At 64.9% G+C, this 57671-nt stretch carries 51 protein-coding genes (1 of these 51 running past the window's edge); 22 read left to right on the top strand and 29 right to left on the bottom strand.

Annotated elements, in window-relative coordinates:
- A protein-coding gene (locus VGL01_RS00550) for a beta-propeller fold lactonase family protein (protein ID WP_331566003.1) crosses the window boundary here: on the top strand, window positions 1–371 show its end. Its footprint begins 706 nt before the window's first position; only the last 371 of its 1077 coding nucleotides appear in the window; its start codon lies off the left edge, out of view; it ends in the stop codon at window positions 369–371.
- A 42-nt stretch (window positions 372–413) separates the two neighbouring features.
- Here VGL01_RS00550 and VGL01_RS00545 read toward each other — a convergent pair whose 3' ends face one another.
- Window positions 414–2756, bottom strand: coding sequence for a TonB-dependent receptor (locus VGL01_RS00545; protein ID WP_331566098.1), 2343 nt, complete (start codon window positions 2754–2756; stop codon window positions 414–416).
- A gap of 508 nt (window positions 2757–3264) precedes the next feature.
- On the opposite strand from VGL01_RS00545, the gene VGL01_RS00540 reads away from it, so the two are divergent.
- The gene (locus VGL01_RS00540; RefSeq protein ID WP_331566001.1) at window positions 3265–6513 is read left to right on the top strand and encodes a hypothetical protein; all 3249 of its coding nucleotides are present in this window, start codon (window positions 3265–3267) and stop codon (window positions 6511–6513) included.
- Between the two features lie 37 nt (window positions 6514–6550).
- On the opposite strand, the gene pqqE is transcribed toward VGL01_RS00540, so the two are convergent.
- The 10 genes from pqqE to VGL01_RS00490 all read right to left on the bottom strand — a co-directional run bounded on the left by pqqE (window position 6551) and on the right by VGL01_RS00490 (window position 16531).
- On the bottom strand, window positions 6551–7798 hold the full coding sequence (pqqE, locus tag VGL01_RS00535) for a pyrroloquinoline quinone biosynthesis protein PqqE (RefSeq protein WP_331565999.1): 1248 nt from the start codon (window positions 7796–7798) through the stop codon (window positions 6551–6553).
- A gap of 34 nt (window positions 7799–7832) precedes the next feature.
- A complete protein-coding gene (gene pqqD / locus VGL01_RS00530) occupies window positions 7833–8123 on the bottom strand; it encodes a pyrroloquinoline quinone biosynthesis peptide chaperone PqqD (protein ID WP_331565998.1) in 291 nt (96 codons plus the stop codon).
- Window positions 8120–8860 carry a pyrroloquinoline-quinone synthase PqqC gene (pqqC, locus tag VGL01_RS00525; RefSeq protein WP_331565997.1) on the bottom strand — a complete coding sequence of 247 codons (741 nt, stop codon included), beginning with the start codon at window positions 8858–8860 and terminating at the stop codon, window positions 8120–8122. Before pqqC ends, pqqD begins: the two co-directional genes overlap by 4 nt.
- Window positions 8861–8940: 80 nt before the next feature.
- On the bottom strand, window positions 8941–9870 hold the full coding sequence (gene pqqB / locus VGL01_RS00520; protein ID WP_331565995.1) for a pyrroloquinoline quinone biosynthesis protein PqqB: 930 nt from the start codon (window positions 9868–9870) through the stop codon (window positions 8941–8943).
- Window positions 9867–10487: a cytochrome b gene (locus VGL01_RS00515; RefSeq protein WP_331565993.1), complete on the bottom strand. Its 621-nt coding sequence runs from the start codon at window positions 10485–10487 to the stop codon at window positions 9867–9869. Before VGL01_RS00515 ends, pqqB begins: the two co-directional genes overlap by 4 nt.
- 74 nt (window positions 10488–10561) lie before the next feature.
- On the bottom strand, window positions 10562–11398 hold the full coding sequence (locus VGL01_RS00510) for a formylmethanofuran dehydrogenase subunit C (protein ID WP_331565991.1): 837 nt from the start codon (window positions 11396–11398) through the stop codon (window positions 10562–10564).
- On the bottom strand, window positions 11395–12351 hold the full coding sequence (gene fhcD, locus VGL01_RS00505; protein ID WP_331565989.1) for a formylmethanofuran--tetrahydromethanopterin N-formyltransferase: 957 nt from the start codon (window positions 12349–12351) through the stop codon (window positions 11395–11397). Before fhcD ends, VGL01_RS00510 begins: the two co-directional genes overlap by 4 nt.
- A gap of 13 nt (window positions 12352–12364) precedes the next feature.
- Window positions 12365–14104, bottom strand: coding sequence for a formylmethanofuran dehydrogenase subunit A (locus VGL01_RS00500; protein ID WP_331565987.1), 1740 nt, complete (start codon window positions 14102–14104; stop codon window positions 12365–12367).
- Complete coding sequence (locus tag VGL01_RS00495; RefSeq protein WP_331565985.1) at window positions 14101–15504, bottom strand: formylmethanofuran dehydrogenase; 1404 nt, start codon at window positions 15502–15504, stop codon at window positions 14101–14103. The genes VGL01_RS00500 and VGL01_RS00495 overlap by 4 nt, the downstream gene beginning before the upstream one ends.
- A 289-nt stretch (window positions 15505–15793) precedes the next feature.
- Window positions 15794–16531 carry a HisA/HisF-related TIM barrel protein gene (locus VGL01_RS00490; protein ID WP_331565983.1) on the bottom strand — a complete coding sequence of 246 codons (738 nt, stop codon included), beginning with the start codon at window positions 16529–16531 and terminating at the stop codon, window positions 15794–15796.
- Between the two features lie 12 nt (window positions 16532–16543).
- Between VGL01_RS00490 and VGL01_RS00485 the strand changes: the two genes are divergently transcribed.
- From VGL01_RS00485 to VGL01_RS00475, 3 genes are all read left to right on the top strand, one after another.
- Window positions 16544–17620, top strand: coding sequence for an ATP-grasp domain-containing protein (locus VGL01_RS00485; protein ID WP_331565981.1), 1077 nt, complete (start codon window positions 16544–16546; stop codon window positions 17618–17620).
- Window positions 17617–18732 carry a hydantoinase/oxoprolinase family protein gene (locus VGL01_RS00480; protein ID WP_331565979.1) on the top strand — a complete coding sequence of 372 codons (1116 nt, stop codon included), beginning with the start codon at window positions 17617–17619 and terminating at the stop codon, window positions 18730–18732. Before VGL01_RS00485 ends, VGL01_RS00480 begins: the two co-directional genes overlap by 4 nt.
- 63 nt (window positions 18733–18795) lie before the next feature.
- Window positions 18796–19416 carry an aspartate kinase gene (locus tag VGL01_RS00475; RefSeq protein ID WP_331565977.1) on the top strand — a complete coding sequence of 207 codons (621 nt, stop codon included), beginning with the start codon at window positions 18796–18798 and terminating at the stop codon, window positions 19414–19416.
- 79 nt (window positions 19417–19495) lie between these two features.
- Here the strand turns inward: VGL01_RS00475 and VGL01_RS00470 are convergent, their stop codons facing one another.
- The 3 genes from VGL01_RS00470 to pqqA form a co-directional block, all read right to left on the bottom strand.
- The gene (locus VGL01_RS00470; protein ID WP_331565975.1) at window positions 19496–20233 is read right to left on the bottom strand and encodes a (5-formylfuran-3-yl)methyl phosphate synthase; all 738 of its coding nucleotides are present in this window, start codon (window positions 20231–20233) and stop codon (window positions 19496–19498) included.
- A gap of 27 nt (window positions 20234–20260) precedes the next feature.
- Entirely contained in the window at window positions 20261–20878 is a 618-nt protein-coding gene (locus VGL01_RS00465) for a DUF447 domain-containing protein (RefSeq protein WP_331566096.1), read from the bottom strand.
- 103 nt (window positions 20879–20981) lie between these two features.
- On the bottom strand, window positions 20982–21056 hold the full coding sequence (pqqA, locus tag VGL01_RS00460) for a pyrroloquinoline quinone precursor peptide PqqA (protein ID WP_331566094.1): 75 nt from the start codon (window positions 21054–21056) through the stop codon (window positions 20982–20984).
- 480 nt (window positions 21057–21536) lie between these two features.
- On the opposite strand from pqqA, the gene VGL01_RS00455 reads away from it, so the two are divergent.
- The 8 genes from VGL01_RS00455 (at window position 21537) to VGL01_RS00420 (ending at window position 32239) form a co-directional block, all read left to right on the top strand.
- Window positions 21537–23018 (top strand): form I ribulose bisphosphate carboxylase large subunit, encoded by a 1482-nt coding sequence (locus VGL01_RS00455; RefSeq protein ID WP_331565973.1) that lies wholly within the window; start codon window positions 21537–21539, stop codon window positions 23016–23018.
- A 49-nt stretch (window positions 23019–23067) separates the two neighbouring features.
- Window positions 23068–23496: a ribulose bisphosphate carboxylase small subunit gene (locus VGL01_RS00450; RefSeq protein WP_331565971.1), complete on the top strand. Its 429-nt coding sequence runs from the start codon at window positions 23068–23070 to the stop codon at window positions 23494–23496.
- Window positions 23497–23498: 2 nt separating this feature from the next.
- Entirely contained in the window at window positions 23499–24455 is a 957-nt protein-coding gene (gene cbbX / locus VGL01_RS00445; protein WP_331565969.1) for a CbbX protein, read from the top strand.
- 22 nt (window positions 24456–24477) lie between these two features.
- Window positions 24478–25563, top strand: coding sequence for a class 1 fructose-bisphosphatase (locus VGL01_RS00440; RefSeq protein ID WP_331565967.1), 1086 nt, complete (start codon window positions 24478–24480; stop codon window positions 25561–25563).
- A gap of 73 nt (window positions 25564–25636) precedes the next feature.
- Window positions 25637–26509 (top strand): phosphoribulokinase, encoded by an 873-nt coding sequence (locus VGL01_RS00435; protein ID WP_331565965.1) that lies wholly within the window; start codon window positions 25637–25639, stop codon window positions 26507–26509.
- A gap of 21 nt (window positions 26510–26530) precedes the next feature.
- A complete protein-coding gene (gene tkt / locus VGL01_RS00430; RefSeq protein ID WP_331565963.1) occupies window positions 26531–28639 on the top strand; it encodes a transketolase in 2109 nt (702 codons plus the stop codon).
- Between the two features lie 40 nt (window positions 28640–28679).
- Window positions 28680–29717: a class II fructose-bisphosphate aldolase gene (gene fba / locus VGL01_RS00425; protein WP_331565961.1), complete on the top strand. Its 1038-nt coding sequence runs from the start codon at window positions 28680–28682 to the stop codon at window positions 29715–29717.
- Between the two features lie 752 nt (window positions 29718–30469).
- A complete protein-coding gene (locus VGL01_RS00420) occupies window positions 30470–32239 on the top strand; it encodes a type III effector protein hlk1 (RefSeq protein WP_331565959.1) in 1770 nt (589 codons plus the stop codon).
- Between the two features lie 76 nt (window positions 32240–32315).
- Here VGL01_RS00420 and VGL01_RS00415 read toward each other — a convergent pair whose 3' ends face one another.
- Genes VGL01_RS00415 through VGL01_RS00405 form a run of 3 tightly spaced genes read right to left on the bottom strand, consistent with a single transcriptional unit; the run spans window position 32316 to window position 36312 of the window.
- The gene (locus VGL01_RS00415; RefSeq protein ID WP_331565957.1) at window positions 32316–33695 is read right to left on the bottom strand and encodes a DUF6513 domain-containing protein; all 1380 of its coding nucleotides are present in this window, start codon (window positions 33693–33695) and stop codon (window positions 32316–32318) included.
- Window positions 33674–34270, bottom strand: a complete 597-nt coding sequence (locus VGL01_RS00410) for a flavoprotein (protein ID WP_331565955.1) — start codon at window positions 34268–34270, stop codon at window positions 33674–33676. Before VGL01_RS00410 ends, VGL01_RS00415 begins: the two co-directional genes overlap by 22 nt.
- Window positions 34267–36312, bottom strand: coding sequence for a sigma-54-dependent Fis family transcriptional regulator (locus tag VGL01_RS00405; protein ID WP_331565953.1), 2046 nt, complete (start codon window positions 36310–36312; stop codon window positions 34267–34269). The genes VGL01_RS00410 and VGL01_RS00405 overlap by 4 nt, the downstream gene beginning before the upstream one ends.
- A 357-nt stretch (window positions 36313–36669) precedes the next feature.
- On the opposite strand from VGL01_RS00405, the gene VGL01_RS00400 reads away from it, so the two are divergent.
- Window positions 36670–37182, top strand: a complete 513-nt coding sequence (locus VGL01_RS00400; RefSeq protein WP_331565951.1) for a dihydroneopterin aldolase — start codon at window positions 36670–36672, stop codon at window positions 37180–37182.
- Between the two features lie 73 nt (window positions 37183–37255).
- On the opposite strand, the gene VGL01_RS00395 is transcribed toward VGL01_RS00400, so the two are convergent.
- From VGL01_RS00395 to VGL01_RS00355, 9 genes are all read right to left on the bottom strand, one after another.
- Window positions 37256–37669: a hypothetical protein gene (locus VGL01_RS00395; RefSeq protein ID WP_414720132.1), complete on the bottom strand. Its 414-nt coding sequence runs from the start codon at window positions 37667–37669 to the stop codon at window positions 37256–37258.
- Window positions 37670–37793: 124 nt separating this feature from the next.
- Window positions 37794–38303 carry a formaldehyde-activating enzyme gene (gene fae, locus VGL01_RS00390; protein ID WP_331565949.1) on the bottom strand — a complete coding sequence of 170 codons (510 nt, stop codon included), beginning with the start codon at window positions 38301–38303 and terminating at the stop codon, window positions 37794–37796.
- A 182-nt stretch (window positions 38304–38485) separates the two neighbouring features.
- Window positions 38486–39364, bottom strand: coding sequence for a triphosphoribosyl-dephospho-CoA synthase (locus VGL01_RS00385; RefSeq protein ID WP_331565947.1), 879 nt, complete (start codon window positions 39362–39364; stop codon window positions 38486–38488).
- Window positions 39357–40418, bottom strand: a complete 1062-nt coding sequence (locus VGL01_RS00380; RefSeq protein WP_331565945.1) for a RimK family alpha-L-glutamate ligase — start codon at window positions 40416–40418, stop codon at window positions 39357–39359. The genes VGL01_RS00385 and VGL01_RS00380 overlap by 8 nt, the downstream gene beginning before the upstream one ends.
- Window positions 40415–41449 (bottom strand): methenyltetrahydromethanopterin cyclohydrolase, encoded by a 1035-nt coding sequence (mch, locus tag VGL01_RS00375; RefSeq protein ID WP_331565943.1) that lies wholly within the window; start codon window positions 41447–41449, stop codon window positions 40415–40417. The genes VGL01_RS00380 and mch overlap by 4 nt, the downstream gene beginning before the upstream one ends.
- The gene (locus VGL01_RS00370; protein ID WP_331565941.1) at window positions 41424–42632 is read right to left on the bottom strand and encodes an ATP-grasp domain-containing protein; all 1209 of its coding nucleotides are present in this window, start codon (window positions 42630–42632) and stop codon (window positions 41424–41426) included. Before VGL01_RS00370 ends, mch begins: the two co-directional genes overlap by 26 nt.
- Before the next feature lie 46 nt (window positions 42633–42678).
- Window positions 42679–43605 carry an NAD(P)-dependent methylenetetrahydromethanopterin dehydrogenase gene (locus VGL01_RS00365; RefSeq protein ID WP_331565939.1) on the bottom strand — a complete coding sequence of 309 codons (927 nt, stop codon included), beginning with the start codon at window positions 43603–43605 and terminating at the stop codon, window positions 42679–42681.
- A 66-nt stretch (window positions 43606–43671) separates the two neighbouring features.
- Window positions 43672–44700, bottom strand: coding sequence for a beta-ribofuranosylaminobenzene 5'-phosphate synthase family protein (locus VGL01_RS00360; RefSeq protein WP_331565937.1), 1029 nt, complete (start codon window positions 44698–44700; stop codon window positions 43672–43674).
- Between the two features lie 236 nt (window positions 44701–44936).
- Window positions 44937–45335: a 4a-hydroxytetrahydrobiopterin dehydratase gene (locus VGL01_RS00355; RefSeq protein ID WP_331565935.1), complete on the bottom strand. Its 399-nt coding sequence runs from the start codon at window positions 45333–45335 to the stop codon at window positions 44937–44939.
- Between the two features lie 531 nt (window positions 45336–45866).
- Here VGL01_RS00355 and VGL01_RS00350 point away from each other — a divergent pair.
- The 6 genes from VGL01_RS00350 to VGL01_RS00325 all read left to right on the top strand — a co-directional run bounded on the left by VGL01_RS00350 (window position 45867) and on the right by VGL01_RS00325 (window position 52136).
- Window positions 45867–47723, top strand: coding sequence for a methanol/ethanol family PQQ-dependent dehydrogenase (locus tag VGL01_RS00350; protein ID WP_331565933.1), 1857 nt, complete (start codon window positions 45867–45869; stop codon window positions 47721–47723).
- Between the two features lie 188 nt (window positions 47724–47911).
- Entirely contained in the window at window positions 47912–48334 is a 423-nt protein-coding gene (locus tag VGL01_RS00345) for a cytochrome c (protein WP_331565931.1), read from the top strand.
- A gap of 31 nt (window positions 48335–48365) precedes the next feature.
- Entirely contained in the window at window positions 48366–49277 is a 912-nt protein-coding gene (locus VGL01_RS00340) for a substrate-binding domain-containing protein (protein WP_331565929.1), read from the top strand.
- 8 nt (window positions 49278–49285) lie between these two features.
- Window positions 49286–50038 (top strand): hypothetical protein, encoded by a 753-nt coding sequence (locus tag VGL01_RS00335; RefSeq protein ID WP_331565927.1) that lies wholly within the window; start codon window positions 49286–49288, stop codon window positions 50036–50038.
- A 78-nt stretch (window positions 50039–50116) separates the two neighbouring features.
- Window positions 50117–51076 (top strand): LysR family transcriptional regulator, encoded by a 960-nt coding sequence (locus VGL01_RS00330; protein WP_331565925.1) that lies wholly within the window; start codon window positions 50117–50119, stop codon window positions 51074–51076.
- A gap of 91 nt (window positions 51077–51167) precedes the next feature.
- Window positions 51168–52136 carry a phosphoribosyltransferase gene (locus VGL01_RS00325; protein WP_331565923.1) on the top strand — a complete coding sequence of 323 codons (969 nt, stop codon included), beginning with the start codon at window positions 51168–51170 and terminating at the stop codon, window positions 52134–52136.
- A gap of 43 nt (window positions 52137–52179) precedes the next feature.
- Here the strand turns inward: VGL01_RS00325 and VGL01_RS00320 are convergent, their stop codons facing one another.
- The 3 genes from VGL01_RS00320 to VGL01_RS00310 form a co-directional block, all read right to left on the bottom strand.
- Window positions 52180–53607, bottom strand: a complete 1428-nt coding sequence (locus VGL01_RS00320) for an aspartate aminotransferase family protein (RefSeq protein ID WP_331565921.1) — start codon at window positions 53605–53607, stop codon at window positions 52180–52182.
- A gap of 16 nt (window positions 53608–53623) precedes the next feature.
- Window positions 53624–54958: a glutamine synthetase family protein gene (locus VGL01_RS00315; RefSeq protein ID WP_331565919.1), complete on the bottom strand. Its 1335-nt coding sequence runs from the start codon at window positions 54956–54958 to the stop codon at window positions 53624–53626.
- A 308-nt stretch (window positions 54959–55266) separates the two neighbouring features.
- Window positions 55267–55491, bottom strand: a complete 225-nt coding sequence (locus VGL01_RS00310) for a hypothetical protein (protein ID WP_331565917.1) — start codon at window positions 55489–55491, stop codon at window positions 55267–55269.
- 957 nt (window positions 55492–56448) lie between these two features.
- On the opposite strand from VGL01_RS00310, the gene VGL01_RS00305 reads away from it, so the two are divergent.
- Entirely contained in the window at window positions 56449–56811 is a 363-nt protein-coding gene (locus VGL01_RS00305; protein ID WP_331565915.1) for a hypothetical protein, read from the top strand.
- A gap of 202 nt (window positions 56812–57013) precedes the next feature.
- Window positions 57014–57671, top strand: a 658-nt coding sequence (locus VGL01_RS00300) for a hypothetical protein (RefSeq protein WP_331566090.1), incomplete at its 3' end; no start/stop codon positions are given.

Raw genomic sequence — 57671 nt, 5'->3', positions numbered from 1 at the left:
GCAAATTCGTCGTGCTCGATGCGAGCGATTACCACGTGGTGAAGACAGTCGATACGAAGCTCGGCCCCTACGGTATCGCCTACGGACCGGCGGGCAAGCATATCATCGTGGCTGCGGCGCGTGACAAGACGCTGCAGGTCTTCGATGCGCAGACCTATGCGCATGTCACCGACGCGCCCATTGGCCAGCGCTGCTGGCACTTCAGCTTCACGCCCGACGGCAGCAAGCTGATGCTCGCGTGCGGGCGCTCCGATGCCGTCTATGTGCTCGACGCGAAGACCTACGCGCCGATCAAGCAGATCGGCAGTCTGCCGCTTGCGTGGGGCATCGTCACCTATCCGCCGAGCGACGGGTCGATCGAGTCCCGGTAAGAGCGTCCCCTGTGAGCGAGCCGCGGCGCGTATGCCGCGGCATCAGTTCCACGCATAGCGTAGACCCACCCACATCCCGCGCGGCGCGCCCACCCCGACGAACTGTTCGTTCACCGGGTTGGCGCCGTCGAACGTGTGATTCGGACCGTTGAAAACATTCGCGCCCAGCACGCCGAAGCTTGCGTAGCGCTTGTCGAGCAGGTTCGTCACGCGCGCGAAGACCTGAAGCTGTTTGGTCATGCGGTAGGTCGTGTCGAGATCGATGAGGAAGTAGCCCGCGATCCTGCCGTGCGTGTCGGCGTTGTTTTCGTCGCCGCGGGCGAAGATGCTGCCGCGGTAGGTCAGGTTCCCGCCGACGTCCCACTTCGGCGTCGCACTGTAATCGGCGCGCAGCTTGAACGTATGTGCGGGAATGCCTGGTACTTTGTCGCCCGGTTTGACCGTGATATCGCCGCTCGCGTCGGCGCTCGAATTGCTCGCGCTGTGTTCGGTCCATGCCGTTCGATAGGTGGCATCGACATAGCTGTAGCTCGCGCCGATGCCTAACCCACCGAACTTCGTTCGCCCGGCGAGCTCGATGCCTTGCCGCCGGGTCGTGCCGACATTCTGGAAGAACCCTTGCGCACTGCCGGCGCTGCCGATGAACTGGATATCGTCGTTGAGCGAGGTGCGATAGACGGCGGCGCTCCAGCTCGTCGCGTCGCCCAGTTTGCCGCGCGCTCCGATCTCGAACGTCTTCGAAATGACCGGTTTGAGCGCCGGGTCGCTCAGAAAATCGTTGGGCAGCGAGCACGGTGCACTCGGATCGGCGCAGGCCAGCTCGATGGCTGTCGGCACGCGCATGCCTTCGTTGTAGGTGACATAGGTGGTGAAAGCCGGTGTCGGATTCCAGTTGATGCCGGCAGCCGGATTGAAGCGTGAAAACACGTGTCGGCCGTCGAGTTGCGGCTGCGTGCCGCTCGCGTCGCCGATTTGTGCGCTGGACCAGTTGTAGCGCCCGGCCAGCGTCAGCGTCCACTGCTTCGAAAGCGAGAAGGTGTCCGAAAGGTAGATGCCGTAATTGGCGCTGCGTGTCTTCGCATCTGTTTGCGGCGCGAAACCGCCAATGCCGATGGCCTCGCGTTGGTCGTTGAAGAACGCGTCTTGCAGGGCAGCCGTGTAGCGCGAGTTCGCGATGTCGGCGGACACACCGGTGACGAGCTGGTTGTCGTGTCCGGCAATCGTGCCGAGCGTCGTCAATTGCAGGTTCGCGCCGTAGCTGTCGGTGGTGACGACCGATTGCTGATTGGTACCTTGCAGCGTATCGATGACGCCCGTCGCGTCGGCGGTGCCGAAATCGCTGTTGGTATTGCTGCTCAGATTGCCGTTTCGATAGTGCCGGTAATAGGCATTGCCGCTCAGCTGGAACGTGTCGTTGAGCGCGCGATCGCCCGAGAGCGTCAGATAGCCGACGCTGTTTCGATTGCGATCGGGGAAGGTGTAGGGCTGGCTCGGGTTGCCGAGAAACGAACGCGGCAGCGCTTGGGCCCCTTCGAGCGTGTTGTCGGCACCGCCCGCCGAAACCGCGAGTGTCGTATCGGCATCGGTATAGCGCAGTTTGCCGAATGCCTGGCGCACGCGGCTCGCGTTGTGTGCGGCCCAGCCGTTGTCGTTGGCCGCGTTTGCGGTGAAGTAGTAATCGAGGTGTGCGCCGAGCGTGCCGCCTTGCTGAATTTGCGCCGTCTTGCGGCCCCATGAGCCCGCGGTGAGTTCCGCTTCGCCGCCGGGGCTCGTCTTGCCGTTGCGTGTCGTGATGACGAGTGCGCCGCCGAGCGTATTCAGACCGTAGGTCGGGTTCGAGCCCGGGATCAACTGCATCGTGTCGATGGCGGCTTCGGGAATGAGGTCCCAATTCACGACGTCGCCGAACGGCTCGTTCACCCGGACGCCATCGACGAATACCGAGAGTCCTTGCGGTGTTCCGAGCAGCGGCGATGCGGTGAAACCGCGATAGTTGACATCGGTTTGATAGGGATTGCCTTGCGCTTCGTTGATATCGACGCTCGGCAGATTTTTCTCGAAGTAATCGGCGAGGGTCGCCCGGTGCTGGCGGTCCAGATCGCGCGCACGGACCGTTTGGACGTTGGCGGGCACCTGCGATAGCGGGGTGCCCAGGCCGAGCAACGGTGTGGTGCCGACAATGATGACCGGTGCGAGGACGGTCGAACCGGAGACGGGGGCCGGTGTCGATTGCGGCGAGTTTGTCGGCGCCGCAGGGGCAGCAGGGGCAGCAGCCGGTGTCTGCTGTGCGAGCACGGGTGCCGACAAGCCGGTCAATGCGCCAGCGAGCACCAGGCTGAATCTCGGCGGTCGCCTGAGGTGCATCGCACGCGCGATCTTTTTCATAGTCTCCATTCCCGCTCGCTGGTTGCGTCGTCTATGCATCGGAGGCTTGATCGTGCCGGGTTCCATTGCCGCGCGCAAGCATCGCATTGGCTACTTGGAATCGATGCTCGGTCTTCGATTTCCACGACTTTGTTCGCGCGCGTCTCGAGTCGATGCGAGGCACCGTGCGTTCGTCGCGACGCCGGCGAACGCAGCGTGACGATTTCGCTCCGTTCGCCGGATTTTCTCTCGCCAAGACCGGCCTTTAATTCGTCTGACAAAAAAATGTCATCCGTGATGCCTCGGTGGATGTCGGGCCGGCGCATCGCTTCCAGTCCGTGCATTCCGTTCATGCAGCAACCTCATCAATAAAAATGCGAGGTAAAAAATGTTGCGCAGCAGATCGGTATTCCCTTTCGCATCGCCACTCTCGGCTCAGGCAGAAAGCCTTGAGACAACGCTCCTCGATGGCTCTCTCGCGTCGGCGAGGCCCGCATCCACCGACATTCACCGCCGCGGTGACCGCGGCATGTTCGCCAACCTGAAAACGCTATCCAAACGCACGTTGAAAGCGACGTCGTTGACTATCGCTTATCCGTTCTACGGCACGACGAAGACTCGACCCACGCGCGCGAAGCCAAAGCCCGAGGCGGCCGCGGGCGACGCGTCGATACTGCCCGGGAACGATCCCAAGCCGCCGCGTTCGTTGGGCCATAAACACGAACGCAATATCGATGCCGTCGTACCGCAAGACAAATCGGTCTCCACGCGAGCCGAGATTCGCTTCGGATTACCGGTCGATATCGACACGCCGAAGGGCGCGCGACGCTACATCGACACACAGTGGAAAGAGGTCGTACGCAACGGATGGTTCCAGGCAGGGGATATCGACCGGTTGACCGAGACGTTGAGCAAGTATCTGCTGGAGCGTGACACGGCCGCGCACGACCGTGGCGGCGAAGCGGTCGTCCAGGCCGGCACATGCGCGATCATGGTATCGGACGCGCTTGCGCGAGCGACGAATGGCGACCCGCTTCGCGCACAGGCTGCATTGACGGCTCTCATCGAAGGCGATACGTCCGCCTCACCGAGAGTCCAGGCTGACGTGCTCGCACTGCAAATCGCGCTGGGAACGAGCGGCGTCGGCATGGAGACACTGCTCGCGATCGCGCCGCACACGTTGCCGCCGCAAGCGCATGGCGACGCCACGAGCGCCGAGATCCAGCGCGAAGCGTTTCGCCAGGCGCTGCGCGCGGCCGAGGTCTTGCTGGCAAACAAACCCGCTTCGGAGATCGGCCCAACGAGCCTCGATGCGCTTTCGACGATCGCCGAGGCCGCGCTGCCCATTGCGGAGCGGGAGCGGCCGCGCGCTTCGTCAGGCAACCGGGTCGAACCCATCGACATGGCCTCGGACCCGGTGCCGGCCTGGCTCGTCGAGCCGACCAATACGCTTGCCGTCAAGGCGCTGAAGGCGGCCAATCTCCTTCGCGCCGCCCCAGCCGCCGATTGCCCTCGACATCTGGCTGAAGCCTACTTCGCCTGGCGCAACGGCTTCGATCGCGAGGGAGCCGGAACCGACCTTTCGAAATGCCAGCATCGTCTCTTCAAACTCCTGACGTACGCGGACCGCGCGGCCGAAACGAGCTTCGTTTCACGCGCGATGTCCGGATTCTTCGGGATGCGCAAGTCGCCGCTCTCGGCCCTGCAAAACCTCGGGACGAACGGACTGATGCTGCGTCAGCCTCATCACGAATTTGCCCTTTTCACCGATGCGCTCGACGCTGTGAAGGCGCGTCTCCTCGAATGCTTGAACGACAGTACGGTACCCAGCCCCGAAAAGGTGCAATATGCGCTGAAGATCGCTGCGTTGGACCAGTGGCATCAGCGTATGGCATCGAAGGGGTTGCGATCGAGCTATCGGTTTTCGTCCTCCGATCTGGAGGCGATCGCCGTTCGCGCACGCGCGCTCACGCCGAACCGAATACCGCTTAGCAAGAAGGAGAGCGCGGCCTACTTCGGGGTCGACCATGGTGGCGAGACAGAAGCGGTTCCTTCGACCTCGGCGCAACCGGGCAAGACGATTTCCCCGCTGCCGCGCGAGGAGCTGGGAGACCGTAGACGCAATAGCGAAGCGATACGAGCGGCCCTGCGTCAACTGGAAAAAAGGATGACGCCCTCGCTGTTGCGCGATTGGGGCGAGCATGCCCGGCGACCCGCGAACAAGGCCGGCGGCGCCGACAGTGACGAGGGCGCGCATACTTCGCTGCTGCCCGACACCGTTGCTCAGAAAATCCGTGCATTCGAAGCACGCTTTGTCGACGTGCGGCCGAAGCCCGGCGATAGCGCAGCGCAACTCGATGCCATCGATGCGATCGCGAAAGAGATGCCCGACACCTACGACATCCGCTTGAGCAGCGGCGGCTCATACGGTGTCGCGAGCGTGACGTCCGAATCGCTCGCTGCCTTGTCGAGTGCGGCAGCCGTGCCAATGGTCGCCGCGTTGCCCGATCTCGGCGCAATCAAAGGACGGCATGCCGTCATCGACATCGGCTCGAATCAGCATTTCGGACACATTTTTATCGGCACGGATTCGCGCAATGCCATTTACGGCGGCATAGGCGGCTTCGCGGGATGGTCATTCGGCAAGAAGGGGCTTGCCATGCTGGGCGTTTCGGGTGGAGCACGCCGCAGCCGCAATACGGGCGGCCCGTGTGGCGTGACGATTCGCACCCGCCGATCCGATGACGAAGCGCAGGGTATCCCGGACGCATGGCGCACCAAGATGCTCGGTGCACTCGGTGCGCTGCGCACTTCGGGGCCGAACAGCGGCCGTCCGAGGACTGCGGAAGAAATGTGGTCGGGCCTCGCGCAGCGTTACTGGAAAGACCCGGCGCTCTCCGTGAGCTGGACCGACAACCGGGACCGGACTAGCGCGACGTCGGGTTCCGCCAGCGCCACCGCGCGGGTCGGCACCGCCGCGACCAAATGGGGACCGTCGATCTCGGCAGGCACGACGCTGGTTCACAAGGCCCAATCGCGGCTCGTCGACAAGACAGGCAACCACGGGATCGATGTTGCAGCGGTGGCGAGCGGGCGGGTGACGCCCGTTGCGTTCACCATTGTGGAGGGCTTGCCGGGCGCGCAACTCCATCAGGGTGCACAGCCCCATCACAATGGGCATGCCCATGCGCCGCATTTAGCGGCTTTCTCGTTTCCATCGGCGCCGTATATAGGCGTCGGCACAAAACTCTTTGCGAAGAATACGAACGCAGCGCTGCGCATCGGTCACGATAGCGATCGTATCGTACCGAAGCATACGTTCCGGGATACGGAGTTCGGCACGTTCAAGGAGTTCAAGCAATATGTCGATTGCTATCGTGCGGAGTGGCTTGCCGCTCTTGGCGGAGACAAGGATGCAGTGAAGAAGCTCGACGACATCATCGTTGCGATCAAGAAAGGCTCCGCTGCCGGCAACGTGGTGATGGGCGAGCGCTGGGATATGACCGGCGAGGCGGCCAAGCGGCTCGACTTCCTGTTTCATCTGAAGCAGCGTTACGAGCGACCGCCGAAGCTCAGCGCCGCCGAAGCACGCGAGCTGGCACGCATCAATGCCGATATCCGCCATGTGCTCGCCGGCGAAAGCAGTTGGCGCAGGCAGTCGCTCTATGCTTATGAGTCGCTCGGCGCGCAACGCGCACTGGGCTTGTCGTTCCTGCTCAACGCTCAGAGTCTGCAGAGCGTGTCGGGCGTTCGGGAGCTGGCGGTACTGGGAACGTAGTGGACCGGGTGGGGGCGCCGACAAATGCGCACCGATGTCACGACTTGGCTCCAGCCTCGTTGCGCGTGCCGCATGCGCCCCCGCTCTGTGCATCCGCCTCGTGCGAAAGCCCGCCGAGCTTGCGCGAATTGGCGTCGTTGCGAAAGAAGATCGGCTGTTGCGTGGCACCGCCCGCCCCGGCTGCGACTTCGCTCGCCCGCTCGACGAACTGCACGATTTGCGCGTGCGCGGGCGACTTGTCGCAGACCGGATCGGCGTTGGCCGCGTCGCCCGTAAGCAGATAGGCCTGGCAACGGCAACCGCCGAGATCCTTTGTTTTTTCTTCGCAACTTCTGCAAGGCTCCTTCATCCATTCGAAGCCGCGAAATCGGTTGAACGCGTCGCTTCGATACCAGATATCGGCCAATGCCGTATCGGTCACGTTCGGGAACGAAAGGCCCGGCAGCGAGCGTGCCGCGTGGCACGGCAGCGCGGTGCCGTCCGGCGCGATGCCGAGAAACACCGCGCCCCAGCCGTTCATGCAGCGCTTCGGGCGGCGCTCGAAGTAATCGGGTACCACGAAGAAGATCCGGCAGCGATCGCCATGCGATTGCCGGTAGCGTTCGACGACGGCTTCGGCCTCCACCAGCTGTTCTTGCGTAGGCAGCAGTTGCGCGCGGTTCTTGTATGCCCAGCCGTAGTACTGCGTGTTGGCGAGCTCGAGGTACTCGGCGCCCATCGCGAGCGCCATCTCGATGATCTTGTCGACATGCGGCAGGTTATAGCGATGCAGCACGCAATTGAGCACCATCGGGAAGCCATGGCGCTTGATGGCCTCGGCCACACGGCATTTCAGATCGAACGTACGCGTGCTGCTCAGGAAATCGTTCAGCTCCTGCGTCGAATCCTGAAACGACAGCTGGATGTGATCGAGCCCGGCCTTCTTGAGCGCACCGAGGCGCGCATCGGTCAGTCCGATGCCCGAGGTGATGAGGTTCGTATAGAAGCCCAGCTCTCGCGCGACGGCCACGAGTTCCTCGAGGTCATCGCGCAGCAGCGGCTCGCCGCCCGAGAAACCGAGTTGCGCGGCGCCGAGCGCGCGGGCCTCGCGCAGCACGGCGATCCACTGCGCGGTATCGAGCTCCTGCCGGTTCGCCGCGTAGTCGACCGGGTTATAACAAAAAACGCAGTGCAGCGGGCAACGGTACGTCAGCTCGGCAAGCAGCCACAGCGGAGGAGCGACGCCCCCGGCGGCTTGGGCGTCGTCGGCCGTGGCACCCGCGACGGGAGAAACGAGATCGGTCATGACATGGCTCCGTCGATTTCGACCTGGCGACAGGCTAAGCGATCCATCCGCGCGTGCGCGCTTCGGCGAGGAACGCACGCACCTCGGCCTCGATCCCGGTCGTCTCGAACGCACGCTCGAGCTCGGCGACGAGCGCCTGCAGATCGCGCGTGCCGTCGCAGCGCTTCAGGATTTCGGCGGCGCTTTGGTTGAGCTTGACCATGCCCTCCGGGTAGAGCAGCACATGGGCGTTTTGCGCCGGTTCCCATTGCAGCCGGAAAACCGATTTGAGCGAGGGGCGCTCGGCGGGTGTCGCCGCGCTCGATTCATGCGAGGTTGCGTTCATGCCGGGAATGCCTTTTCGATGGAGTCGAGCATCGACCAGAGAATGTCGAGCTTGAATTGCAGGATCGTGAGCGCACGCTCCTGCTGGTCGCGGCGCGTGAAGTGCGCGAGCGTGACCTTCAGGCCGTGCTCGACATCGCGCTGTGCGAGCGGAATGCGCGAACGGAAATAGGCGAGACCGTCCGGGTCGATCCACGGATAATGCTGCGGCCATGTCGCCAGCCGGTCCTTGTGGATTTGCGGCGCGAACATTTCGGTCAGCGAAGAGCAGACGGCCTCCTGCCAAGGCGCACGGCGCGCGAAATTGACATAGGCGTCGACGGCAAAGCGCACGCCCGGCGTCACCTGCTCGAGCGACCAGAGCGCGTCGCGTGTCAGTCCGACGGCTTCGCCGAGGCGAGACCACGCTTCGATTCCGCCGGCATTGTCGCCGTAGCCATCGTGATCGAGAATGCGCACGACCCATTGGCGGCGCGTCTCGCGATCGGGACAATTGGAGAGGATGGCCGCATCCTTGATCGGAATCCTGATCTGGTAATAGAAGCGATTGGCCACCCAGCCGCGAATCTGCTCGCGCGAGCATTGTCCGCTCGTCATCCGCACGTTGAAAGGATGATGGATGTGATAGCCGGCGCCTTTTGCCCGCAGTTGCGCTTCGAATTCCTCCCGGCTCCAGGCCGGCAGCGCGGGATCGACCGCAGGCACGGGCGCCGTGCCGAATGTATCGTTCACGTTCATCGGTTTTCGTCTCCTGTTGCGCCCGTGCCCAGCCTGTAGCGCATCATCGCATTGGTTTTGCGGCGGCGGACCGCGGCGCACTAGAGCTCGAACGTCATGCCGTCTTCGGCGAGTTCGATGCCGTGCTCGGCGAGCGTGCGGCGCTCGGGACCATCTTCCACCAGGATCGGGTTTGTGTTGTTGATGTGAATCAGGACCTTGCGCACCGGCCGCGCAGGCGACGCGCCGATTCCATCGAGCACCTCGATCATGCCGCCCGGGCCCGATTGAGGCAAATGGCCCATGTCCGCGGCGGTCTTTTTCGAAAAACCGAGACGAATCATTTCATCGTTCGTCCAGGTCGTACCGTCGACGAGCAGCAGATCCATCTCCTGCATGGCCGCCAGTACATGAGGTTCGAGCACGCCGAGCCCAGGCGCGTAAAACGCGCGCTTGCCCGTATCGAGATTCGTGATGACGAGCCCGATGTTGTCGCCGCGCTCCGGTGCCTCGCGATGCGGCGAATAAGGCGGCGCCTTGCTCGTGAGCGGCAACGGATCGATGCGCACGCGCGGCAGCGCGGCGAGCTCGATCGGTGCGCCGTCGAGCGCGATGGCATGATGTTCCACGCCGCAGTAGTGCGAGAGGATCGGGCCGATCGGGAAACCCGTGCTCAGATCTTGCCAGACGGCCGGCGTCGCGTAGAGCGGCAACGGCGTGCCGCGCTCGCGCAGCATCAGCAGGCCCGTCACGTGATCGATCTGCGCGTCCATGACGAGCACAGCCGCGATGCCGGTGTCGCGCGGCTGCCGCGCGGGCTGCAGCTCGGGACTGGCGGCGATTTGCGCGAGCAGATCGGGCGATGCGTTGACGAGCAGCCAGTCCTCGCCGTTCGCGCTGACGGCAATCGACGATTGAGTGCGGCGCTTCGCCTTGACGGTGCCGCGCCGCACCCCGTCACAGTTATGGCAATTGCAATTCCACTGAGGAAATCCGCCGCCGGCGGCCGAACCCAGTACTTTGATTTTCATCCCGTATGTGGGCGCTGGGCGCCCCCTTTATGCGGTTTGGACCGCCGCGGCAGCATGGTGAACAGCAAGCCGTCGCGATCGATCCATTGATGCTTGAACACCCCGGCGATGTGCAGCGCGACGAGCCCGATCATCATGTAAGCCAGTACAGTATGCCCACCGAAGAAGATCGCGCGCAACCCGGGGTCGTCCCAGCCCCATTTCGGCAGCGTCAGGCCCCACCAGCGCGTGCCATAAGTGTTGAACGAGGAGCCGAGATAGCCGGTGACCGGCAGCGCGACCATCCCTGCGAATAAAAAGACCTGCGTCGTGCGCGCGGCGGCGCGTTGCCACGGTCGCATCGGCGGCAGCGGCGGCCTTCCGACGACCACGCGCACCAGGATGCGTAAAAGCACAAGCAGGAAAACCGTTAGCCCGAGCGACTTGTGAAGATTGATGAGCGTCGCTTTGACGGGCAACCCTTTGGGCAGACCGACCATGTACAGCCCCAGCGCAATCAGCGCAATGATCCCGAATGCGATCAGCCAATGCAGCACCATGAGCGGTGCCGCGAAGCGGTACGCGTCAGACGGCACGTCGCGATGGCGATCGGAAGTCGGTTCGGCAGTGGTCCTCATGGTCGTGTCCCGAATGATGCTGTCGGCTCTCTCTCCATTGAGCGCCGCAGCGCTCGTGAGTTCGATCGCGCGCGTCATGCGACGATCAGTATTTCCCCTCGGCCGTCCACCGCCAGATCGCCGGCATAGCGCCGAGGCAGCTTGTCCCGGGCGAGGCGCGAAAACGGCGCCGCTTCGCGCGAAAGGCTCTTCACGAGCAGTGCCCAAAACACGTCGAAGCCGCGCCCGCCCGCGACGAAGGTCGCGGGCAGTGCGGCAGGCGCATGGGCGAGCACGAGCGTGCCTCGGCGCATGCCATAGCCGTAATGGTCCCCGACTTGTCCGGCCACGCAGATCGTGCCGGCGACGAGCCGCGACGCCGCAAAGGCACCCGCATTGCCGCCGACCGTCACCAGCCCGCGCCGCATGCGGTCCGCGAGGCGTTCGCCGGCGTTGCCGCCGATCGCGAGCGTGCCGCCTGTCATGCCCTCCATCTCGCCCGCCCGCGCCGCGGCGGCGAAATCGCCGCAGTTGCCCGCGATGCTCAAGCGTCCGCCGCGCATTTCGCAGGCCGCGAAGTGTCCGGCATCGCCCTCGATCGCGAGCGTGCCGCCGCGCATTTGCGCGCCCGCGTAGTCGCCCGCCGTGCCGAGCACCCGCAACGTGCCGCGCGCCATGCCCGCGCCGATGCGCAAAAGCCATTCGCACTGGCCCTCGATCACGAGCGTGGGTGCTGGATCGCCCGCGTTGCTGTCCGTTTCGCTTCGCGACACATCGAAAAGATCGCCGATCGCCACCGTCTCGCCGCCTGCAGGCAGGCCGAAGCGTTCGAGCGTCGTGAGCGGCATCGCGGCAAGCGCGTCGGGCGCAAGCGGCGAGCCGTCGATCTCGAAGCCGGGCGATGTCTTCAGACGTAACGTGGTCGTGCTCATGGGGTCCGGCTTCCTTCGATGCCTTCCGAAAGGCGATGCAACGGAAAGTGATAGGGACCGAGCTTGCCGCCGTAGTTGCCGGCCGAGATCCGCACGACGCCGGCAGGCCGTCCCAGCGCTGTCGCCGCGGCAATGCCGGCCGTCATCGCCGCGCCGACATCGGCCTCGGTCAGCCCATCGATGACGATTTCCAGCACACAGCCGACATCGGCCGTCAGTTCGCTTTTCGCGGATAGACCGATGAGCGTCGGGCAAAACGCGTCGTTCGTCGAGGCCGTCGCACCGGCATATTTCGAGCCGACCTTCGAGCCCGAGCGCACGATGCCCCCTGGAAACGGCAGGATCACGTTCTGCAGCTTGCGCATCGCGGCGACGGCGGCCTCAGTCGCGGCGAGCGTCGCATCGATGTGCTCGCCGAGCAGCAGCAAATTGCCGCCGCCGACGGCTTTGACGGTCGGCACGGTATCCGCGCACAGGAATTCGCCGTCCATGACCGGCACGCGCCAGTAGCGCTTGTCGTCGATCATCTTCGCGATCTGCCAGCCGTCGCCGAAAAAGCGCAGCCGGCTGCCGATGCCGGCATCGTCCGACAGGGGCGCCGCGCTCGTCGCGGCGTCGATGCCGGCATAGACGGCCGTGGTGGGACACGTCAGCACGCATTGGCCGACACGCCGTTCGAGTTGCTTGGCGAGCTCTTTCGTCGATACCGCGAAAAGCAGCACCGATACGCCGGGGCGTCCGTCGGGCGTCTCGTCGGCGTGCCAATCGCGTTCGATGCCGGCTTCGCAGCCGCAGCCGATGACGGACGTGGCGAAGCCGGCGAGCGCATTGGCCGCGTGGCGCGCCCATATGGGCGTATGCGCCGTGATGACGAGGCGTGTCGCCTTCATCGGAAACGCTTCGGCGAACGTGTCGTCGATGACGGTGCCGTTGATCGTGCGCGGTAGGCTCATCGTCGTCGGCCCGTCAATGTCCGGTTTGCGCCGCGCGCGGATGCGCAAGGCATTCGACGGGCAGCAGCCGGCCGCCGCGGCAACAGCTGCAGACCTCGTCGGCGCTGATGGCCGAGTGCGCGAAGTTCGTGGTCAGATGCCGCTCGCTATAGGCGCGCACCGTGCGTTCGATGTCGCGATCGTATTCGGGGCTCACGTAGTGGATGCCGCCCGTGGGGGCGGCGAGCAGCGTGCCGTCGCGGGCGATCAGCGTCCCGTCCTTGAATACGTAAGCCGGCCGCGAGAACATCCGCTCGCGGTCGGCTTCGTCGCGATAGACGGCGATATCGGCGGCTGCGCCCACGCCGAGGTGTCCGCGGTCGGCGAGTCCCAGCAATTTCGCGGGTCCCGCGCGCGTGACGATCGCGATCTCGTAGAGCGAGAACTCGCGTTGCAGCTGGGGCAATACGCTCGCGACCTGAGCTTCGGGATGCAGCTTCGCGAGCTGCTCCGCGCGAAACGTCCGGTCCATCAGCAATCGGATCAAGTGCGGGTAACTCGTGAACGGGCCGCCATTCGGATGGTCGGTCGTCATCGACACGCGCCACGGATCGTCGACGAGCAGGAAGATCTCGAGTCCGATGATCCATTGCAGCGCGTTCACATAGCTTTGCTCGCGATAGCGGAACGGCACGACGCCGCAGCCCGCATCGCATTCGATGTCGCCGAGGACCCATTTGCGCGGCTGCGCGAAGGGCGCGTTGCGCCACTGCATCATCGTATCGCCCGAGGCGGTGACGGTCTGGCCGAAGATGACCTGGCCCACGTCGATCGTGACATTCGGCCGTGCATTGACGGCTTCGGCGATGGCCCGCGCGCCGGACGAGAACTTGCGCGGGCCCTCCACGCCATAGCTGTGGAACTGGATGTGCGTCAGGTGAATCGGCAAGCCCTCGGCCGCATCCATCGTCGCGATCGTCGAAGCCACGTTGCCGGGCACGCCGAGATTGCTCGTATGAACGTGCAGCGGGTGGGGCACGCGAAGCCCGGTGAGCGCGCGCGTGAGTGTGCGCACGACATCGCGCGGCGTCACACCGTAATGGACATGCGCTTCATCGATATCGAGCGCGCGCTGATTGAATTTGAACGCCGAAATGCCGCCCGGGTTGACGACCTTCACGCCGAGCGCTTTGCTGGCGTCGATGGTCCAGCCGACGTAATCGCGGATGCGCTCTTCGTGTTCATGCGCCGAAAGCAGCTGCATGAACAGGTCGTCGTTGCCGAGCATGACGTAGGCACCATGATCGATGATCGGCGTATCGCCCATCTCCAGGTGCGTGTGGCGCGCATTGCTCGGCATCATGGCGGGTTCGAAAGCGGCGGTGTAGCCCATCTCGGCGTATCGATAGCCTGTCGCCAGCGTCCCGGGTGTACACGTTCCGCACGAAGGCAACCGCAGATAGCGGCCTGCCGTGTCCGGTGCCGCGGCAGCGTCGATGTCCGGATGAACGCCCTCAGTCGCGATCTCGCGGCGGCGATGGTCCTCCGGCAACAGCAAGCGCGAGAGATTGGTCTTGCCCCCGCCGATATGCGAATGCAAGTCGATGCCGCCCGCCATCACGATCATGCCCGTCGCGTCGTACTCTTCATCGACGGGGGCGCCGGCCTCGTGCGCGACGATACGCCCGTCGCGAAACACCATATCGCGACGTTCGCCGTTCACGCCGTGCGCAGGATCGTAGAGCATGCCGCCTTTCAAGCGAATCGTGGTCATGGCTGCGCTTTCCCCGCGCTATGTGCGTCGCCGCGAGCCAGCCGGTCTGCGATGCCCGCCGCGATCGCGGCCATCGGCGCCAGCGAGAATCCGCGCGCGGCCTTGAGCGGCGCGACGACGGAGCCGTCGAGGCGAAAGAGGTGTCCCGGCGCGTCGATGCCGGGGGTGGCCGCGGGAATGAACACCGTCGAAGCGCCGCGTGCCTTCGCCGCTTCGGCCAGCGCCGGATGGCCGATCACGATGGCCGGAATCGGCGCGGCCAGCGCATCGGGCCAGCGAGTGGGTGCGAAGGTGCTGATCCAGACCAGCGCGTCTGCGCCGCCGTGAGTGAGCAATCGATCGGTTCGCAGGCGGTGCGCGTCGTGCTCGAGTTCGGTCTGGCCACCCCCGCGCTCATCGTGCCCGATACGCGGGACCCGTAGCGGCAGCGGCAATCCCGAGAGCCAGGTGACGGCCTGATTGGCCGTGAGCGCGCCGTCGTCGCCGGCGAGGGCGAGCGCACCCGCGCGCGTCGTGCGATTGACCGCCTTGACGATGCGCTGCAGTCCTTCGATCAGCAGCGCCGGCTGCGAGCTGGGCAGCGCGGCCGGTTCGTAGACGAGCACGGTATAACGCGCAGCCGCGATGCGAGCGGCCAGCGCCCCGAGTACATCGACGGCTGCGCGCCCGTCGTCGCGCAGCGTAGCGAGTGCGGCCGCCGGACGTCCTTCGGCCAGCGCAGACCAGAGCGCGACCAGATCGAAGGCGTCGAGATGCGGCAGCATGGTCTCGGTCAGCACCTTCGGCAGACCCTTGGCCGCGGGGTCCGCCTCGCAGCCGACAAAGACCAGCTCACGCGCAAATCCGGCAACACCCAGCGCGCGCTCGTAAAAGCGCGGGAAGTGCTCGGAGGGACAGCAACGGAAGAAGATCACCAGGTCGGCGCGCGAGCGGATTTCCGAAAGCGTGGTGAAGAACGCCCCGCGATCTTGCATCACCCGCGTAGCGGTACTCATCGCGACACCATGCAGATGATCGAGCGTCGCCCCGCACGCGGCGGCCAGCGCATAGAGCTCGCGGATGCCGGCGACATCCGTGGCGAGGCCGCCGAAGAGCGGCCGGCGCGCGCTGGCGAGCATCTGGGCGGCGCGAGCGAGCGCCTCGTCGTGCGATGCGGGCTGCCCGTCGATCGTCGCAGCGCTGCGCGCATCGTCCGCGCGATAGCGACCGAGCGATTCGCTGAGCCGCTTGCAGGCGCCAGGCGCAGCCGTGAGCGTGCCGCCGGCCTCGACCGTGAGCGTCAGGTCGTCGCACAGCAGCGGACAGAACGGGCAGGTCCAGTCGTGCACGGTCGTCGGTGGGACAGGCCCGGCGGCGCCGGGCGCTCCAGCGCTCGAAGGATCGGGAGACGAGTAGGGCATGCGGGGCCATCAAGCAAGGCCTATGCCGAGTTCCATCGCAGGGCGCGGTACCTCGCTTCGCGCGGGCGATTTCGATCGGGGGTTTCAGTTCGGTGCGCGAGCGAGCCGATACCGATAGCGTTCGACGCCATGCGCGCTGCTTATGTGCCGCGCGCACAGGTTGTTTGCCGTTTGGGGCAGAGTGTCACAGGCCAGGCGCCGCGGTGTCGTGTCGGGTTTTCGGCGCGCCTTGGCCTTTGCCGATGGCATGGAACTTGTGTATCGCACTGCCGTGGCGGCTCGGCGGTGCCTAGCGCTCAGCGTCGAGCCGGCCGTCGTGCAGTGCCGAAGCAATCAGCCATGCCGGTGCGCCGGATTGGGCCGCCGCGGCGAGGTCGCGCCGATCGCGGATGCCGCCGGCACCGATCACCGTCGTACCGATCGGTGCCGCGTCGCGCAGGCGCTGGAAAGTATCGAGATCAGGGCCTGCGTAGCTGCCGACCTGATCGAGCGTCATTGCGATTACGCGAGCAGGCCACGAACCTGTGCCGCGCTCGAACTCGCTGACGCAAGCAGCAGGCGCGACGAGTTGGCCGGCGCGGTAATCGAGCGAGAGGATCGGCGCAAGGCCATCGGCAAGCGCGGCCTCGAGCGCGTTGGGGTCGCGCAGCGACTCGGTCCCGAACACGGGGACGAGCCGCGCGCGGGGCGCGGACTCCGAGCAGGTCGCGGCTTCATCGATGCGGGCGAACGTTGCGCGCATCGAGTCGTAGTCTGCGAAGCCCGCATCGAGCCATATCTCGATGTCGGGCATCGCGACGCGCAAGGCCGCGAGCGTGCGGGCATGATCGCCGCGCGCGAGGATCGCGTCGAGATCGGCGACGTAGAGCGTGCTGGCAGCGCTTGCGGCGGCGAGCGCGGGTGCAAGGAGAAGCGGGTCGCTCGTGGCGGCGAGCGGCGAGCGGATTGGACGGTAGTCGTCCCGACGGCCGCGCACGGCGCGCACGGCATGGCCGCCGAGCAAGTCGAGAACCGGTATGACCAGCATGAGGTGGGTCCTTTGAGCAAGATCTTCGTGTACGAGTATCTCACCGGCGGCGGCCTCGATCCCGCGTTGGCAGGCGAGGGCGGCCTCGCCGATCTCGGCGCGTTGATCGGCGAAGGGCGGATGATGCGCGATGCGCTCGTGGGGCAGTTGCGGGAGATCGACGGCCTGCAGGTCACTTACGCGAGCTCGCGCTTCGAAACGCCGCGCCCCGGCACTGCGTACCGTCTGCCCAGCGATGGCGAATCGATTCCCGCCTTCGTGGGCCGCCTGGCGCGCGAGCACGATTACACGTGGGTCATCGCCCCCGAATGCGACGGCTTGTTGCTCGAGCTGCACGATGCCGTCGGAAACGAACGTTGGCTGGGCTGCTCGCGCGAGGCTATCCGGATCGCATCGAGCAAGCGCGCGACCGCTTGCCGTCTGGCTGCGTCGGGCATCGCGACAACGCCGGCGCTCTCGCCCGTCGAGCCGGCCGGGGCCCCGGAGGCCTCGCGGCGCAGCGAGTGCGACGCCGGCTCGTGGGTGGTCAAACCCGACGACGGCGCAGGTGCGCTCGACACATTCATCTTCGATTCGTTTCCCGCCGCATGCGCGGAATACGACTCGCGCGCGGCGGTCGGCCGAAACCCCGTGCTCCAGGCATGGGTCGACGGCGAGCCACTGAGTCTGTCGTTGATTTGCCGCGAAGAGGGCGCCGAGCTCCTCAGCATCAATCGTCAGGACATAGCGGCGACGTTGCGTCACGCGCCGGGGGCGCCGGCGCGGATCGTCGAGTTCCGCGGCGTGCGGGCGGACCAGGTCGACCTCGGCAGCGCGCGCGGGCGCACGCTCGCTTCGCTCGCACGACGTATCGCCGACGCGATGCCGGGCCTGCGCGGCTTCGTCGGCGTCGACGTCGTCTGGCACCCGGTGCGCGGTCCTGTCGTGATCGAGGTCAATCCGCGCTTGACGACCGCCTATGCGGAACTCGCCGCGACGCGCGGCCGCGGGCTGACCCAGGCGCTGCTCGCGGCACACGGTGTGAGGCTTGGGCGGCCCGCCAGCAGGGCCGTTGTCGGCGCGTTGGCCGAATGCGGGGTGCGTCCGTGAACGGCCGGGGCGTCGCCGCCGGGCCCTACGCGCTCACGTTCGGCTGGGATGTCGGCGGAGCGCATCTGAAAGTCAGCGCAATGGGCACGTCCGGCCGCATCGACGATGTCGGGCAGTGGGCCTGCCCGTTATGGCAGGGGCTCGACCATCTGCATCGGGCAATCGACCTCGCCCTGGCCCGGTGGCCCGCCGCTGCCGGCCCCGATGTCCGGCACGCCGTGACGATGACGGGCGAGATGGTCGATCTGTTTGCGAGCCGAGAGGAAGGCGTGCGCGCAATCGCCGAGGCGCTCGCCGCACGGCTGGGCCCGCACGTGCGGTTCTACGGCGGCGATGCCGGGTGGCTCAGCGCGCAACATTGCGCCGATGCGTGGCGGCAGGTGGCCTCCGCGAACTGGCTCGCAACGGCCAGTTGGCTCGCAACGCGCTTGCCCGACGCGGTGCTCGTCGATATCGGCAGCACGACGACCGACATCGTACCGATCTCGAATGGACGGGTGGTGGCTCAGGCGAGAGACGATGCGGGCCGGCTCGCCACCGGCGAACTCGTGTATCAAGGCGTGGTGCGCACGCCACTGTGTGGACTGGCGCAACGGGTCGCGTTCGGCGGTACCTTCGTCAACGTCATGAACGAGTGGTTCGCGACGACGGCCGACGTCTACCGCCTCACGGGCGAACTCGATGCGGCGCATGACGTGCACGCGAGCGCCGACGGCGGCCCGAAGACGGAGGCGGCGAGCCGCGTGCGCCTTGCCCGCATGATCGGCCGCGATGCGCGCGAGGCGAGCGACGCCGACTGGCTGCGCTTCGCGCTCAGGTGGCGCACGCTGCAGCTGGCGCAAACCGGCCTCAACCTCGAGCGCGTCGAGGGCCACCACGACGGGCTCGCATCGGCGCCGCTCGTCGGGGCCGGATGCGGGCGCTTCCTCGTCGCGGCGCTGGCGCGGGAGCGTGGCCGGCCGTACGTCGATATCGGCGCGCTGACGGGCGCATCGGGTCAGTGCGGCGACTGGGCCGCCACGTGCGCGCCGAGCGTGGCGCTCGCGCTATTGGCGGCCCGCGCCTCGCCGTTCGACGCAAGCGCGCCGGGCGTGGCGGCGCGTCGTACCTGACGCGAACACCGGCGCACCGGGGTGGGACATCAGCAAACAGCAATCATCGATGCGAGGAAGATCATGTGGGTGGTCAAGATCGGGGGCAGCCTCAGTCACGACCCGGCGCTGCGCGGCTGGCTGACGGAGCTCGCGGAGATGGGCGGTGGCCGGGTCGTGATCGTGCCGGGCGGCGGCGATTTCGCCGACAAGGTGCGGCAATACCAGGCCGAATGGCGTTTCAACGACCTTGCCGCTCACAACATGTGTCTGCTGGCGATGACGCAGTACGCACTGATGATGCAGGGGCTTTCGCCCGAGCTCGTGCTGGCCTCGAGCGAGGCGAAAGTCCGCCGCGCGTTGCGCGACGGCCGCGTGGCGATCTGGGTCCCGACCGCACTGATGCGCGACGAGCCCGATGCGATGAGCAACTGGGATACGACCTCGGACAGCCTCGCGGCGTGGCTGTCGACGATGCTCAACGCAGAGCGCCTGATCGTGGTGAAGTCCTGCCCGATCGAGCTTGGCGAGCCGATCGAATCGCTCGCCTCGAGCGGCATCGTGGACCGGCGGTTTCTCGGTTACGTCAAGGATGCCAACTACCTGGTGGAGTTTTTCAACAAGGACGACATCGAACGCGTCCATGAGCGGCTGCTGAACCTGCCGGCCGCGTGGGCCGCGGACCGCGTCGGCGGCGCGGCCTGAGGGCGCGTTTCGCGCGCAGCGCGCCGCGAATCGAGCCGGCGGGCAATCTCCGCGGCTCGATCGTGCGCGAGCCGCCCGTTCAGGCGTGCGGGGCGGGCCTCGGCGCGGCGCCGGGTGCGCCTTCGGCGAGCGTGGCAGCGGGCCGATGCAGCGCCTGCGCCCACTGCGTCACCCGCTGCGGATCGAGCGACGAGCCGCGTCCGTCCACGCACAGCGCACCGCGAAAACCCGCGATATCGGGCGCGAGCGCGCGAATGCGCTCGAGTTGCGCCCAGCCGAGCGATCCGGCGATGCCGCTCATCGCGCCTTGCTTGCGCGCGAGCCCGAGCCAGTGCCCGAGCGTCTCTTCGTCGACATGATCGAACAGCGTGCGTCCGTCTTTGGCCGCCGTGTCGAACATGACGCCGACGAATCCGAGCGACGCGGCATGCGCGACGAGCGCGGCATCGATGCCGGCGTCCGCGAGCAGCACCGGCACCACGGCGGCCGGCAGGCTCGCGAGTGCTTCGAGGCATCGCTTCGCGCCGGCGCCCGGCGTCACGCCGACCTTGACGTAGTCGACTCCGGCCGCGCTCACGTCCATGACGCGCGCGGCTACTTCGTCGACGTCCTCGCTATCGATGTCTCCGATGGTCGCGCTGATCGGCTTCACCGCATACTGTGCGCGCAGCGCGGCGGCAATCCTGCCGATCTGCGCGATGGGCAAACCGCCGAGCGCACCGGAGCGCGGCTCCTTGAGATCGATGAGTTCGGCGCCGGCGTGAGCGGCGGCAAGCGCCTCTTGTTCCGAGCGAACGCTCGCAAGCAATGCGGTCATACAAACTCTCCAGGGTGAGTGGGGATGTCAATGATGGGCGCGCCCGCCCAGCGGTGTATCGACCGTAGCGGGGGCTGCGCCCACGGTTGCGGTGGCGCGATGGCGCGCGATGGCCGCGACGAGCCAGCTCCAGGCGGTGCGCTCGCGCTCGCCGGCGGTTTTGTCGATGGCGATCTGCAGGTAGGCCATTTCGCGATCGACCTTGTCGGCAGGCAACATGAACAAGCGGCTCACCAGCACGGCGCCTTCGATGACGGCCGCCTGCGCGCGATTGAAGCCCGCGAAGGGCTCGTGCTGCTCCTGGTGCACGGGTTTCATGCGCAGCACGGGGCGCTGAGCGTCGTCCTCGATGCGTTCGAGCTCGAATTCCGTGTGCGCGAGCGATTCGGCAAGGCGCACGGTCGCGACGCGCGTGGCCGCGATCGTCGGCCAATCCGTCGCGCAATGCGTGACGCAGCCGGCGAAGACGCGGACATCGGTGGTGAAGTTCAGAACGGCCGCACGCGTGGCGACGATGTTATCGAGCGTGGCGGACGGCCGAAATGGGGAAAGAACAGCGAAGCCGTCCTCGTAGCGCACCCCCATCGGGGCAATGTGGGGCCGGCCGTCGGGCGCCGCAGTGGTAACGATCGTCTCGAAGATCATGGCGGAGGTCATCACGGTGCACCGTGCCGATCGGCCGGCCGGGTTTTACGAAGGGACAGCGGGCTCCGGCGAAGGGGCCGCATGACGCGGCCCGCGCTTGGTCTTAACGATTCGCGATGTACATCGTGATTTCGAAGCCGAAACGCATGTCGGAGTAGCTAGGTGTCGTCCATTGCATCGAAAGTCCCTCCATTCGGTCATTGGGAAGTGCCGCCGGCGGGCCCGGCAGGTTGCCGGGAGTCGAGCGGCGAGCGTCGGTCACGCAAGCTTCGTGCCGAGGCGCGAAGCCGCATGGACCTGCGCACAGGGTGCGGTGCCTTCAACTCGTACGACGTGCGTGCAACCAGTATGACAGGCGATGGGCAGGTTTGCACGGTTTAGCGTGAGCCCCGCGGTGTGACGAAAACGCAGCAAAGTGTTTCAGGCGTGGCCGATTGGAACATCGCCTGTTACAGCCCGTTCCGAAACGGGACAGTGCGGGACCAACCGATCGACGCATATCACGCAATCGCGCTTCGTCATCCGCAATCGATAACGCATCGCTTAATGCTCACGAATGAAATCGTGATTTCCCAACGCATGCGTGCTCCCCTAGAGTGCAACTCAAGCGCTTGGCCACTCGCTGCAAAGCGCGCCGAGTCAAATTCGAGGACACGTCATGAACGATTTCAGCAAGGCAGCCGTCGAGCCGGCACGCACTCCGCGCGAGCGATATGCCGCCGGCGTGATGAAGTACCGCGAAATGGGCTACTGGCAGCCGGACTACACGCCGAAGGATACCGATGTCATCGCGATGTTTCGAATCACGCCGCAAGCGGGCGTGGAGCCCGAGGAAGCTGCGGCCGCCGTGGCCGGCGAATCGTCGACGGCGACCTGGACCGTGGTGTGGACCGACCGCTTGACCGCGTGCGACATGTACCGAGCGAAGGCGTATCGGATCGAGCCTGTGCCCGGAACGAGCCAGGGCGATCCGCAGTACTTCGCCTATATCGCTTACGAGCTCGATCTGTTCGAGGAAGGCTCCGTGGCGAATCTCACGGCTTCGATCATCGGCAACGTGTTCGGCTTCAAGCCGCTCAAGGCGCTGCGTCTCGAAGACATGCGCATCCCGGTGGCTTACCTGAAGACGTTTCAGGGCCCGCCCACGGGCATCGTCGTGGAGCGCGAGCGGCTCGACAAATACGGGCGGCCGTTGTTGGGCGCAACCGTGAAGCCGAAGCTCGGCCTGTCCGGCAAGAACTATGGGCGTGTCGTCTATGAAGGCCTCAGGGGTGGGCTCGACTTCCTGAAGGACGACGAGAACATCAACTCGCAGGCCTTCATGCACTGGCGCGACCGTTTCCTCTTCGCGATGGAAGCCGTCCATCGGGCGCAGGCCGAGACCGGCGAAGTGAAGGGCCATTACCTGAACGTGACGGCCGGCACCATGGAAGACATGTACGAGCGGGCCGAATTCGCGAAGGAACTCGGGTCTTGCATCGTCATGATCGACCTCGTGATCGGCTGGACCGCGATTCAATCGATGTCGAAATGGGCACGGCGCAACGACATGATCCTGCATCTTCACCGCGCCGGCCACGGCACCTATACGCGGCAACGCAATCACGGCATTTCGTTTCGCGTGATTGCCAAGTGGCTGCGCATGGCCGGTGTCGATCATGCCCATGCGGGCACCGCCGTCGGCAAGCTCGAAGGCGATCCGCTTTCGGTACAGGGGTATTACAACGTGTGTCGAGAGGCGCGCAACGAAGTGGACCTGTCACGCGGCCTTTTCTTCGATCAACCCTGGGCGGGCTTGCGCAAAGTGATGCCGGTGGCATCTGGCGGGATTCATGCAGGGCAGATGCATCAGCTGCTCGACCTGTTCGGCGACGACGCCATTTTGCAGTTCGGCGGCGGCACGATCGGGCATCCGGCCGGTATCCAGGCCGGGGCCACGGCGAATCGGGTGGCCCTCGAAGCGATGGTGAAGGCGCGCAACGAAGGGCGCGACATTGCCAACGAGGGGCCCGACATCCTGGAGGCGGCGGCGCGCTTTTGCACGCCGCTCAAACAGGCACTCGATACGTGGAAGGACGTGACGTTCAACTACGCATCGACCGATACGCCGGACTATGCGGTCACGCCGAGCGTGGCTTGAGCGCGATCAACCCACGCGAAATCACCGCGAACCAACGAGAGGTTTTGTCATGCGAATCACGCAAGGGACGTTTTCCTTCCTGCCCGATCTGACCGACGAGGAGATCGGCCTGCAGATCGACTATGCCCTCAGCCAGGGCTGGGCCTGCTCGGTCGAGTTCACCGACGACCCTCATCCTCGCAACACGTACTGGGAAATGTGGGGTCTGCCGATGTTCGATCTGCGCGACGCCGCCGGCGTCATGCAGGAAGTGCGCGCCTGCCGCACCACCTATCCCGATCGCTACATCAAGGTGAACGCCTTCGATTCGACGCGCAGCTTCGAGACGATGCGGATGTCGTTCATCGTGAACCGCCCCGCCGTTGAGCCGGGCTTCCGTCTGACACGGACCGATGATCGCAGCCGCATTCAGCGCTACAGCATGACGAGCTACGCGAGCAATGCGCCCGAGGGTCAGCGCTACGGTGCGAAGGGCTGACGATGGACTGCGCCCAAAGCGTCGATCTTGCCGGTCTTTATCGCGATTCCGGCATTGCGGCGGTGCTCGACGAGCTCGATCGCGATCTCGTCGGCCTGCTTCCGGTCAAGACGCGCATTCGCGAAATCGCGGCGCTGCTCATCGTCGAGCGGGCCCGCTCGCAACTCGATCTCGCGAGCGGCGCGCCCACGCTGCACATGTGTTTTTCGGGCAACCCCGGCACCGGCAAGACGACAGTCGCGCTGCGCATGGCCGAGGTGTTGCATCGGCTCGGCTATATCCGTCGCAACCATCTCGTCTCGGTGACGCGCGACGATCTCGTCGGTCAATACATCGGACATACCGCGCCCAAAACGCGCGATGTCCTCAAGCGGGCAATGGGCGGCGTGCTGTTCATCGACGAGGCGTACTACCTCTATCGCCCGGAGAACGAGCGCGACTACGGTCAGGAGGCCATCGAGATTCTGTTGCAGACGATGGAAAACCAGCGCGACGATCTCGTCGTGATCCTGGCCGGCTACACGTCGCGCATGGAGACGTTCTTTCAGAGCAACCCGGGATTCCGCTCGCGCATCGCCCATCACATCGAATTCCCGGACTACGAGCAAGGCGAGCTGGTCCAGATCGCCGAGCGCATGCTCGACGGCATGCATTACGCGTTCGATGCCGATTCACGCGAAGCGTTCGCCGAGTACATCGCGCGCCGCACGCGCCAGCCGAATTTCGCCAATGCGCGCTCGGTGCGCAACGCGCTCGACCGCGCGCGGCTGCGCCAGGCCCGGCGTTTGTTCGCACGCGCGATTGCGGGCGGCGCGCCGATCGATACGGCAGCGCTCATGCGCATCACGAGCGAGGACATCCGCGCGAGCCGCGTCTTCGACGAAAGCGTCGCAGGCTCGCTGCTCAATGGCGTCTCGCACCAGCCCCATGCGGGTACGTCGCCGCCCGGCCCGATTTAGAAACGATGTCAAGGAGAGCGCCATGCAGGACGGACGTACGACCCTTTCGAAGTTCCTGATCGACACGCTCGATCGGCAGCCGTCGCCCGTGGCGGCCGCTGGGCTCTCGGCCTTGCTGATCGATGTCGCCGCGGCGATCAAGACGATTTCGTCGGCGCTCACGCGCGGCGCGCTCGGCGGCAATTACGGATCCGCACAGTCGGTCAATACGCACGGCGAAGAGCAGAAGAAGCTCGATATCGCCACCAACGAGATCTTTGTCCAGCATTGCGAGTGGGACGGTCTGCTCGCGGCGATGGTCTCGGAGGAAATGGAGACAGTCTATGCGATCCCATCCGAATACCCGCGTGGCGAGTATCTGCTCGCGTTCGATCCGCTCGATGGATCGTCGAACATCGATATCAACGGCGTCGTGGGTTCGATCTTCTCGGTCCTGCGTTGCAAGGACGGGCAAAGCGGCGAGACCGGATTCCTGCGCCCGGGCCACGAACAGGTCGCGGCCGGCTATGCGATCTACGGACCCTCGACGATGCTCGTCCTCTCGGTTGGCAACGGGACGCACGGCTTCACGCTCGAGCGCGATGTCGGCAATTTCGTGCTCACGCATTCGGACATTCGCATTCCCGACGAGACGAGCGAATTCGCGATCAACGCGTCGAACGAGCGGTTCTGGGAGGACCCGGTGCGCAGGTACGTCCAGGAATGCAAGGACGGGCGCACCGGCTGCCGCGAGCGCGATTTCAACATGCGCTGGATCGCGTCGATGGTCGCGGAGGTCCATCGGATCCTGATGCGCGGCGGGGTCTTCATGTATCCGCGCGACTTCAAGACCCCCGGCGTCGCGGGGCGCCTCAGATTGCTCTACGAGGCCAACCCGATGAGCTTTCTCATCGAGCAGGCGGGCGGTTCGGCGATCACCGGACGCGAGCGCATTCTCGACGTGAAGCCGCGCGCGCTGCACGAGCGTGTGCCCGTGATTCTGGGCTCGCGCAACGAAGTCGAGCGCATCGGCCGCTATCACCGCGAGTTCGATCGCGGTGAGGACAAGCCCTATACGTCTCCGCTTTTTCAGCCGCGTTCGCTTTTTTTGCCTGAGACGCCGGCTTGATGCGTTTTCGCGGCGTTTTTGCCGCGGGTTACGCGCTTGCAGCCAGATTCAGAACGACTTCCCGGAGACACGCATGTCCGTCAAGCACCCGATCATTGCCGTGACCGGCTCGAGCGGCGCCGGTACGACAACCGTCATGAAGAGCTTTACGCATATCTTTCGACGCGAACGCATCAACGCGCAAGTCGTCGAAGGCGATGCGTTTCATCGCTACGATCGTGCCGGTATGCGCGATGCGATGCAGCAGCGCGAGCGCGACGGTGTCATGAATTTCAGCCATTTCGGCCCCGAGGCGAATCTGCTCGAAGAACTCGAGGCGCTTTTTTCGAGCTATGCCGGCGACGGCACTGGACGGTTTCGGCATTACGTGCACGACGAGAAGGAATCGGCTGTTTACCAGCAGCCGGCGGGCACGTTTACGCCGTGGGAGGACGTGGATCCTGGGAGCGATCTGCTCTTTTACGAAGGGCTGCATGGCGCGGCCGTGACGGGGACAGTCGACATCGCGCGTCATGCGGATCTGCTCGTGGGCGTCGTGCCGATCATCAACCTCGAGTGGATTCAGAAGCTGCATCGCGACCAGACGATGCGCGGCTATTCGCATGAAGCGGTGGTCGACACGATCCTTCGCCGCATGCCCGATTACGTGAACTACATCTGCCCGCAGTTCTCGCGCACGCACGTCAACTTCCAGCGCGTGCCGACTGTCGACACCTCCAACCCGTTCACCGCGCGCGAGATTCCGCAGCCCGACGAGAGCTTCGTCGTGATCCGGTTCGCGCGGCCCAAGGGAATCGACTTCCAATATTTGCTCACGATGCTGCACGACTCGTTCATGTCGCGTCCGAACGTGATCGTGGTACCGGGCGGCAAGATGGGGCTTGCAATGCAGCTCATCTTCACGCCGATGATTCTGCAATTGATGGATCGCCGCGCGCGCGCCTGATGCCAGGAGGGACGACCGATCATGAACGCTGCAGCCCAAGCTCAACCCGCTGAAGGCAACGCCACTGCGCTAATGGCGAACGCCTTGCGCATGCTCGCAATCGATGCGGTCCAGCAAGCCAACTCCGGCCACCCGGGCATGCCGCTCGGCATGGCCGAAATCGCAGTCGCGCTTTGGGACCGTCATCTGAAGCACAACCCGCGCAATCCGTCGTGGCCCGATCGCGATCGCTTCGTGCTCTCCAACGGCCACGGCTCGATGTTGCTCTATGCGCTGCTGCATTTGACCGGCTATGCGTTGCCGGTCGACGAGCTGCGGCGCTTCAGGCAACTGCACAGCAAGACGCCGGGACATCCGGAGGTGGGCGTGACGCCGGGCGTGGAAACGACGACGGGCCCGCTCGGGCAGGGTCTCGCGAACGCCGTCGGGATGGCGCTCGCCGAGGCGCTGCTCGCGCGCGAGTTCAATCGGCCCGGGCATCGCATCGTCGATCACTATACCTATGCGTTCGTCGGCGACGGGTGCCTGATGGAAGGCCTATCGCACGAGGCGTGCTCGCTCGCGGGTACGCTGAGGCTCGACAAGCTGATCGTCCTCTATGACGATAACGGCATTTCGATCGACGGGCATGTCGACGGCTGGTTCGCCGACGATACACCGGCGCGATTCGCCGCGTACGGATGGCACGTCGTGCGCGATGTCGACGGGCACGATGTCGATGCGGTCGATCGCGCGATTGTCGAAGCGCGCGGCGCGGGACGTCCGACGTTGATCGGTTGCAAGACGGTGATCGGGCGCGGCTCGCCGACCAAGGCCGGCACGCACGAGGTCCACGGCGCGCCGCTGGGCGCGGCGGAGATTGCCGCTATGCGTGCGGCGCTGAATTGGCCGCACGCGCCGTTCGTCGTGCCGGACGAGGTCCGTTCGTCATGGGATGCGACGATGCGCGGCGCCCAGGCCGAAGCGCAATGGACGCAGCGGTTTGCCGCCTATCGCCGGGAGTTCCCGCGCGAAGCCGTGGAGTTCGAGCGGCGCGCGAGCGGTGCATTGCCGCAAAGCTGGGCCGCGGCGGCGCGGATGATGGTGCGCACGGCCAACGACGCCGCGCAATCCGTGGCGACACGCAAAGCGTCTCAGCTTGCCATCGGCGCGCTGGCTGCCGCGTTGCCGGAGTTGCTCGGCGGCTCCGCCGACCTGACGGGCTCGAATCTGACCGACTGGGCGGCCGCGGTCGAGATCGGAGCCGACGACGGCGGCCTGCGCGGCGGAAACTATCTGCACTTCGGTGTGCGGGAGTTCGGCATGAGTGCGGTCATGAACGGCATCGCACTGCATCGCGGGTATCTGCCGTTCGGCGGCACGTTCCTCACGTTCTCGGATTACGCGCGCAACGCCTTGCGCATGGCCGCGTTGATGAAGACGCGCTCGATCTTCGTTTTCACGCACGATTCGATCGGTCTGGGCGAGGACGGACCGACGCATCAATCCGTCGAGCACGCGGCAAGCCTGCGACTCATTCCCGGACTCGACGTGTGGCGGCCCTGCGACACCGTGGAAACGGCACAGGCGTGGGTGGCTTCGATCGAGCGGCAAGGACCGTCGTGTCTGTTGTTGAGCCGCCAGACGCTCCCGTTCGTGACGAGGACCGAGGCCAGGATCAACGACATCGAGCGAGGCGGTTACGTATTGCGCGACTGGCTCGAAGGGGCGGGCACCGGCGACGCCGAAGCCGGGCCGGGAGCCGGCCAGGCGCGGCAGGCGAGCCGACGTGTGGTGCTGATTGCGACGGGCTCCGAAGTGGCGCTTGCGCTGGCGGCCATCGAGCCGCTCGCGGCGCAAGGCATTGCCGCGCGCGTCGTATCGATGCCGTCCACCACAGTGTTCGACAGGCAGCCCGCGTCGTACCGCGATAGCGTGCTGCCGCGCGAGGTACCGCGCGTCGCGGTGGAAGCGGGCGTCACGGCGTTCTGGCGTCAGTACGTCGGGCTCGACGGGGAGACGGTCGGTATCGACAGCTTCGGCGAGTCCGCGCCGGCGGCCGATCTTTTCGCGCATTTCAATTTGACGACGCAAGCGGTTGTCGACGCGGCATGTCGTGCCGCGTCGCACGCGCGTGGCGCTAGCTGCTGACGGTTTCGATCGATTCTTAACTTTGGGAAGGAGCCCGATCATGGCATTCATCGCATTGCGCCAATTGCTCGATCACGCGGCCGAGCACGGCTACGGCGTGCCGGCGTTCAACGTCAACAACATGGAGCAGATCCACGCGATCATGCAAGCCGCGGAGGCGACGGCGAGCCCGGTCATCCTGCAGGCGTCGGCCGGCGCGCGCAAATATGCGGGCGAGGCTTATTTGCGACATCTCGTGTTGGCTGCTGTGGAGGCGCATCCTGACATTCCGGTCGTGCTGCATCAGGATCATGGCGCGAGCCCGTCGGTTTGCCAGCAGGCGATCCGCTCCGGCTTCACTTCGGTGATGATGGACGGCTCGCTCATGCCGGATCAGAAAACGCCTGCGCAGTACACGTACAACGTCGACGTGAGCCGGCGGGTGGTCGATGCGGCGCATGCGGTGGGCGTCTCGGTGGAGGGCGAACTGGGCTGCCTCGGTTCGTTGGAAACGGGGCAGGCGGGCGAGGAGGATGGCGTGGGCGCCGAGGGCAAGCTCTCGCGCGATGAATTGCTGACCGATCCCGAGGAGGCGCGCGCGTTCGTCGAGGCGACGGGCGTCGATGCGCTGGCGATAGCCATTGGCACCTCGCACGGTGCCTACAAGTTCACGCGCGAGCCGACGGGCGACATTCTCGCGATCGATCGGATCGCCGAAATTCACGCGCGCATTCCGAACACGCATCTCGTGATGCACGGCTCGTCGTCGGTGCCGCAGGAGTGGCTTCAAACGATCCGCGACTACGGTGGCGAGATTCCGGCGACGTTCGGCGTGCCCGTCGAGGAGATTCGCCGAGGCATCGCGCATGGTGTGCGCAAGGTCAACATCGATACGGACATTCGGCTGGCGATGACGGGCGCGATGCGCAGGTCGTTTGCGCAGTCGCGCTCCGAGTTCGATCCGCGCGCCGCGCTGAAGGCGGCGACGGCGGCGGCGAAGGACATTTGCGTCCAGCGTTTCGAAGCGTTCGGCTGCGCGGGGCAGGCGGCGCGCATCAAACCGCTGCCGCTCGATGCAATGGCCAAGCGCTATCACTGACTGCTTGCCGCGGCGTCAAGTCTTGCGTGTCCGGCGTCGGGCGGCCCGGACGCGTGGGACTGCCGCGGCGGCAGCCCTACGGGGTGTTATTGCCTCGTGGGCTGCCTTATCGTCCGTCGGGCCGCTTTCGCGTAAGGCGTCATTCTTTCGCCGTTGATCGTCGTGTCGCGCAGTGCACATTGACATAGTGCGCTGTTTCGAGGCGCACCGAGTCTGAGATGTCCCCCCACATTTTTTCATGAGGGTGGTGTCTTCCGCCCGGGCAGCGCGACGGACAGCATCGAAGGAATATCATGACGGGCGGACGCGTCAGCGAAGGCGGCATTGGAAAATCGGTCGGGCCGACCCATTCGGCAACGGATTGTGCGCCTGCCCCGACGGGCGCGGCCGAAGGGGCAAGCCCGCCGGCGAGTGCGCACCCGGCCTCACAGTCCGCGCAGTTCGCGGCGCTAGCTCCCCGAGCGTCGAGCTCCCGGCCACCCGTCGAACCGCGGGGCGGGCCGCCGCGCAACGCCATGTTGCCTCGGTCCAGCACGACGTCTGCAACTGCCGATCCGGGCGATGTCCTGAATCGCGCGTTGGACCGCGGCCGGGCCTGGAAGCAGATGCTTGTCGCGGAGCATGGGGATGAAGCGGATGTGGATCCAAGGCGCAGGCTCAGCCCCGAGCAGAAGGTGAAGGTTGCGCGCACCGTCATGGAATCCGCCCGCGAAGGGCTCCGCGCGCTCTCTGCTTTGAGAATACAAAGCAGGGTGAGCGCGGCAGAGGCCGTCGAACATGAGAACGTGCTGTGGATGATGTTGTCGGCGGCGGCGGCGTCGGGCTTCGCGGGCCGCGAAGCCATGCTGGACGCGAGGTGGCAGCAGGACCTGGGGTTGCAGACGGACCCCGCGGTTTCGGCCGTCTTGCGGGTTGCGTGGCGCGGCGAGAAACAGGATCTCGGCGAATGGGTCGGGATATTGAATGAACTGCGCCTGTATCGTGCGGCGATGGACGACATGGTGCAACGCACGAGAGCCCCGGAGGCGCCGAGAAAACTCAGGGAAAAGCTCAAAAGCTCGCTGCCGGTCGCCGTCTCTCAACAGTCATTGTGCGCGAGCGCGACGCAGTCCGTGCGCGGCGTGCTCATCGCCATCCACAGCGAACGATTGGCGCAGTTGGCCGAAGAGCGAGGACTGACAGACGTCGCCTCGCGTGTGGATGAACTGAGGGAGGCCTCGCGCTATCGGGGCGACGAAGTCAGTGCAGCCTTTACGGCGTTGAACGAGGCAGTCTGTGATGCGGTGTTGGGCGCACCCCGCGGCGGCGGCGTGCCCCCGGAAGCGCTGAACAGGCACAAGGCGTTGCTCGAGGAATTCGTCGATCAATACGATCGGGTCGGGTTGAAGCTGTGTCTCGATGTCGCCGCCAGTATCGAAATGGACGATGCCGGTATCGAACAGAATGACGCTGGCGAAATCTGGCGCGCTATGCTCGACACGGCTGACGTGGTCGCTGCGTACAAGGCGTGCGTGCTGGATTTATGCGAAACCGTCCCTTCGAGCAGCGCCCCGCGAAACGCCATGCTCACGGCGCCGGTAGGTGCATCGCCGGCCCCCGCGGCATCCTCGAGGCTGAAGCCCAAGCGCCGCAAGCCGGGCAAGCGCGCGGCCGCTCCGTCCGATACCGCGCCGGCACCGCCAGCCGCGCCCGTTGACCTGCGCACGCCGGCGCAACGGAACGCCGACGCACTGTTGAAACGCTGCCCGGTCGATCATGCGACGGCGAAGCGACTGGATGCGGACGTCATCGCGGTTGCGCGTACAGTGGGTAAAGACACGAGTACGGCCGAGAAGCTGCTGAACGACGCCCGCTACGACGCCGTGCAAGTTGTCGATTACCTCACAGTGTCGGCACGAGACTGGTTCGGCGAAAGCGACCGTGTGCGTCAAGTGCAAGCATCGCTGAGCGAGCGCGATGACGACGAGCGGATCGCACAACTGACGGATCGTCTGGACGCGCTGAAGCTGCTCGAGCAAAACATAAAGACGTTCGAAGCCGATGCACTGAAGCAAGATCCCTTGCCCCGAGCGAAACACCTGAGCCGGCTGTTGAGCAGCGAAGAAATCGCCAGTGTGGGTGCGCCGGTCCGGCTACCGTCCGCTGGCGATACCGGCGAATCAGGTACATTGTTCGAGATCGCTATCCAGCCTAAACGGCTTTCCGATGGTCAGCATGCTGCGCCTTGGTTCGTGCATTTGCATACGTCGAGGCCGGTGGCGAGCCAGACGTTGTCCGCGATGGAGTTCGGCGCCTTTACGGCAGTTCACTTGAAGACGGCGAAACAAAAGAAGCTCGGGCGCAACTGGGAGGAAGCGATGCGCGCGTGGGGCCATACCGAGGCCAAGGTGCATCGCGCTGCTATCGGTCCCGCGTTGCTTCAGGAGTTGTTCGCACGGGCGACGCCCTCGACGGAGCTTGTCACAGAGGCGGCGACTTCATCGATGCCGCGCGCGCGCCAGGCGGGCGCAAGCACCGGCTAGCCCCCGAAACCAAGAGGGATGCGACGCACGAAGGGAAATCGTGGCGAATCCCGTGGCGACTGATTTGGCGGCAATCTCACTTCTTCATCGTCGCGCCCGGGGCGCACCATGCGGCGAGATCCTCCTCGGCCCGGTCCACCGCGCAGCCCCAATCGAGCGCCTCGTCCTGATTGAAGCGCTTGCCCAACTGCCACGCGACCTCCGCACGCGCAAGCTGCACGCCCATGTAGAACGCGTGCCCCGCATCCGTACCGAAATCGAGTTCGGGATAAATCGCGAACGGGTCGACACCGCGCCAATGGCCGGCGCGGTTATAAACATGGAGTCCGTCCTCGGCCACCTGCACCCGGAAGTTCGGATCGCGCACACCACGCGCGAACTCGTCGATTTCGGCCGCGCCATAAGGAAAAGGATGCTTTTCGTGAACCGTCGCCAGCTCGCCGCCCAGGCCCTTCGGCAACACCTGCGCCTCGCGCGCCGCATGCATGACACGCCGCGCGACATCGGCTTCGCGCACCGCCCGCCGCGCGTGCCGGCTGACCGAGGTCGTCAGGATCGCCGATACATGCAGCTCGGCAGCCATGCCGAGCAACACCGCATTGATTCCGCTCGTATCGGCCTCCGTCAACTCGGTCACATTGCCGACGCCCATCATGATCGAGACATCGGGATAACGCTCGCGCAAGCCGACGTAACGCGCGATCGATGCGGCGAGTCCGAACGGAATCGGATCGAGAATCGGATCCGCGAGGAACGCGCGCCCGCGAGCGCGCATCGCATCGATGGCCGCATCGAGCGATGCGGGATCGCCGGGTTCGCGCGCGACGAGAATGGGTGTCGACGCGACCTCATCGGCAACCCATAGCGTATCGACGTTCAAGCTCATCAGATAATCGGCGCCCGCGCGCCCCCCGCGCAAGAGCTCCTCGGTACGCATCGAATCGACGCTGACGCGAAACCCTTGGCGTTTCAACGCAAGTACCGCCTCTTCCAGGTGAGGAAACGCGGTTTCGGGCAGGCAGCCGACATCGATCACATCGGCGCCTTGCGCTGCATACTCGCGTGCCCGAGCGACGATACCGTCGATGTCGAGCCGCGGCGCATCGACGATTTCCGCAAAGATTTCCGTGTCGTAGCGCGACAGGTCGACGGGCCGCGCCTCGCGTCCAAAAAACTGGGGCAGGTCTTTGACTTCTTCGGGGCCGCGCTCCACCGGAATGCCATAGTGTTCCGACAGCGCCTGCAGATCGCCGCGGCAGCGGCCCGGCACGATCACACGTGCAGCAGCGACAGGCGAGGGGAGTCGCCGCCGGATCATGTCGGCCGTCATGAGCGCGGCGACCTGTAGCCCGAGCTCGCGCACCTCCCAGGTGAAAGGCGCGGGTGCCATGCCGTCCAGCACGCGCCGCAAGCTGGGCTCGGCGAGACGGCCGGTCAGGAAGAGGATGTGGTCCATGCGAGATCGAGCGCGGCGAGCCGGCCGTCGAGTGCCGTTCTCAATTCGTCGGGTGAAGTGACGAGCGTCGTGTACTCGAAGCGCTTCAAGCGCTCGACGTTTTCCAGCTCGATCGCACGCGGTCGCAGTTCGACCCATTCGTCAGGGCTTTGCGTGACGACGGTCGGCTCCGTATCGCACGCATAGACGATGCTCGAAATGCACTGTTTGCCGGCTTGCGCGTACATGTTGGTGGGTAGCGTATCGGAGATGCCGAATGCGCATTTGGCGACGGTATTGCTCGTGGCCGGCGCGATGATCACCGTATGGTACATGCCGTGATAAAGCATGCCGACGGGCACGCCGCTCGCGCTGTTGTCGCGCAGCACGCGAAAGTGTTCGCGCAGGCGTTCGAGCGGCCAACCGTAAAGCGGCAGCACTTCCTCGGCAGCCCGCGACAGGAACAGATCGGTGCGCGGCAACTGCAGCGCAAGCGCGAGCGATTCTACGAGCATGTGGCCCGAGCCGGTCACGCACCACGCGAATCGGGCATCCGGTTTGAATTGAGTGAGGTGACGGACGCTCGTTTGGGTCATGCGTCGAGTGGAATCGGGGCGCCGTCGTGCGACAGGCGAATGTGAAGGCGGTGCATCTTGCGATAGAGCGTATTGCGGCTGATGCCGAGCGCCTTCGCCACATTGCTGACGTTCCAGCGATGCTCGTCGAGCATCGAAAGCACCGTTTCGCGCTCCTTGATCTGGATCGCGTTGAGCGACGAGATATCGGCATCCTCGGCAAGATGGGGCAACCCGGGTGCCTCGGGCGCACGCGAGGCCGGCGCCACGGGCGCAGCCGGCGGTACGCTCGCCGCCTGGCCTTGCAGAACCTCCGCCGGCAGATGCGCGCACTGGATCGCCTGACCGTCCGATAGCGCAATGGCCATTTGCAACACGTGACGCAATTGCCGGATATTGCCAGGCCAGCCATAGCCGAGCAGCGCACGCTGTGCCTCGGCCGTCAGCTCCGGCGGGTCGTCGGTTTCGGATTCGAGCAGGTGATGGATCAGCGCCAGCTTGTCGGCCCGTTCGGCCAGCGACGGCAGGTTGATCTCGATGCCTTTGAGCCGATAGTAGAGGTCTTCGCGGAATTGGCCGCTTTGCACGAGCTCGAGCAAATTGCGGTGGCTCGCGCTGATCAGCTGGAATTCGACCTTCACCGTCGTTTCGGCACCGAGCGGCGTCACCTCGTGCTCTTCGATGACTCGCAGCAAACGCGCCTGCAACGCGAGCGGCATGTCGCCGATTTCATCGAGAAACAGCGTGCCGCCGTTGGCTTGCACGATCTTGCCTCGGCGCCCTTCGCGCTGCGCGCCGGTAAACGCGCCGGCACGATAGCCGAAAAGCTCGCTCTCGATCAGATTCTCGGGCAGCGACGCGCAGTTCACTGGCACGAAGGGCCCATTGGCGAGCGGGCTGATGCTATGGAGCGCTTGCGCAAAGACTTCCTTGCCGGTGCCGGTCTGCCCGCGCACGACAATCGGAATCTTGCGCTGGATCACGCGTGCGGCGAGCTGGATCTGCGAGGCCATGCGCGGGTCGCCGAATTCGAGATGCGAGATCTTGTCCAGCCGGCTCGGCGCCGGGCCCGCATCGCGCACCGGACGGCGAGCGGCCGGTTCCGCAGAGACGATGCTCGTTGCGCGTGCGAGCGTCGTTTGAGGCGTTTGCGCGACGAGGAAAAAGCGATTCGTGCCGCTTGCGCTGTAGACGGTGATCGGATGAAACGAGCCGCGGATGCTGCGCGCGATCATATCTTCGAGCGACGCGTTGAACGCTTCGTCGATGCGCTTGCCGCGCAACTCGTCGAGCGAGCGGCAGCCCAGCTGAAACGCCGCGCTGCGATTGGCGGCGAGGACGGTGCCCTCGTCGTCGACGGCAAGCTTGCCCCCATGCAGCGTTCCGACGAATTCCGGCCGGCTATGAAACTGAATCATGTTCACATGACGAAAACGCGCGCTCAGCAGCCGGTTTTCGATCATCTGGCGCGACATGCCGACCAGTACGAGCGAATGCTGCTGCAAGAGCTTCGAGCGGCTCGTCACATCGAGCACGCCGGCTATTTCCCCGCGATCGTCGAAGATCGGGGCGGCCGTGCAAGTGAGCGACGTATAGCGGGTATAGAAGTGTTCGTGCTGGCACACGGCGATACAGTCGCGCTCGGCAATGCAGGTCCCCATCCCGTTGGTCCCGGCCTCGCGCTCGCTCCAGAGGGCGCCGATTCTGAACCCGTCGGCGGCGACAGCTTCGGCGAATGGGACCGAGGACACCTGATGCACGATGACGCCATCGGCATCGACGAGGACGACGGCGAGCTCCGGATCCGCCAGTTGCTGATAGAGCGTCGTCATCTCGAGTTTGGCGCACGCGATCAAATCACCGACGGCCTCGCGGCGCGCGGCGAGCTCGTAATCGGTCAGCACCGGAGGCGTGACGAAGCGGCCCGGATCCAGCTTGAACTCGTTGACGCAGCGAGCCCACGATTGAGCGACGGGCTCGCTCATCGGCCGGGACGGCAGGTGGTGGTTGACGACATTCAGCACTTCACGAACGTGCGAGCTGCTGTCAGCGGGCAATGACATGGGGTTGTCTCCACGGCGCACACCTCGCGCGGCGTTTCCAGCCGCTTTCGTAAGTGCCGCTCTCATTTAACGTTGTCCCCTTTGCGCCGCGGATTCTGATGCCCGGGTGCGCGACGGCTCATAAGCTGGAATAAGCATTCCAGCACTCGAAAAACTTTACCCTCGATGGCGCGTGCGTTCAACAAGAAGTCGCATTATGTGGGTATCCCCTAGCGTGCTTCTTGCTTTACTGAGTGGATGCGGTTGCGGCGCCCCGAATGGCGCGCCGTTGTCGCAAAGCCGGTACAGCTTGTTATGCGCGAGCGCTTGCTGTCCCTCTTTCGTCTAGTCATTTGCCGTCGCGCGGCGGAGCGCACCATGGATCGAATCGATGCCACCCGTTTGAGTTCCACCGCTTTGCCAGCAGGCCAGCAAGCCGGCATGCCGTCCGAACGGCAGGCGGCCCCCGCGCTTGATATCGTTTTCATCGAAGACTTCGTCGGCGAGACGGTGATTGGCATCGATACCAGCGAGTTGCACTTGCCACAAGCCGTACGCATGAATCTGACGATCGGCGTCCCCTCGCTGAAGGCCTGTGTGACCGATCGCATAGAAGACACGATCAATTACGCGGCCGTGCGCGCGGCGCTTCACGAACTGCTGGCGACGCACGGCGTAAAGCTGCTCGAGGCCTTGGCCGAGAAGGTGGCGCTGTGCCTGATCCGCGACTTCGGCGCGTATTGGGTTCGGGTGGCCATCGCCAAGCCGGCGAAGTTCGACGACGTGAAGGCCGTGGGAGTGATCATCGAGCGCCGACGCCCCGCCGAGGGCAACGCCGCGTTCACCTGGGCGTCGCTCGGCGCCGGCCTGGTTCCGAGCCAGCCGAATTAGACGAACCGCCGACCCGGTGCCACCGCCGCTGACGGGCGCGCATCCATGCGGCCAGCCCGGTTGCGCGCGCCGCCTATTTCTTGGCCGTGAGGGGACCCGTCAGACCGCAAGCCCGATAGGCGTTCGTTTTCAATGTCCGAAAAGACTTCGATTCGTCCTTGGCATGGTCGACGCGGAATTCCGCTCCGCCCTCTCCGCCGAGCGTGGCATAGCGGGCAAACGTCTGCTGGCCCACGAATTCATCGTAGGGTAGGACTGCCGCCATCTTGTCGATGACGCAGGAGCACTTGTAAACGTTCGCGAAATCGTGGCCGTTCTCGTCGAGGCACGTCAGCACATATTCGACGCGACCTTGCGTGGGATAGTCGTAGCCTGCGCGAGCCGCGCCCGCGGCGGCCGGGGCGCCGTCACCGGCCGCCCATGCCTGGCCGGCGAACGCCGACGCAAGCGCGCCGCAGGCAAGCATCATGCGAGCACTGTTGAACATGTTGGTCGCCTCTGATTCGATCGTCCCGGGGTGGGGCAAGTCAACGATACGCCCATTCGCGTGTGGCGTCGACGACGCTGCCGCGCGCGGCCGAACGCCTCGCGCGGCAGGGTTGCTCAGCGTTTCAGCTCGGCGAGAACGGGTGATGGACCTTGCCCTTTTGCTCGACGACGGTCGCCGCGCTCGGCGTGCCCGCCACGGCGCGCTGGATGGACTCGCGGGTCGCCTGGTAGTTGTAGTCGTGGATTTTCTGGTCGTCGTTGGCTTCCCAGTGAATGAAGACCCCGACGCAGATGAAGATGTCGTCCGCTTCATCCTTCGGAATCGTGCCGTCTTCGACCGAATCGGCCACCGCCATCGCGACCGCGTGCTGAGCCGGCCCGAACATCTGCACGGCCTGCTTGGCGCCCTTGATCGTGACTTTATTGAACAACACCGTGTTCGGCTTCGTGGCGAGGTTCGGCGCGACGACGGCCAAAAGCGAGGTGAAACCGTCCTTGTTGTTCGTCAGTGCGGTGCAAAACGCGGTTTCGGCGGCGGAGCCGCGCGGCCCCATGATTAAGTCGATATGCGCGACCTCGTTGCCGTCCCCGACGAGCGATTCCCCTACCAGGACGCGATTAATTTTGGCCATGCTGTTCCTCCGATGGATGGACATCAACTTTCTGATTGGCGCCCTCAGGCGATACGTGCGGCGCGCCGTTCACGCGAGGGCGCATGCTGGGCGCGCGGTGGACTACCGATGCACGGTGGCTGTACCTAACAGGTTTCATGCCAGTAGCTGCGTGCGAGAACGGCGCGGGCACGACGAGCGGCTCAGGCGTGCGCGGCGGCGAGGGCGACGAACAGCGTCGCGACCGTCAGGTCCGCGCTCGTACCGGGGTTCAGTCCGCGCGCCTTCAGTTCGGCGTCCCACCGGGCCAGCACGGTCCCGGCCGCGAGCGGCGCGCGACTCGTCACGAGATCGCGCCACCGCGCATGCACCTCGCGCGCCGTGTCCGTGACACTCTGCGCCAGCGCAGCGCCGTGCTTGCGCATAATGTGCGAATCGGGCCAGCCGCCGAGGAACGAAAAAAAGGCTTCCAGCGTGGCGGTTTCGAGTTGTCCTTCGCGAACCTGCGGCGCAATTGCCGCGCAGCAGGCAAAGACGTCGGCGAAGCCGTCGGCATACTGGCGCGCAATGCTGTCGCGCCCGGCCGCGAGCGCCATCGCCGCGCGCAGCCCGACGGTGGGCGGCGCATGGACCGATTGCTCGGGTGCGTCGCCGAGCCCCCCCGGATTGGCGAGGGCGATGGCTCGAAACGCGGCGCGGGCATCGTCGATATCGAGTGTCTGAAGCACGCGCTGCGTGGCTGAGTGCCAATCGCGCGCGTCGGGCGGAGCATCGAAGCCGTCGAGCGCCGCGGCCAGCGGTGCGACGAGCAGCACGATACCCAGATTCGTATTGCAGTCGACGGCCGCGCGCGTAACGCGGACGGCTTCGATCAGGCGGGTGCCCACGGGCGCGCCGGGTGTGAAAAGCGGCGCGACCGCCGCGCGTGCGCTCGAGATGAACTGCGCGGCCACCATGCCGTGTCCTGCGCTTTGCTCGCTGACGTTGCCCGGTTTGGCGACCTCGACATCGAGCCGGCAGGCCGCCAAAAACGCATCGGGCGCGGCCAGAGGAGCCGTGCGGCGGGGCGCCTGTTCACGCATGGCGTTTGGGCAGATCGATCACGCGCGAGCCATCGGCGGCCGCCGCGCCTTGTGTCAGGCCGAGCTTGCGTTCGAGCAGATCGTCGGCGAGCGCCCCGGCGATATCGACGGACGTGACCGATTGCAGCCCGCGCCAGGCCGCGACGCCATTGACTTCGAGCACGAGCGGGCGGTTCGGGTCGTCGGGATTCGGCATCAGATCGACGCCGCCGTAATCGAGCCCCAGTGCCGCGCTTGCGCTTACCGCGGTCCTGACGAGTGCCTCGTCGAGCTCGGCCGGCTCGCAGCGGGCACCTTGCGCGAAGTTGTGAATCCAGCCGTTGCCGCCCACGCGGCGCATTGCCGCCACGGCGCGCGAACCGATCACGAGCACCCGCCAATCGAAACCGGGGCTGCCGCCTTCCACATACCGCTGAAGATAGGCGACGTTCCGATACGGCGCGAGCCGCGGCAACGTGGCACCCGCGGCCGACGTGCCGCTCGTCTTGCGCGCGGCCGACCGTAGGCCGCGCACGGGGCCGAGCCGCTGCAGTCCTTGCCCTTGCGAGCCGAACAACGGCTTGAGGACGAGCGCGCGCCCCGCGGCGGTTTCCCGCATCAGAAGACGCTGCGCGAAAGCGGTCGACTCGCTCGCCCATGTCGGCGGTGTCGGCACGCCGTGGCGATGCAGCAAAAAGCTCGTCATCGATTTGTCGACGCTGCGCTCGATCGCGCGCGCATCGTTGTAGACCGGCACGCCCAACTCGCGCAGCGCGTGCAGGACGCCGAGCCGCAGCGTCACCTGCTCGAACGTGCCGCCCGCGATCCCGCGTACGAAGACCGCGTCGGGCAGGCCGTGTCCGAACCCCGGTATCGCGAGGCCGTGCGGCTGCCAGGTCGTATCGATGCGGCAATCGGCGAGATCGACGCAGCGGGCCTCGACGCCGCGCGCGCGGAAGGCTTTCTTGAGCCGGCCGGTGTGCCAACCCGTCTCGTCGGTCATGATCGCGATGCGCAGGCCCGTTGCCGCAGGCGTGCCGCGCATTGCGTGCAAAGAGGGATCGAGTGAGCTCATGTTCGATCCGGGAGGCTGTCATCGACGGCGCCGTTCCACTGTTGATGCAAGAGCGAGGCGTTGACCCCGCCCCCGTGCCAGGTCGCGCCGCTTTCCAGACTGCTGACCCACACTTCCGCCGGTGCGAACAGCGCGGGATCGATCTGATAAAAATCGTAGTTGAACGACGTGAATATCTCGGCGAACGGTCGCCCGTAATCGCGCGAGTTCGCACTGGGCAACTCGACGGCGAGCTTTTTCGCCGCTGCGTCGTGGCGCACCGTCAGATGCACGCGGCCGCCGTACAGAATGGCGTCGTTGGTGCGGCCCATGGCCTCGATGCCATCGGGCGAGGGGGGCGGCAGCGGCGCGCAGCCCGAGCCCTCCACGACTTCGTCGAGCGCCACGCCGAGCACATGTGTTTTGTGCAGCGCGACTTCGACGACACGGGCCACGACCTGCACGGTGCCGGCCAACGAGTGCGTCGGCGTGACGACGATCGTCAGCGCATCGGGAGCGAGGCCGCAGTCGCCGAGCACTTTGTCGATGATGATTTGCGGCGGCAGACGATCGACTTCGAGTACGAGCGCGCCGCGCGTGTGCGCGTCGCGGTAGCCGAGCTCGCCGAACAGCGGCTCCTTGCCCGCCAGCGCGCGTGCGGGACCGGAGCCGAGCGAGAAGAATTTCTTGCCGCCCGTCTGCTCTTTCGTGGCCGCGAGGCTCCAGCCCGCATACTGGCTGGCCAGGCAGGCCAGCACGGGCGAGGACGTATGGACTTCGATCGACGTGGGCCAAAGCGGGGCCGCGTCGAAGCTGGCCCGCAGGCCGACCGTGCCGAGCCCGCCCATGCAGATGCGTGCGACGAGCAGCCCGGCCTCGATGCCCCCCGGCGCATGTACGCCCGCGTCGGCGAGTACGGTACCGGCGTCGGTCCGCGTCAGCGCGACGCCAAGTTGTCCGGCGTTGTCGAGCAGCGCTGCGACATGGCGCTCGCTGAGCGCGTTGACGCTGAGGGGGGCTTCGCGCTCAGGCTTGGGATGCGGTGAGGACATGGTGGAACTCGCGGGAAGGTAGGTCGATTCGGTCGAGAACGCGTGCGTGCGCCTGGTCGAGCGCATGCATGACGGCCTGGCGCGTCGGCGCGCGGGCGACGACCGTGCAAAGCGGCTGCCCGGCTGCGATATGCGTACCGGGCATGGGGATATCGCGGCAACCGGGGTCGGCGAGACAGGCATCGCTCAGTGTTTGCGATGCGTTGAATGCGTAGGGGGCGAACAAGACCTGCTGACCCGCGCACTGCCCGGCGGGGCCGGGCGGTACGGATGGCAGCCGCCCACGCATGCAGGCCGCGAGGTGGCACTCCAGCAAGCCCAGGGGCCAGTATTGCCCCCAGACGGCTTCGTACAGCGACATCGTCGCCGACGGCCGCGCATTGATTTCGAGCAGCGAGAACCCATCGTCGTCGAGCAGAAAATCGCAGCTGTTGATGCCGACGAGGCCCGTGTGCCGGCAGATTTCGCCGATGGCCTCGCGCAGCTGGGCGCCGAGACGGGGCGGCAACTCGATTGGCCCGATGGCGCCCGTATGCACGAACGGCAATCCGTCGATAGAGGCGTTCAATTCTTCGGCAAATCCGAGCACCGAGGCCGTGCCGTGCGCGGCGACGAACAGCGCCGAGCAGGGTTTGCCTCGCGTCCTGCGCTGAAAGTAGCTGGCCGGCGACGCAACGGCGCCTGCTGCTCCGGCAGGGACGATATGTGTGCCGCCGCAGCCGTCGGCCCGTTTGACGAGCCAGTCGGCGGCGGGCCCATCGGGGCGCTCGAATGAGACGGCCGGGTGCGGCACGCCGAGCGAGTCGAGCAGCGCGAAAAACCGCCGTGGCTCGCGCACGGCGCGGCGCGCCTCGGGACCGTTACCGATGAGCGCGGGCAGTCCCGCAAGCCCTGCGAGTTCGTCGACGAAAGGTTCGGTCCCGCTGCCCGCAATCCAGCCTGCCACGCGAGGCAGCCGGGCGATGCGGCGCAGCGCATCGACGAGGCGATCGGGATCGATCGCGAGCCCGTCGCCCGCGACGTCGAACCACAGCGCCGAGGCCGCGCGGGTATCGCGATCGCCGAAGATGTCGAGCGCGGCTGCCCGCAGCCCCGCTCGATGCGCGGACTGGGCGAGCATGCGTGCCGACAGCCCCGCGACCGCAATGAGCGGTGCGCTGCGTGAAGGCGCGAGCTGTGTCATGGGCGGCAAGGGCGCGGACGGCCTCGATGCGGGCATGGCCTGCCGGTCAACCGAGACCTGCGGCGACGGCGCGCGCTTCGTCGAAGGCTTGCGGAAAGCCCAGATAGACGGGCTTGCTGCTCGTGCGCATCTGAACGAACAGCCGGTGCTCGACCTGGTACTTGACGTTGCCGATCGCAAGCGCGCCGATGCCGACCGGGCCCGCATCGCCGGACGGCCCGATGGGCTTGCCGTCGTTCATGACGTTGACGCCGGCGATGCCTTCGGGCGGCACGGCGTTCACGTCGGCCGCGACGAGCAGACGCCTCGCATGCGCGAGATCCGCGGCACTGGCCACCTGGATGCCTGCCGTCGCGCAGGCCATCAGGATCTCCGTATCGGCGAGCGCGGCGTGCAGATCGTCTTCGCCGGCGGTGCTGACAGCCGTCGTCGTAATGCCGAAGCGTTGGTTGACCTCATCGCTGACCTGCCTCGCGCGCGCGAGCGAGCCGTGACTGGCGATGGTCACGTCCGCGCCCAGCGAGGCCGCCATCGCGGCCGCGACCCGGCCGACGGCGCCGGTACCGCCGAGGATCAACACGCGCTTGCCGCCGAGTTCCATACCATGCGCGCGCTTCATATGGCGCTCGACGAGTGCGACGAGCGCCGCGGCGGTCGTGTACGAGCCGCTCGGATCGGCGAACACCGAAACCTCGAACGGCGGCACCATGGCCTTGCGCGCGATCTCGAGCATATCCGCCGCGAGCATCACGTCGCGTCCGCCGATGAAAATGCCCGTACGCGACACGCCTTTCGGCCCCCGCGAAAAAATGGCGTCCTGCGTGAGATTGGTGACCATGCTTGCGTCGACCCCGCAATACGGCACGATCACCTGGTAGCCGGCGTCGGCCGCCATGTTGACATCGAACGGGCTCATCTGCGGCGTGGCCGTGAGCATATGGAGGATGTAAGGCCTTTCAGTGGCTTCTGACATGGCAACAACTCGCAGGTCGTGTGGTTGGGGCGGCAGGGGATGCAGCGGCGCCGAATGCTCCGGGGCTCATGCGGCGTCGACGCGCGCTTCGCGCGCACCCGCAACGCGGATCACCGCGCCGCGATTGCGCGCGGCGCACACCGCGCATTCGATATGGGGCTTGTCGCGAACCGCGGCGCGCGCCGCGAGGAGCGCCGCGTCGGCCTCCAGCGCGCTTGGCAAAAAGGCAAACCCCGTCGGGCCCCACGAGGTCTGGCCGATGCCGGCGGGCCGCCCGGCCGCCGCCGCGCGCAACGCGGCTTCGACATCGGGGCTGGCGAATACGCCGCCTTGCACCGGCGCGAAGTACTCGCCGATGATCTGTTGCATTTCGGTGATGCCGTGCGCGAAGGCATCGAAATCGCCATCGGCTGCCCCGGGCAGAATCCGCATCAGCGCAAGATGGCAAAGGTGAGCCGCCAACTGCTGCGGAAACGGCGCAAGCGCCGCAAGCCCGCGCCGTTCCGCTTCGCCAGAGAGGCCTTCGCGCGAGGTGTCCGTGACGAGCATGACGCGCCACGCATCGGGAAAAGGCTGGCGCGCGACGAGAGGCGGCACGCCTGCGCCACGGCGATCGCGCGGCGCGCCGCCGTCGAGCAGCAGGCCGCCCGAATCGAAACCGAGGATGCCGATGCCCGAGCGCCCGCCGCGGCCGAGCAAGTGGGCGAGCTCGGCGGTGGTGGTCGTGAGCCCCGTGAGCCGCGCGTAGGCTGCGCCGATCGTCAGTGCGAGCTGGGTGCCCGAGCCCAGGCCGCTATGCGCTCGCGGTGTGCGCAGGACGTTGAACGCGACGGGCGTCGGGCCGTATGCCGCATGCAGCCGTTCGAGACACCAGCCGATGCGGGCGCGTTCGCTGTCGGTCATCGTGCCCGCGATGGAATCCGTTTCAGCCAGACGCGCTTCGAGCTCGGTGCCGGCCCCGTCGATTACGAGCCCGAGACTGCCGAACACACGACCGAGCGATCCGCTCGGATCCAGAAAGCCGAGATGAAGCCGGGCCGGGGCGTCGATGGTCACCGTGCTGGGCGCCGACGTGCGGCGAAAATGAAGCGGCATCGCGTGGTCCTCGTGATGGCGTGGCGGTCCGGTGAAAGCGCCGGCTCGAGCCAGCGCCACATGCGCGAGACGTTGCCAAGCACGAGACGTACCATGCCCGATCGAGCGCGCCGACGCGCGGGGCGGCGGCACTGCCGCTTTCGGCGTGACAGCGCGTCATCCGCGGCCCGCTCAGCGGTTTGTGCCGGCCCAGACGCACACTGTCACGGATTGCGCGGCGCGCGCGTCAGGGGCATTCAGCTTTGCGGCGCGTCTTTGGGTGCGTCGTATTTGATGTAGCGAAAGCGCTGATCGTTGGATGGTGTGCCTTCGAGCGGCCCGCCTTCGCGGCCGGGTTGCCATTGCACGACCTCCTCGATCTTGCGCGCAAGCGCGAAGTCCTTGTCGGTGATGCCCTTCGCGGTGTGCGTCTTCAGCTTGACGATGACGAACGCATAGGAAACCGTGAGATCCGGGTGATGCCATGCGGCCTCGGCCAAGTGACCGATCGTCGCGACGACCATCAGCGTGCCTTTCCAGCTCTCGGTCTTGTACTTGCGCCGCAGCCACCCGTCTTCGAGATACCAGTGCTCGAGCGGACCGGCGAGACGTGCGCGGATCTCGTCGTCGGAATAGACGTGTTCGGATTGGCTCATGGTCGTTGTCTCCATGCGGAAAAAGTCCGTTCGACCTCGACTATACAAAAAGCGCAGAAACACTGCGGAAACACACCGGGAACTCAAACAGCATAAAGCGCGAAAGCGGCCGTCGGCTAAAGGAAAACCCCCATCCCGCCGAAAGGCGAACGGCATTGTGCCGCGCCAGCCGTTGCGCTATCGCGGTTTTGACACAGTATGTCTCGCTCCGCGTGCAGCGTGCCGCACGAACCGTTGCGGCCGGGCGCCCCTCTATCCGTGCCGGGCGACGTTCGGCACCCATCCGCGCGCGTGTCCGGTTGCGGCCGAGGGCCATGCGATGGGCGTCGGGACGACCTCGGGTGTGCCGGCCGTGCGTGCTGTGACGCGCATCGGCATGGATTATGCGTTGGAGCGCGATACGCCATGAAGCCCGCCGCCGAAGCGGGACACAAGCGTTGGATCGTTACCCGCATTCGAGAGGGCGCGCCCGATGCGATGAGTAGCGTGGGTCATTCGTGAGTTGAACTGCAAGACAATTCTGGAGGAGACATGAACTTACGCACCACGGTTCTTGGGCTCGCGATTCTCGCATCGGCGGGCTTTACCACACTCGCAGCGAACGCGGATTCAGAGCTTGACTCGGCAATCAAGAACTCCGCGAACTGGGCTTCCCAGTCGGGCGGGTACGACAATCACCGTTACAGCACACTCAATCAAATCAACGCCGGCAACGTCAAGAACCTGCAGGTGGTATGGACGATGTCGACGGGCGTGTTGCGCGGCCATGAGGGCTCGCCGCTCGTGATCGGCGACACGATGTATATCCATACGCCGTTTCCGAACAACGTGACGGCGATCAGCCTCAAGGACCAAACGTTTCTTTGGCAGTATCAGCCGAAGCAGGAAGATCAGGTCGTATCGGTGATGTGTTGCGACACCGTGAATCGCGGCCTGGCTTATGGCGACGGCAAGATCTTCCTCCAGCAGGCCGATACGACGCTCGTCGCACTCAACGCGAAAACAGGCGATGTCGTCTGGACGGTGAAGAATGGCGATCCCAAGAAGGGCGAAACCAACACCAACGCGCCGCATGTCTTCGGCGACAAGGTGCTGACGGGCATCTCGGGCGGCGAGTTCGGCGTGCGCGGGCGCGTCATCGCGTACGACATCAAGACGGGCAAGCCGGCCTGGACGGCGTACAGCACGGGCCCCGACAACGAGATCCTGCTCGACCCCGACAAAACGATGACCTATACCGACGGCAAAATGATGCCCGTTGGCAAGGACTCTTCGCTCAAGACCTGGAAGGGCGATCAATGGAAGATCGGCGGCGGCACGACGTGGGGCTGGTATGCGTGGGATCCGAAGCTGAACCTCGTCTACTACGGCTCGGGCAACCCGGGCACCTGGAACCCGACGCAGCGACCGGGCGACAACAAGTGGTCGATGACCATCTTCGCGCGTGACCTGAACACCGGCATGGCGAAGTGGGTCTATCAGATGACTCCGCACGACGAGTGGGACTACGACGGGGTCAATGAAATGATTCTGTCGGACCTCATGATCAACGGCAAGAAGACGCCCGCGATCGTCCACTTCGACCGCAACGGTTTTGCCTATACGCTGAACCGCGAGACGGGCCAATTGCTGGTCGCGCAAAAGTACGACCCGGCCGTCAACTGGGCCGATCGTATCGATATGAAGAGCGGCTTGCCGATTCGTAACGCTGCCTATTCGACGCAGGCAGCGGGCCCCGATCACAACGTGAAGAACATCTGCCCGTCGGCGCTTGGCTCGAAGGACGAACAGCCGGCTTCCTTCGATCCGAAGACGAGCCTCTTCCTCGTACCGACGAACCACGTGTGCATGGACTATGAGCCGTTCGAAGTCGATTACACGGCCGGTCAGCCGTATGTCGGCGCGACGCTGTCGATGTATCCGGGGCCGAACGACCCGGGCGTGGGCGCCGCGAACGCCGGCAAGACGGTCGACAAGGCAATGGGCAACTTCATTGCATGGGATGCGTCCAAGGGCAAGATCGTCTGGTCCAAGCCCGAGAAGTTCTCCGTGTGGTCCGGTGCATTGGCCACGGCCGGCAATATCGTGTTCTACGGCACGCTCGAAGGCTATCTCAAGGCAGTTGACATCAAGACGGGCAAGGAGCTTTGGAAGTTCAAGACGCCCTCGGGCATCATCGGCAACGTCTTCACCTACCAGTACAACGGCAAGCAGTACGTCGGCGTCTACTCGGGTATCGGCGGATGGGCCGGCATCGGGCTCGCCGCGGGTCTGAAGAAGTCGACCGAAGGTCTCGGTGCCGTGGGCGGTTATCGCGAACTGGCCAAGTACACGGCGCTCGGCGGCACGCTGTTCGTGTTCGCCCTGCCCGGCGGCGAAAAGAGCTGAGCCCTAGTACCGTGTCGTAGCAGTAGGTTGTAGCGGTATACGCCGCGCGTCACCGATCGGCTTTTAGGAGCGGGCGACGGGCGCGCGGCGGTTTCAAGCATCGAGCAGTATCGACATTTTCACTCGCCCGCCACGACGGCACGCCAACGCAGCGTCCCGGGGCATCACTATATCGAAGGAGACGTTGTATGAAAGGCCGTACCATCTTGTTGTCGACGACACTCGCCGCCGCCGTTGTCGCATTGCCCGTCGTCTATGCCCAGAACCAGCCGGCGCAGGCGCAGCAGGTGGCGTATAAGGTCGTGGACGGCAACAAGGTCGACGAGAATACGCTGCAGGGCTGGAAGACATGGCGTGCGCTCGATTGTCAGCGTTGCCACGGGCCGCAGCAGCAGGGGCTCGTCGGACCCTCCCTCATCGACGCACTCAAGGTCATCGACAAGAACGAATTCAAGCGGACCGTCTTCGGCGGCCGTCTTGCCAAGGGCATGCCCGATTTCAGCGCGAGCAAGAGAATGCAGGACCATTGGCAGGACCTGTACGCTTATCTGAAAGGGCGCTCGGACGGGAAGATCAACCCCGGCGATCTGAGTGCCATCGACAGCAAGTAACGCTCGCGCCGTCACTTCCCGGAGACACCGGATGCGTCATAGCAAATCAATGTCCGTGCATATCGTACTGTCGGCCACCGCGCTGTGCTGCGCGGCGCTCGCGAGCGCCGCCGTGCGTGCGGACGGCCCCGCGCTGCCCAACAACGACGGCGCGGATGGCGTGCTCAGAGTCTGCGCCGATCCGCACAACATGCCGTTATCCAACGACAAGGGCGAGGGCTACGAGAACAAGATCGCAGCGGAGATGGCGCACGATTTCGGCTACAAGGTCGAGTACACCTATTTCCCGCAGCGCATGGGTTTCGTGCGGCATACGCTGCGCGAGAAAGTTGCCGACAGCGATCGCTTCAAATGCGATCTCATCATCGGCGTGCCGAAGGGGTACGAGCTGACGTCGACGACGCACGCGTATCTGCACTCGACTTATGCGATGGTGGTGCCGAACAAGCCTGAGTTCGCATCGGTTAAAACGCCGGACGATCTGCTCAAGCTGCCCGCCGACGAGCTGCACAAGCTGCGCTTCGGCATCTTCTCGCAAACGCCGGCAGTCGACTGGCTGCTCGCTCACGGCTTGATCGACCAGGCGATGTCCTATCAGGTTCAAAGCGGCGATCCGCAAGCGTACCCGGGCGAGATGATCGAGCACGATCTGGCATCGGGCAACATCGATGTTGCATTCGTCTGGGGCCCGATTGCCGGCTACTTCGCCAAGCAATCGGGTGAAAAAGTGAGAATCGTGCCGTTTCCGCCGCAAAAGGGCATCCATTTCGACTACGAGATTTCGATGGGTGTCCGCTATGGCGAAAAGGCCTGGCACGACAAGGTCGATCAGTGGATTTCGGCGAATCAAGGCAAGATCGATCGAATTCTGTCGAGCTATAACGTGCCACTGCTCGAGCGTGCGGAGGCGACGCAATCGTCCGGCGCGGGCGGCTCGCAATGAGGGCGCGTATGCGTGCGGTCATCGCGCTCGCCTCTGCAGGGGGCATGGCGCTCGCGTGTGCCGGCGCCTTCGCGGCGGCGGAGGCGAGTGCGGTGGAGCCCCAGCCGTCGGCCGCGATTACCGCGGCCGAACATTTGATCTTCGAGATCGACCATCTGCACGAGGTGCCGGCCCAGACGGAACTCGACTATGCGATGGTGGCGGCCGGAGAAAAGGCCGAGCCTCCCGATGTCGTGCGCGTGCTCGTCGCGAGCAAGGGCAATGCGAAGGGCGATGCCAAGGTGTCCGATCGCGGCGGCGAGCACCCGCTGCCGACGAGCGGGCTGCCCTGCAATCCCGTCGTCATCTATTTCCTCGAACGCGATATCGCGGAGATGGAGGCGTTGACAGGCGGGCAGCGGCGTTATTTCCAAAAGCGGGTGCGTCTTGCGCTGGCCGAGGGACCGAAGATCGTATCGGCGACGGAGCATATCGGCGGCAAGACAGTCGCGGTGCGGCAGATCGTCATCCAGCCTTACTTGCACGATCCCAACGCGGAGCGCTTTGCACGCTACACCGGCAAACGCTATACGTTTGAACTCGCCGACGCACTGCCCGGACGGATTGCGCTGATCCGCACCGAGGTGCCGGGGCCGAACGACGATTTTGCTCACCCCGTGAAAACAGAAACGCTCAGCTTCCAGGCCGCGGTGAGCAAGCTGACGCCGCCCGGAGGTCCGCCTCCCGCCAAGCCCGGTGACGCTCCCCGCGCGAGCCGCTGACGCGGGTTGCCCGGGCGTTCGCGGTGCGAGCTCGCGCCGCGCCGCGGCGAGCGTTGCATTTCGACGAAGCAGTCAAACGTGAACTTCATTCGCTCGCTGACGCTGCGTCAGCTGCAAATCTTCATCGTCGCGAGCCGTCACGTGAGCTTCGCTCGAGCGGCCGAGGAACTGCATTTGACGCAGCCGGCGATCTCGATGCAGATTCGGCAGCTCGAAGACGCGATCGGGCTTGCGCTTTTCGAGCGCGTCGCGCGACGGCTGACACTGACCGAAGCCGGCGAGCGTCTGACGCATCATGCGAGCCGTATCCTCGGCGAGATCAAGGATGCGGAAGACGCCATGATGTCGCTGCAACTGGCCGACAGCGGATCGATCGCGGTGGGCATCGTCAGCTCCGCGACCTACTTCGCGCCTAAGCTGCTCGCGCTCTATTCGCGTCAGTATCCGAAGGTCGATGTGCATTTCTCGGTCGGCAACCGCGAATCGCTGTTGCGGATGCTGCAGGACAACGCCATCGATCTCGCGCTGATGGGCCGCCCGCCGGCCGAACTCGATACGACCGTCGAGCCGCTCGCATTCCACCCGCAGGTCATGATCGCGCCCGTCGATCATCCGCTCGTCGCAGCCAGACGGTTCGATTTGCAGGAGCTGCGCGGCGAGAAGTTCCTGCTGCGCGAGCCCGGTTCCGGCACGCGCATGGCGGCCGAGGAGATGTTTCGGCAGCACCTTTTTTCGCCGGCCAAGATCATCACGCTCGGCAGCAACGAAACGATCAAACAGGCCGTGATCGCGGGCATGGGGGTGAGCCTCATTTCGCTTCATACGTTGCAGCTGGAGCTGCGCTCGGGCGAGCTCGCCTTGCTCGACGTGAACGGTACACCCATCGAGCGAACGTGGCAGATCGTGCATATGCGCACGAAGCAGCTTTCGCCGACTTGCGTGCTCTTCAGACGTTTCCTGCTCGAGCATGCGGCACCGTATCTCGAACGCGAATACGGCGCGTTCGTCGAGCGGCGACCGGTGCACGAAGCGAAATAGCGCTAGCGAGCGGCGCGTCTGGCACATCCGGCGTACGCCGCTGCGCTAGACTGTCGGCTTGTTTCAGTCATGGACCTCCGCGCGCTTCGTCATGGACAAGCCGGTATTGCCGCTCACGTACGAACAGATCGATCATTGGATCGCCTCGCTGCAACCCGAACTTGCCCGCGAGGGCTTCACGCATGCCGTCGGGATTTTGCGCGGTGGCGCTTGGCCAGCCACGCTCGTTTCTCATGCCACGGGCGCCGTGCCAGCCTTTTTGCGGTACGAACGGGCCACACGGACCGCGGTATGGGATTCGTCGGTGCCGCTGCCGGCGCGCGGCAGCAAGGTACTGGTCTGCGAGGACATCGCCGGCGCGGGACACACGCTGGCCGATTGCGTGAGCTTCCTGCGCGAGCAGGGGCTCGTCGTCAAGACGCTGACCGTCGTCTTCGACGATCTGAGCCGTATGCGGCCCGATTACGGCATGGACTGTCGCGGCTATTTTGCGCTGCTTCCCTGGGAGCGGCATGCGTATACGGATCGCTACCGTGCACGGTGGCAGCACACACAGGCGGGCACGCTGGGGCCGATCGGCGAGGACCATGAATTTGCCGTCTATGCGATCGATCTCGATGGCGTGCTGCTTCCCGACGTCCCGCCGCATCGATACGATGCCGATCTGATGGCGGCACTCGAGGAACGCGATGCACTATTGCCATTCGAGCATTTGCCGCAGATCGATTTCTCGCGGACGCAGGCCATCGTGACGGGCCGGCCTGAAATCGACCGGGCGCGCACGGCGGATTGGCTCGCCCGCCACGGTTACGCCCATCTGCGTCTCGTCATGCGCGACCCGTCGAGACATGGCGAACATCCCGAACAGGTTGCCGCGTACAAGGCCGAAGCGGCGCTCGAATTGGCCTGCACGCACTTCATCGAAAGCGACCCGGTGCAGGCGATATTCATCGCGCAGCATGCGCCGCTTCTTCGCGTGGTCTGGTGGGACGCGGCGCGGCGCGCGGCGAAGCTCATCGCTACGCAAGCGTGGCGGGGCGCAGACGCCCCGACGCCCTGAGCGGCTTCGCCCCGGGTGGCTCGCGTGCCGCCCCGCAGTGCGCTCAGGCGAGGCCGAGCTCCAGCGCCGTGGCGTCGATTGCGTGCCGGGCCTTCGAGACGAGCTCGTCGATCTCACTGCGCGAGATGACGAGCGGAGGCGAGAGCAGCATGCGGTCGCCCGAGGCCCGCATGATGAGATTGCTGCCGAAGCTCAGATCCCGGCACAGCGCGCCCGTTTCGCCGCCCTGCGCGAAGCGCCGGCGGGCAGCTGGATTCTCGGCCAGCTGCAATCCTGCGACGAGGCCGGCGCCGGCAATTTCACCGACGATCGGATGGCCGGCGAACGCTTCGCGTAGGCACGCCTGGAAATAGGGCCCCGTATCGGTTTTCACGCGCGTGACGATTTGTTCGTCGCGTAAAAGCTCGAGGTTGGCTAGCGCCACAGCGGCAGCAACGGGATGGCCGGAATAGGTGAGCCCGTGGTTGAACTCGCCGTTCTCGATGATCGGTTGGGCGATGCGCTCGGTCAACGCCACCGCGCCCATAGGGACATAACCGCTCGTGAGCCCTTTGGCGAGTGTCATCAGATCGGGCTCGAAGCCGAAGTGCTGATGCGCAAACCACTCGCCGGTGCGGCCGAACCCGCCGATGACCTCGTCGGCCACGAGCAGCACGTCGTATTTTCGGCAGATCCGCTGGATCTCGGGCCAGTAGCTCGACGGTGGGACAATGACGCCGCCCGCGCCTTGGAACGGCTCGCCGATGAAGGCCGCGACGTTTTCCGCACCAAGCTCGAGGATCTTCGCTTCGAGCTGCCGCGCACGCGCGAGGCCGAACGCCTCGGGTGGGGTATCGGCTTGCGCTTCGCCGAAGTAGTAGGGCTGATCGATATGGACGATGTGCTCGACTTTCGACGGCATCTGCTCGTGCATGTAATCCATCCCGCCGAGTGTCGCGCCGGCAACCGTCGAGCCGTGGTAGCTGTTTCTGCGCGAGATGACATATTTCTTGCTCGGACGGCCTAGGGTCGCCCAATAGCGGTAGACCGTGCGCAGGACCGTATCGTTGCCTTCCGAACCGCTATTGCAATAGAAGAAGTGCGTGAAGGGCGGCGGCGTCAATTCGGCGAGCAGGGCCGAAAGTTCGATGACGGGGGGGTGCGTCGTCTTGAAGAAGGTGTTGTAGTACGGCAGCTCCCGCATCTGCCGATACGCGGCCTCGGCCAATTCGCGCCGCCCGTAGCCGACGTTCACACACCAGAGGCCCGCCATGCCGTCGATGATGCGATTGCCGTCCGAATCCCAGAGATAAACGCCCTGCGCCTTCACGATGACTCGGCTGCCCAGGCGGTTGAGCGTGCCCATGTCCGAGAACGGATGAAGGTGATGCGCGGCATCGAGCTCGCGGTATTCGGCGGTGCTGCGTGCCGGCGGGTGAGCCTGTTTCGCTTGCACGTCGATGTCCGCGGATCGTTGTAATTCGTCATTCATAGCGCCTCCGTTGCGCTCAGACATGCAGCAGCAGATGTTTGCGCTCCCAGGAACTGATGACCCTGAAAAACGCGTCGTATTCGGTTTCCTTCAGTGCGAGATAGGCTTTCACGAACGGCTCCCCGAGGATTTCCGCGAGCGGCTCGCAGGCACCCATCAGCGTGAGCCCGTCTTCGAGATTGCGCGGGAGTTGATAAGGCATCCGATAGCCGTCGCTCGAGAGCGGCTCGGTCGGCGTGAGGTTTTGAGTCATGCCGAGATAGCCCGCGGCCAATGTCGCCGCGATGGCGAGATAGGGGTTGCAATCGACGCCCGGGATGCGGTTTTCGATGCGGCGCGCCGCGGGTCGGGAGTGCGGGATGCGAAAGCCGACCGTTCGGTTGTCATAGCCCCAATGCACATTGATCGGCGCGGCCATGAAGCGCGACAGACGCCGGTACGAATTGATATACGGCGCGAAGATCGGCATCAGCGCCGGCGTGTATTTCTGCAGACCGGCCAGATAGCTGTAGAAGAACGGGGCCGGCTCGCCTTCGCGGGTCGTGAACAGATTGTCCCCGCTCGCTTCGTCGATGATGCTTTGGTGCACATGCATGGCCGAGCCCGGCTCGCCTTCCATCGGTTTGGCCATGAACGTCGCGTACATCTGGTGTCGCAAGGCCGTCTCGCGCACCGTTCGCTTGAAGAGAAAGACGCGGTCCGCGAGATTCAGCGGATCGCCGTGCAAAAAATTGATTTCCATCTGCGCCGCGCCGACTTCATGAATCAGCGTATCGATCTCGAGCTCCTGGACATCGCAATATTCGTAGATGTCCTCGAACAGCGGATCGAACTCGTTGACGGCGTCGATCGAGTAGGCTTGCCGGCCCGTCTCCGCGCGGCCCGTGCGGCCGATGGGCGGGCGAAGCGGCAAGTCCGGGTCCTTGTTCATGTCGACGAGATAGAACTCGAGCTCCGGTGCGACGACGGGCTTCCAGCCTTTTGCCGCATAGCGCTCGAGCACGCGGCGCAGCACGCGCCGCGGCGAGATCTCGACGGGCGTGCCGTCGAAGTGAACGCAGTCGTGAATGACCTGGGCCGTTGGATCGACGGCCCAGGGGATGATGCGGATCGTCGACGGGTCGGGGACGCAGACCATGTCCGGGTCCGTGACGCCGGTGAGGGCGCTGCCGGCGGGATAGTCGCCCGTCACCGTCTGGATCATGACGGCCTGCGGCAGCCGCATCGCTTCGCCGGACTCGAACTTGCTGCGCGGGATGATCTTGCCGCGCGCGACGCCCGCCATGTCCGGGATGATCGCTTCGATTTCGGTGATGTGATGCTTTTTCAGGAATTCGTCGATGTCATGCATGATCGTTCTCTCGTTGTGTTGCGGGCAATCCCCGCCCGCCGAAAAAGCGCGGCTCGCCCGGTATCGCGATGAACGGCGACCATAGCGGCCCGGTACGCTGTTGACGCAGCAATCGATAAAAAGCGGACTGTCGTCAGCGCGCGGCGCCGCGCGTCATCAAAAGCCAGGTGTTTCTCGCCGCGTCGCGGGCGCGCGCGGGCCCGACACGGTTCGCATATGACGCGATCGTGCGCGGGGCGAGCGACGCCATGCCGTGCGCGCGAAAAGCACGCAGGCAGATGACATGGATGAACGGAAGGTGAGGGACGCTACGGCAGCAGCGAAGCGACTTCGTCGGTGTGCACGGCGATGGATGCGCGTGGGGCGGTAGCGTTGTGACGTCGAACGGAACGGCTGGACAAGACCGTGAAGACGGACAGGAAGCGGCGAAACGCAAGCTTGCCGCAGCGGCCGTCGGCAGGGGCGCGATCAGCGCGAAGACACCTCGCGGGCTGAGGACGTTCCCACCTGACCAAAGGGCCTCGGACTCTCACGATGACACCCGACTTGGCAACATTGAAGAGGGTGATGCCTTCGCTTCGCCGAGGATCGAAACGCCCGACGAAACGGGGCAACGGCCTGGCCGAACCGGCGCAGCAGCGGCAAGACGGCGTACGGCCTGTGTCTGAAGCATATACGAGTCGCGGCGCTTTCGCACGCGCGTGGCCTGTGCCGGCCAGCCGAATAAGGGGCACGGCTCGCTGTGGCGCCGACACGACAAACGTCTGACATTTTCGAGATCAAGTGTGTCGCGTTTTGATATATTGACGGAATGTTACAAATTGTAATATGTATAACTAAATGAATAATAAGATAGACCAGCTTGTACACCACAAGCTCCGAGGGGTGCCAGAGGCAGGGATCGAACGAGGTAATAGGCGCACTGAATTCGATGATGGAGTTCTCGTCGATGTTCGGAAAATCTTGGGCGCGGATGGTTTGCTTGACAGTGCGGAAGTCACTCACCATCGTTGGTGCGTTTGCGAGGTTGACGACAAGGCGCTCTTTGATGAGGATGCGCGCCGTCTAGCGAATGCTTTTCGGGCTGAAAACTCCGACCGCTTTTACGTGGTTCGTGTGTGTGATCTTCTGGGGTCCGGAAGTCCCGTGATCGCATATCGGTTTAGTGCTACTCAGGAGGAGATAGAGACGTTCCAGGGTTCCACGTGGTTTGAAATAAATCTCGATGATTGCTTGCTGTTCAACCTACCTTTTACATGCGCTGTTCTCCGCCCCGGAAGTGTCGATGCGACGAAGTTTGTGGGAGGCGCCACGTTTATAGCGAAGATGGAACAGGGTTGAAATGATCCTACAACAAGCAGTTGCATCCGGACGAGCGAAAGTGGAGCACGGGTCATGCGGCAGCGATGGTTGTATTTGGTGCAGGCTGAGAGCAAGCGTCGGGCACATCAGGATGTTTTATTTATGATTTAAATCGGGGAAATTAAAAGATGAAGATTTTAATTAAAGTTGCTTTCGGGGTTTTGGTGGCATCTTCGCTAGTCAGCTGTGCCGTATCCGTCGCCCCGGGAGAGGGCGCGCAAAAAATTTCGGATGCGTCGCAGGAGTCATTGAAGCAGCAATTCGTAGTCGGCACTGCCACACGCGATCAAGTTGTTGAACAACTCGGCGCGCCATCGACCAAGTCGACCGCTGGTGGCTATGAAATCTGGACATATCGGTATGTTAGGCGAGCAGCGGTCGGCGTCGTGTTCGTTGGCATACCGGTAGGCACTACGAAGACGGCAACGTTCTATTTCGACAATGCGAGTGGCGTGCTGAGCAAGATGGAGTTCGAATCGCACACGGGTTGAGCGGTCGAGTTCCCAAACGGGAGCGAGAAGATTCGGTGTCTCCCGAACGAGGGAACTGCAAGAGATCGGTGCCGGGATGCCGTGAATAGCATTTCGGTGAATCTGTCAAAGCCAAACGGTCAACCAGGTACGGGCACCCCGTGCAAACGATGGGCGTATGTTTGGCACAAACGTAAGCGCGGGTGGATCTCGAATCGTGGGAATGCTCGTGCAGGCCGACGTCCAGATCGCCCGTGAAAACCTCCATATCTGTCGAGTGAAAATGTTCGGTTCGATTTCAAAAATTGTCTTTCTCGTAACACCTACGACACTGCTGGCTGCATGCGCCTTCTTGCAACCGACTCATTATGTCGACACCCTCACCCCGGACTACGATCCGACCGTATCAGCGCGTGTGAGAATCTTGTCGGCGAACGGCCCGGCACGGAGCGCCTCATTCTGGCCGGGGAGTTGCTACAAACCATGGAGCGACACAACGGGTGTGAGGGTGTCGGACGGCTTCCTTGCCTCGTGGAAATATTCATCGCGAAGCGTGGTGATCGGCATGCCGCCGAGTCCGCGCGCATGGATGCGAAGCGATGGTCTCGTGAACAAGGACCTTGTCAGGGAGTATGTGGTCCCGGCTGGGAAACCGATTACGTTATCGCTGGCTATGAGCAGTTACGCCGGACAGTATGGTGGGACCACTGGATGCGAGCCGCCAGCCGTGACATTCACGCCTTCGGCCGGCTGGGATTACGACGTTTTTCTGGATAGCGGACACGGTCGATGCTGGACTTCTGTTCGACATATCGACGGTCTGGCTATGGATGATCCGGTTGCTTTGAAACGCGCGCCGAAATGCCCAGTTGATGCGGCGG

Origin of the sequence: Trinickia sp. (genome assembly GCF_036503415.1) — a bacterium.
Classification (GTDB): domain Bacteria; phylum Pseudomonadota; class Gammaproteobacteria; order Burkholderiales; family Burkholderiaceae; genus Trinickia.
The sequence above is the reverse complement of the archived record's forward strand: the minus strand, read 5'-3'. Positions and strand labels throughout refer to the sequence as shown.

Bases quoted from the DNA above. Each gene is read 5' to 3' on its own strand.
- VGL01_RS00540 (WP_331566001.1), top strand. From the start codon at position 3,265: ATGTTCGCCAACCTGAAAACGCTATCCAAACGCACGTTGAAAGCGACG.
- pqqE (WP_331565999.1), bottom strand. From the start codon at position 7,798: ATGACCGATCTCGTTTCTCCCGTCGCGGGTGCCACGGCCGACGACGCC.
- VGL01_RS00350 (WP_331565933.1), top strand. From the start codon at position 45,867: ATGAACTTACGCACCACGGTTCTTGGGCTCGCGATTCTCGCATCGGCG.
- VGL01_RS00335 (WP_331565927.1), top strand. From the start codon at position 49,286: ATGCGTGCGGTCATCGCGCTCGCCTCTGCAGGGGGCATGGCGCTCGCG.
- tkt (WP_331565963.1), top strand. From the start codon at position 26,531: ATGAACGCTGCAGCCCAAGCTCAACCCGCTGAAGGCAACGCCACTGCG.
- VGL01_RS00510 (WP_331565991.1), bottom strand. From the start codon at position 11,398: ATGAGCACGACCACGTTACGTCTGAAGACATCGCCCGGCTTCGAGATC.
- VGL01_RS00475 (WP_331565977.1), top strand. From the start codon at position 18,796: ATGTGGGTGGTCAAGATCGGGGGCAGCCTCAGTCACGACCCGGCGCTG.
- fhcD (WP_331565989.1), bottom strand. From the start codon at position 12,351: ATGAGCCTACCGCGCACGATCAACGGCACCGTCATCGACGACACGTTC.
- VGL01_RS00545 (WP_331566098.1), bottom strand. From the start codon at position 2,756: ATGAAAAAGATCGCGCGTGCGATGCACCTCAGGCGACCGCCGAGATTC.
- VGL01_RS00370 (WP_331565941.1), bottom strand. From the start codon at position 42,632: ATGACACAGCTCGCGCCTTCACGCAGCGCACCGCTCATTGCGGTCGCG.
- mch (WP_331565943.1), bottom strand. From the start codon at position 41,449: ATGTCCTCACCGCATCCCAAGCCTGAGCGCGAAGCCCCCCTCAGCGTC.
- pqqB (WP_331565995.1), bottom strand. From the start codon at position 9,870: ATGAAAATCAAAGTACTGGGTTCGGCCGCCGGCGGCGGATTTCCTCAG.
- VGL01_RS00395 (WP_414720132.1), bottom strand. From the start codon at position 37,669: ATGTTCAACAGTGCTCGCATGATGCTTGCCTGCGGCGCGCTTGCGTCG.
- VGL01_RS00325 (WP_331565923.1), top strand. From the start codon at position 51,168: ATGGACAAGCCGGTATTGCCGCTCACGTACGAACAGATCGATCATTGG.
- VGL01_RS00345 (WP_331565931.1), top strand. From the start codon at position 47,912: ATGAAAGGCCGTACCATCTTGTTGTCGACGACACTCGCCGCCGCCGTT.
- VGL01_RS00410 (WP_331565955.1), bottom strand. From the start codon at position 34,270: ATGACCCAAACGAGCGTCCGTCACCTCACTCAATTCAAACCGGATGCC.
- VGL01_RS00340 (WP_331565929.1), top strand. From the start codon at position 48,366: ATGCGTCATAGCAAATCAATGTCCGTGCATATCGTACTGTCGGCCACC.
- VGL01_RS00450 (WP_331565971.1), top strand. From the start codon at position 23,068: ATGCGAATCACGCAAGGGACGTTTTCCTTCCTGCCCGATCTGACCGAC.
- VGL01_RS00465 (WP_331566096.1), bottom strand. From the start codon at position 20,878: ATGATCTTCGAGACGATCGTTACCACTGCGGCGCCCGACGGCCGGCCC.
- VGL01_RS00355 (WP_331565935.1), bottom strand. From the start codon at position 45,335: ATGAGCCAATCCGAACACGTCTATTCCGACGACGAGATCCGCGCACGT.
- VGL01_RS00315 (WP_331565919.1), bottom strand. From the start codon at position 54,958: ATGCATGACATCGACGAATTCCTGAAAAAGCATCACATCACCGAAATC.
- VGL01_RS00405 (WP_331565953.1), bottom strand. From the start codon at position 36,312: ATGTCATTGCCCGCTGACAGCAGCTCGCACGTTCGTGAAGTGCTGAAT.
- VGL01_RS00380 (WP_331565945.1), bottom strand. From the start codon at position 40,418: ATGAGCTCACTCGATCCCTCTTTGCACGCAATGCGCGGCACGCCTGCG.
- VGL01_RS00470 (WP_331565975.1), bottom strand. From the start codon at position 20,233: ATGACCGCATTGCTTGCGAGCGTTCGCTCGGAACAAGAGGCGCTTGCC.
- VGL01_RS00360 (WP_331565937.1), bottom strand. From the start codon at position 44,700: ATGCCGCTTCATTTTCGCCGCACGTCGGCGCCCAGCACGGTGACCATC.
- VGL01_RS00365 (WP_331565939.1), bottom strand. From the start codon at position 43,605: ATGTCAGAAGCCACTGAAAGGCCTTACATCCTCCATATGCTCACGGCC.
- VGL01_RS00455 (WP_331565973.1), top strand. From the start codon at position 21,537: ATGAACGATTTCAGCAAGGCAGCCGTCGAGCCGGCACGCACTCCGCGC.
- VGL01_RS00435 (WP_331565965.1), top strand. From the start codon at position 25,637: ATGTCCGTCAAGCACCCGATCATTGCCGTGACCGGCTCGAGCGGCGCC.
- fba (WP_331565961.1), top strand. From the start codon at position 28,680: ATGGCATTCATCGCATTGCGCCAATTGCTCGATCACGCGGCCGAGCAC.
- VGL01_RS00400 (WP_331565951.1), top strand. From the start codon at position 36,670: ATGGATCGAATCGATGCCACCCGTTTGAGTTCCACCGCTTTGCCAGCA.
- fae (WP_331565949.1), bottom strand. From the start codon at position 38,303: ATGGCCAAAATTAATCGCGTCCTGGTAGGGGAATCGCTCGTCGGGGAC.
- cbbX (WP_331565969.1), top strand. From the start codon at position 23,499: ATGGACTGCGCCCAAAGCGTCGATCTTGCCGGTCTTTATCGCGATTCC.
- VGL01_RS00495 (WP_331565985.1), bottom strand. From the start codon at position 15,504: ATGCCCTACTCGTCTCCCGATCCTTCGAGCGCTGGAGCGCCCGGCGCC.
- VGL01_RS00440 (WP_331565967.1), top strand. From the start codon at position 24,478: ATGCAGGACGGACGTACGACCCTTTCGAAGTTCCTGATCGACACGCTC.
- pqqD (WP_331565998.1), bottom strand. From the start codon at position 8,123: ATGAACGCAACCTCGCATGAATCGAGCGCGGCGACACCCGCCGAGCGC.
- VGL01_RS00500 (WP_331565987.1), bottom strand. From the start codon at position 14,104: ATGACCACGATTCGCTTGAAAGGCGGCATGCTCTACGATCCTGCGCAC.
- VGL01_RS00385 (WP_331565947.1), bottom strand. From the start codon at position 39,364: ATGCGTGAACAGGCGCCCCGCCGCACGGCTCCTCTGGCCGCGCCCGAT.
- VGL01_RS00320 (WP_331565921.1), bottom strand. From the start codon at position 53,607: ATGAATGACGAATTACAACGATCCGCGGACATCGACGTGCAAGCGAAA.
- VGL01_RS00515 (WP_331565993.1), bottom strand. From the start codon at position 10,487: ATGAGGACCACTGCCGAACCGACTTCCGATCGCCATCGCGACGTGCCG.
- VGL01_RS00490 (WP_331565983.1), bottom strand. From the start codon at position 16,531: ATGCTGGTCATACCGGTTCTCGACTTGCTCGGCGGCCATGCCGTGCGC.
- VGL01_RS00305 (WP_331565915.1), top strand. From the start codon at position 56,449: ATGAAGATTTTAATTAAAGTTGCTTTCGGGGTTTTGGTGGCATCTTCG.
- pqqC (WP_331565997.1), bottom strand. From the start codon at position 8,860: ATGAACGTGAACGATACATTCGGCACGGCGCCCGTGCCTGCGGTCGAT.
- VGL01_RS00415 (WP_331565957.1), bottom strand. From the start codon at position 33,695: ATGGACCACATCCTCTTCCTGACCGGCCGTCTCGCCGAGCCCAGCTTG.